Source organism: Ralstonia sp. TCR112 (assembly GCF_007997035.1).
GTDB classification, from domain to species: Bacteria; Pseudomonadota; Gammaproteobacteria; order Burkholderiales; family Burkholderiaceae; genus Ralstonia; species Ralstonia edaphi.
Window position 1 is genome coordinate 1 of record NZ_VOSS01000076.1, and the last position, 57,671, is coordinate 57,671.

The following is a 57,671-nucleotide window of genomic DNA, read 5'->3' on the forward strand; positions in this document are numbered from 1 at the left end:
CAAGGGCGATCGGCAGGCTTGCGGCCTGGATCGGCGTCATGTCGGTGTAGCCAAGCTGCGCGAGGTTGGCCAGCACGGCAGGGGCGAGCGGCAGGGTGCTGAAGGGCGCGGCGGTCGATTCGATGGTCATGTCGTTGCGTTGGATCACTTGAGCGGCTTGCCTTCGATTTGCTTGTAGATGACCCGGCCGTCTTTGGTTTCGACGCGTTTGAGATAGTTGCGTGCGCCGCATAGCGCACAGCGGAAGAGCGGCCCTTGGCCCTCGTCTTTGATGACGACGTCGGAAAGCTGCCACTGCGTGCCGCAGCTCTGGTTGATGCAAGTGAACACGGTTTTCTCTAAATGGAGGTGTCGTTGTGCCTCGGTGGCGAGGCAGGTGGATCGGGCCGCAAGTGCGCCGATGTCGATCTGAATGCAGGAAGTGAATGAGACGCTGGCGCCGGTTGTACCACGGAAACGCCCCGCCTTGGGGCAAGTAGCGGCTCCGTCTCATCTGAACGGGATGTGGCAGGTCGATTTCTACTGCGCTGGCTTGCGGACGCCGCCCTGCGGGGCGGAAGCTGCGGCATAGAAGTTGTCGAGGCCTTCGATCTCGGCAGCGGTCAGGCGGTGTGCAAAAGCGCGCATGACGCCGTCGTCGTCGTTGGCGCGCGTGCCGGAGCGAAACGCATTGAGCTGCGCAGCGACCATGCCTTTGGGCTGCCCCGTCAGCGGTGGCAGGACCGGGCCGCCGCCACGCCCCGAAGCGCCGTGGCAGTCTGCGCAGGCGGGCAGGGCACGCCCGTTGTCGCCGGACCAATGCAAGCTCGCGGCGGCGCCATCCGTGGGCAACGCTGCGGTGCCCGGCCGCGCTTGCGCCGCGTAGTACCGCGCGACTGCTGTGATATCGCTGTCCGACAATTCCCGCGCGACCGGTTGCATGACGACGATTGCCGCGCGCCGCTGCGGTAATCGAGCAGTTGCTTGACGATGTACTCAGCCGGCAATCCCTCCAGCGCAGGAAACGGTTGCGGCGCCACCGACTTCGCCCCATGGCAGGTCGCGCATGCAGGCGGCACGGCGCCACTGCCCTGCGTGACAAGGATTCGCGCGCGCGCGGTGTCCTCTTGCGGCGCCTTTGCCAGCAGGGCGGACCATGCCGTCGGCTTGGGAATGAAATCGGTGGCGCGCCTGACCGCCGTGCCGGTTTCCGCCACGTTCCCTGGCGGCTTCGCATGGTTTTGCGCCTGGCTTGCCCCACGAAATGACGAGATGCCCCGATCCGACAACATGTCATAGAAGACCGCGCAGATCGGCAGCGCAATGCCGAGCAACGGCAGCAGCCATAAAACGACCGGCAGGCGGCGAGAGGGCGGGCGGTCTTCGGTCATACCAGCCCCTTCCCGGGGGACTTCAGATAGCGCGCGTTGATGGCGTCGGCAATCCAGTACGCCGTGGCGCCCACGGTACCGGTGGGGTTGTAGTTGGAGTTTTGCGGGAAGAGGCTGGCCCCGGTCACGAACACGTTCGGCACATCCCAGCATTGCCCGAAGCGGTTGACGACACTGGTGGCCGGATCGTCGCCGATCGCGGCGCCGCCCGTGAGGTGCGTCGACTGATAGCTTGTCGCCGTGTACGGCCGCTTGCGTGGGCCAGGCTCGGTCGCCACAACACCTTGCATGGCCTTGCCGATCGCGTTCCCACGGTCGGTCAGAAAGGCTGACATGCGGATGTCGTTGTCAGGAAAGTCGTAGGTGATGCGCAGCAGCGGCAGGCCGTAGACGTCGCGGTACGTCGGGTCCAGGTCGAGATAGCCGCCGCGCGTCGGCATGGCCGAGCCGGTGATCGTGATCGACGCGGAATGGTTGTAATAGCGCTTCACGGCACGCTTCCAGGCGCTGCCCCACTGCGGGGTGCCGTGCGGGGTCGGGTGGTATCCGATGGGCGCGCCGCTCACCACCTGGATCTGGATGTAGCCGCCGCCGACGAAGCCATGCGGGCCGTGGTCGAAGTTGTCAGCGCTGAAGTCGTCGATCGTCACCGCCGCGGCACCGGCGCCCATGAAGGGGTTGAGCCACGTCTTCTCGTCGAAGAACAGGTTCACGCCGGACGTTGTCTGGTGCGTGTAATTGCGGCCCACCACGCCTTGGCCCGTGGCAGCGTCGTAAGGCTTGCCGATGCCGGACAGGAGCAGCAGCCGCACGTTCTGAACGCTGAACGCGCACAGCACCACCATCTCTGCGGGCTGGAAGAACTGCTGGCCTGTGGCGTCGACATAGGTCACGCCGCGCGCGTGCTTGCGCGCTTCGTCCAGCTCGACCTTCAGCACGTGGGCGTTCGTGCGTAGCTCAAACGTGTTGAGCTTGAGCGCCGCCGGCAGGACACAGATTTGCGGGGACGCCTTCGCAAAATGCTCGCAGCCGAAGTTGGAGCAAAAGCCGCAATACACGCACGCATTCATCGGCAGCCCCTCGGTGTTCACGTACGGGCGCGTGCACAGCGCAGAGGGCTGGATGTAGGGGTGGTATCCCAGTGATGCCGCAGCCGTGCCGAACAATGCCGATGCAAACGGCACCTTCATCGGCGGATTCGGATACGGCCGCGAGCGCCACGGCTCGAAGGGGTTGCCGCCCGGCTGCAACTGCCCCTTCAGGTTGCCGGCAAAACCCGACGCGCCGATCAGGTAGTCGAAGCGGTCGTAATACGGTTCCAGCTCGTCGTAGGTGAGGGGCCAGTCCTGGGCGGTGAGGTTGGCATCGAAGATGCGGTCGCCATAGCGCTGGCGATAGTGGCTGCGCAGCTTGAGGTCGGTCGGGTCGAACCGGTAATAGGCGCCGGACCAGTGGTTGCCGGCACCGCCCAGATGCGTGGCCGGATAGGCGAACTGCCAGCGGCGCATCGGCAAGGCCACCTGGTCGCTGCGGTTGCGGAAGGTGAAGGTCTCGGTCGACGTGTCCTGGTGCAGCGCATGCCGGCGCGTGTATTTCAGTTCGTCGTGGATTGCCGGCGCCTGGAAGTCGGGCGACGGCCAGCGGGGCTGCCCACGCTCCATCACCACCACACGCGAGCCATGTGCCGCCAACTCCTTGCCGATGATGGCGCCGGTCCAGCCGCCGCCAATGATTACGGCATCCACTGGGGGAAAGGTCTTCATTCGCCGCCTCCGTTATCGGTGCCCGTGCGGCTGCGGCATACCTCGTTACTGGCAAGCGCGACGAAGGCAATCGGCTGCGCTTCTGAGCGCGGGGGCGCTGTCGCCATGTCGTGCGGGTGTGCGGTAGCGATCGAAACGGGCGCGCGCGTGTAGGGCTGGTTGTGTCGCTCGATGTCATTGGCAAAACTGGCCATTGCGCCCGGAAAACCGACCAGCTTCCAGCCCACCATGTCGCGGTTGCCGCCGTAGATGGGGTCGGAGAAATAGCCCTCGACAGCGCCGTCCAAGAGCGTCTGGAAGAACACCGCGCTCGGCACGGCGTCCATCTCAAGCTTGCCGGCTTCAGCCTCGCTGAGCACCGCGTCCTGTGTTGCTGTATCGAGCTGGGCGAATCGCTTTCCGCCATAACGGTTCGCGCAGGCACGGTCCAATGCCGCCAGCCCGAGGCGGTAGCATTCCGCCGGTGTAAGCGCCAGCTGATAGCCCTGTTCCGGTGTGCCTTGCTGGAACGGGCCATGGCGATAAAAGTTCGCGCCGCTGCCGAAACTGCCCGCCAGTTGTCGATCCAGAAAGACCGTGACACCGGCCTCTTTTGCGCCGGGCCCAAGTTCGTCTGCCGGAATCAGGCGCGCAACGATCGCATCGACCGCCGCTTTTTCGTCTGCATTGAAGAAAAGACTCACAGGTTCAGTCGCCGCTGCGCCGGAGGTGGCGCTTGGCCCCGGCGTGGCAGTCATGCCCGGAAGGTGCTCGGATGTGCGTGCCGCTGGGCTTTGCGCGCCAGCGAATACGGTGGTCGAGGCGGGCAGCGTGATCCCCAGGGCCTTGAGCAAGCGGCGTCGGGCCGGTTTGAAGTCGTCGTGCATATCGGGCTCCGTCTTCGGGGATGTTGACGATGGCGGCTCAGCGCGAAACAAAACGCTGAAAGACGACCGGGCAGCAAGAATCGTGACTGCGAACGGATACCGATGGCATGTCGGCTGCTTCAAACACCGGCACGCACCGGAGGCCGAGCATGGACGACGTACGGAAAGTGCAGAAGAGGGCAGCGGCTGGCTTGCTCGTTTTGCTGGGATGGGGAAGTGGGCTTTCGTTCGCGCAGCCCGGGAAGATGGACTCTGCGCGGCCAGCTTCCGCAGCGGCGGCTCCACCTCAGGCGACAAAAAAATCCCTGCCCCGGCATCCCAATACAGTGCCGGCGTCCGCGCCCAAAGCATCCGGCCCCGAGGGCGCCGGCACCTCGGCCGGATCGCGTGGATCCGGCGGTAGCGACGGTTTGGCAGGAACGGGCGCGGCCGCGGGGTCGGGCGGATCCGCGGATATGCGAGGTGAGCCGACGCATCGGTAGACGACAAGGTTGCCCCGGGGGCGCGCGGTAGTGACCTGCTGCCCGGATTTCCACCCCCAGATGTCGTTTCTGTGACTCCACCTAGAGTCCGCCCTCTTGTCCCGGTTTGAGGTGCATCAAGTCCGGGCGGTAGCCCCTGGCATCTAATGGATTGCATATTTCGCAATCGTTTGACGCCCCGACCATGCGCACCGCCCCCGTGCCGTCTTCGTTGACTGCTGAGCAGATCGACCAACCGTTTCACGCTGCGCTTGCCCGCGCCTCCAATTCGCTGTCGCTTGCATCGATGCAACTGGCGCTGCTCGACTGGGCGCTGCATCTGGCCGTCTCTCCCGGCAAGCAGCTGGATCTGTACCGCTTGGCGCTGACGCAGGCCCAACAACTCGAGGGTTACATCCGGAACTGCATGGCGTCCGGCCCCCAGAACGCGTGTCTTTGCGTCCAGCCGCCGGCCCGCGACCGTCGTTTCTCTGCCGACGAGTGGCGCTTGTGGCCGTTCAACGTGCTGCATCAGGCCTTCCTCTTGACAGAACAATGGTGGGAGGCGGCGACGCGCGGCGTGTGGGGAGTCGCCAAACATCATGAGGACGTGGTCGCCTTTGCTGCGCGTCAGTGGCTCGACATGATGTCGCCGGGCAACCAATTGGCAACCAACCCGATTGTCCTGCGCCGGACCTTTGAACAGCACGGCACCAATCTCGTGCGCGGCGCGCTCAATGCGCTTGACGACCTGGAGCGCTCCTTGAGCGGCGCGCCCGCTGCCGGTACCGAACGCTTTATGGTGGGCCGCGACGTGGCCATCACGCCCGGCAAGGTGGTCCTGCGCAATCGGCTGATCGAGCTGATCCAGTACGCACCGGCCACGGGCAAGGTCCAGGCCGAGCCCATCCTGATCGTGCCGGCCTGGATCATGAAGTACTACATCCTGGACCTGTCGCCGCAGAACTCACTGATCCGCTATCTGGTCGAGCAGGGCCATACCGTGTTCTGCATCTCCTGGAAGAACCCTGACGAGGCGGATCGCGACCTCGACATGGATGACTACCTGAAGCTCGGCGTCTTTGCCGCGCTCGATGCCGTCAATGCCATCGTGCCGGGCCAGCGCGTACATGCGACCGGCTACTGCCTTGGGGGCACGCTATTGGCGATTGCCGCCGCTGCCATGGCACGCGATGGCGATGCGCGGCTGGCCTCCATGACGCTGTTTGCCGCCCAGACCGATTTTTGTGAACCGGGCGAACTGGGCCTGTTCATCGACGAGGCCCAGGTCAGCCTGCTTGAAGCACAGATGGAGCAGACCGGCTATCTGCGTGCCAGCCAGATGGCCGGGGCCTTCCAGATGCTGCGCTCGTACGACTTGTTGTGGTCGCGCCTGGTGGGCGAATACCTGCTGGGAGACCGCGCGCCCATGAACGACCTGATGGCCTGGAACGCCGATGCCACGCGCATGCCCGCGCGCATGCACAGCCAGTACCTGCGGCACCTGTTTCTGAACGACGACCTGAGCGAGGGCCGCTACCCCGTCAACGGCAAGCCGGTGGCGCTCAACGATATCGATTTGCCCATCTTCGTGGTGGGCACGCTGACCGACCACGTGGCGCCCTGGCGCTCCGTCTACAAGCTGCATCACCTGACCGAGGCTGAGCTGACGTTCGTGTTGACCAGCGGCGGCCATAACGCCGGCATCGTGAGCCCGCCCGTCAACTCGCATCGGCGTTTCCAGATGCAGACACGCCATGCAGGCGAGACATCGGCGGCGCCGGATGATTGGCTGGCCTCGGCACCCGCCACAGACGGCTCTTGGTGGCCGGCGTGGCATGCATGGCTCGTTGAACATGCCTCGGGCTCCGCAGTGGTGAAGCCGCCGAAGATGGGCGTTCCAGGATTCCCGCCATTGGCCGATGCGCCCGGCACCTACGTGCTGGAGAAATAGATGCGTGTGGAGAAACAACGCCGGCAGCATGGCAGCTACGCAGGCACCCGCGCCGCCGCGATGGCCGCCGCCGCTGTGCTGGCCCTGTCGGCCTGCATCTCGATGGCGCCGCCTTACGAGGCGCCCGCGTTGCCTGTGGCCCAGCACTACGACACCGACGACGGCACGGACGGCCTGTCCGCCGCCGCCACCGGCTGGCAGGCGTACTTTACGGACACGCGCCTGCAGGCGTTGATTGCGCAAGCGCTGGAGAACAACCGTGACTTGCGCACTGCCGTGCTGCGCGTGGAAGAGGCGCGTGCCGCGTTTGGCATCCAGCGCTCGGAGTCTTTTCCGCACCTTGACGCGCAGGCCGGCGTTAGCCGCCTGAGCATTCCGGCGGACGTCAGCCCATTCGGCATGCCCATGCGTGTCACCCAGTACCAGGTGGGGGCCGGTGTCTCCAGCTGGGAGATCGATTTCTGGGGGCGCGTGCGCAACCTCAACGACGCCGCTCTGGAAAGCTACGTAGCGTCCGACGCAGCGCGCCGCGCAGTCGCGCTTGGGTTGATCGCACAGGTGGCCGACAGCTATCTGGTCATGCGCGAACTGGACGAGCGCATCGCGCTGGCGCAGCAGACCGTCGACAGCCGCACCGAGACACTGCGCATCTTCTCGCGCCGGGTGGCAGTCGGGGCGACTTCACGATTGAACCAAACGCAGGTCGAGACCCTGCTGACCCAGGCGCAGGCGCTGCTGACGCAACTGCGGCAGGCGCGCGACGTTCAGGCGCACGGCCTGGCCGTGCTTGTCGGCAAGCCCATTGACTTGCCACCGGTTGCCGAGCCGCTTGACGAGCGCCACATGCTGGCCGAGCTGCGCGCCGGTCTGCCTTCCGATCTCCTGACGCAGCGCCCGGACATTGCAGCTGCGGAGCACCGGCTGCGGGCCGCGCACGCCAGCATCGGTGCGGCACGGGCGGCGTTCTTTCCGCGCGTGGCGCTGACGGGCGCTTACGGCACCGTCGGCCCAGAACTGGGCAATCTGTTTGCACCCGGCACACGCGCCTGGATGTTTGCGCCGAGCATCAGCCTGCCGCTGTTTGAAGGCGGGAAGCTGCGCAGCAACCTCGACCTGGCAGAAGCCCGCCGGGACCTTGCCGTGGCGGCCTACGAAAAGACCGTGCAAGGCGCATTCCGCGACGTGTCCGACGCGCTGTCGGCACGCAGGTGGCTGGCCGAACAGCTCGACATTGCACAGGCCGCATTGGCCGCGCAGACCGAACGGGCGCGGCTGTCGCAACTGCGTTTCGACGCTGGAGCATCGACGTTCCTGGAGGTGCTCGACGCCCAGCGCGATCTGCTGGCCGCGCAGCAGCAACTGGTGCAAATGCGTCGCGCGCTTCTCTCGAGCCGCGTTGGCCTGTATGCGGCACTGGGCGGCGGCACGCAGGCCGTCGAATCCGCAACCGATCCGCAACCCCATCCTCTGAGCCTGACGCCGGCACCGCGCGTATCGGGCCGAACAACACCATGACGACGACTCCCCAACAACGATGGATTGCGCTGCTGGCGGCCGCCCTGGTGGCAGCCGGAGCGGCGTTCGCGTGGAAGACGCTTCGGCAAGAAGGTCCCGGCAAGGGCTTTGTGAGCGGCAACGGCCGCATCGAAGCCACCGAAATCGACGTGGCAACCAAGCTCCCCGGCCGCGTGCAGGACATCCTGGTGGACGAGGGCGACTTCGTGACGGCAGGGCAGCCGCTTGCGCACATGCAAGTGCAGACGCTGGAAGCGCAGCGCGACGAGGCTCTGGCGCGGCAGCAGCAATCGGTCTCTGCCGTGGCGAGCGCACAGGCGCAGGTGGCCGTGCGAGAAGCCGATAGGCAAGCGGCTCTCGCGCAAATTGCTCTGCGTGAGAGCGACCTCGATGCCGCGCAGCGCCGCCTGGCGCGCTCCGAGACGCTGTCGCACGAAGGGGCATCGTCAATGCAGGAGCTGGACGACGACCGCGCCCGCGTGCGCAGCGCCAAGGCCGCGCTGGTGGCGGCCCGCGCGCAAGCCGAGGCGGCGCAGGCAGCCGTATTGGCTGCGCGTACACAGGTGGCCGGCGCCGGTGCCACCGTCAAGGCGGCAGACGCCACCGTACTGCGCATCAAGGCCGATATCGACGACAGCGCCCTGACGCGCCGCGCGACGCCCGCGTGCAATACCGCATCGCCCAGCCCGGCGAGGTACTGGCCGGCGGCGGGCGACTGCTCAATCTCGTCGATCTGTCCGACGTCTACATGACCTTCTTCGTGCCGGAGACCGACGCGGGCCGCATCGCCATGGGCAGCGAGGTGCGTATCGTGCTCGACGCAGCGCCGCAATACGTGATTCCGGCGCGCGTGTCGTTTGTCGCCAGCACCGCGCAATTCACGCCCAAGACCGTGGAAACGGCCAGCGAGCGCCAGAAGCTGATGTTCCGCGTCAAGGCGCAGATCGATCGCGATCTGCTGCGCAAGCACCTGAAGCTGGTGAAGACCGGCTTGCCCGGCGTGGCGTGGCTGAAGCTCGACGCGCAAGCCGAATGGCCGGCCAGCCTGGCGATCAAGGTTCCGCAGTGACCGCCTCTGCCGACCCATGCGCCTCGCCTGACGCGCGCCCGGCGTCGCCGGTGGCCAGCCTGGCCGGCGTGCGCCTGCGCTACCGCAAGACGCTCGCGCTGGATGGCGTCACGCTCGACCTGCCCGCCGGCTGCATGGTCGGTTTGATCGGCCCGGACGGCGTTGGCAAGTCCAGCCTGCTGTCTCTCGTGGCGGGCGCCCGGGCCCTGCAGGAGGGCACTGTCCATGTGCTCGGCAGCGACATGAGCGACCGCCGGGCGCGCGCCGCGGTCGGCCCACGCATCGCTTACATGCCGCAAGGGTTGGGGCGCAACCTGTATCCCACGTTGTCGATCGAAGAGAACCTGCAGTTCTTCGGGCGCCTGTTCGGCCACGATGCAGCGGAGCGCCGCCGCCGCATCGATGCACTCACGGCCAGCACCGGCCTGCGGGCGTTCCTCTCACGACCTGCAGGCAAGCTCTCGGGCGGCATGAAACAGAAGCTGGCGTTGTGCTGCGCGCTGATCCACGACCCCGATCTGTTGATTCTCGATGAACCGACCACCGGCGTCGATCCGCTTTCGCGCAGGCAGTTCTGGGACTTGATTGCCAGTATTCGCGCCGCGCGACCCGGCATGAGCGTGATCGTGGCTACCGCATACATGGAAGAGGCCGAGCGCTTCGACTGGCTGGTCGCCATGGACGCGGGGCGGGTGCTCGCCACCGGCACGCCGGCCGAGCTGCGCAGCCGCGCCGGTGCCGATTCGCTTGAGGCCGCCTTCATCGCACTGCTGCCGCCAACGCGCCGACAGGGCCATCAGGCCGTGGTGGTGCCACCCCTCGTGGCTGGCGCAGAAGACGATGTGGCCGTGCAGGCGAGTGGCCTGACCATGCGCTTCGGCGACTTCGTTGCCGTCGACCACGTCGACTTCCGCATCCGTCGTGGAGAAATCTTCGGCTTTCTCGGCTCCAACGGCTGCGGCAAATCGACCACCATGAAGATGCTCACCGGCCTGCTGCCCGCCACCGAAGGGCAGGCCTGGCTGTTCGGCCATCCGGTGGACCCGAAGGACATCGACACACGCCGCCGCGTGGGCTACATGTCGCAGGCGTTCTCGCTGTATGGCGAGCTGACCGTGCACCAGAACCTCGTCCTGCATGCGCGGCTGTTCCAGGTGCCCGAGCAGGAAGTGCAGTCGCGCGTGGCAGAGATGCTGACCCGGTTCGGGCTGCAGGACGTGTCCGACAGCCTGCCCCAGAGCTTGCCGCTGGGCATGCGGCAGCGCCTGTCACTGGCCGTGGCGATGGTGCACAAGCCCGAGTTGCTGATCCTGGACGAGCCGACCTCCGGCGTGGACCCGGTCGCACGCGACATGTTCTGGCGCCTGATGATCGACCTCGCGCGGCGGGATCGCGTGACCATCTTCATCTCCACGCATTTCATGAACGAGGCCGAGCGATGCGACCGCATCTCGCTCATGCATGCGGGCCGTGTGCTGGTGAGCGACGCGCCCGCGGCGCTGGTGCATGCCCGGGGTACAGAGACGCTGGAGCAAGCGTTCATCGCTTATCTGCAGGAGGCGGCCGAAGCGTCTGCGGGAGCCGCCGAGTTTGCCGCGCCGCTGCCGGAGCGCGCGGCGCCAACCCCTGCGCCTACCGGCATGTCGGCCGGGCGCCGCTTCAGTCTGGCGCGTGCGATGAGCTATTCGTTGCGCGAGGCCCTGGAACTGCGCCGTGACCGCGTGCGCGCCACGCTGGCGCTGCTGGGCACGGCCATCCTCATGTTCATCATCGGATACGGCATCAGCCTCGATGTGGAGAACCTGACCTACGCCGTGCTCGACCGTGACCAGACCGTGCTTTCACACGACTACACGCTCAACCTGGCGGGCTCGCGTTATTTCATCGAAAAACCCCCGATTCGCGACTACGCTGAGTTGGACCGCCGCATGCGTAACGGCGAGTTGTCGCTGGCAATCGAAATTCCGCCTGGCTTTGCGCGCGATGTGGAGCGCGGCACGGCCGTGCAGATCGGGGCCTGGGTGGACGGCGCCATGCCCACCCGCGCGGAAACCGTGCGCGGTTACGTGCAGGCCATCCACCAGCTCTGGCTGGCAGATGCGGCCGTGCACCGGCTGGGAGTGCGCCTGGCGGCGCCCAGCAGTGTTGAAACGCGCTATCGCTACAACCCCGACGTGAAAAGCCTGCCTGCCATGGTGCCCGCCGTGATTCCAATGCTGCTGATGATGATTCCTGCCATGCTGGCGGCGTTGTCCGTGGTGCGTGAAAAGGAGCTGGGCTCCATCATCAATTTCTACGTGACGCCGGTCACGCGGGCGGAATTCGTGCTCGGCAAGCAGGCGCCGTACATCGTGCTGGCCATGCTGAACTTCTTCTTGCTGGCGCTGCTGGCGGTGACAGTGTTCGGTGTGCCGATCAAGGGCAGCTTTGCAACGCTCGCGCTAGGGGCGCTGATTTTCGTGACGTGTTCGACGGGTTTCGGGCTGTTTGCGTCGACCTTCACGCAAAGCCAGATCGCAGCCATGTTCGTCACCATGATCGGCACGATCATTCCGTGCGTGCAATTTGCAGGACTGCTCAATCCGGTGTCGTCGCTGGAAGGGACGGGCGCTGTGATCGGGCGCGTGTATCCGGCCACGCATTTCCTGACGATCAGCCGCGGCGTGTTCAGCAAGGCGCTGGATGTGGGCGCGCTGGGCAGCGCCTTCTGGCCGCTGCTGGCGGCGGTGCCGTTCATCCTGGGCGCCACCTTGCTGATGCTGCGCAAGCAGGATCGGTAGGAGCACCACGCCATGCCGAGTCTTCAGACCAATCGCCGCACTGCCCGTCTGAGCAACATCTTCCGCCTGGGCATCAAGGAATTGCGAAGCCTGCTGCGCGACCCGATGATGATGGTGCTGATCGTCTACACCTTCACGCTGTCGATCTACGTGGCCGCCACCGCGATGCCGGAGAGCCTGCACAACGCCTCCATCGCTATCGTCGATGAAGACAGCTCGCCGTTGTCGGCGCGCATTGTCTCGAGCTTCTATCCACCGCATTTCCGCACCCCGGCACTGATCCCGCTCACGGACGTGGACCCAGGCATGGACAGCGGCCGCTACACGTTCGTGCTCGACATCCCGCCCAATTTCCAGCGCGACGTGCTGGCTGGCCGCGCACCGTCAATCCAGCTCAACATCGACGCCACGCGCATGAGCCAGGCCTTCACCGGCAACGGCTACATCCAGCAGATCGTCTCGGGCGAGGTGAACACGTTCCTGCAGCGCCACCGCGCCGCGCCTGCCACGCCGGTCGACCTGGTGCTGCGCACACGCTTCAACCCCAACCTGGAGCAGACGTGGTTCGGCTCGTTGATGGAGATCATCAACAACGTGACCATGCTGTCGATCATCCTGACTGGGGCCGCGCTGATTCGCGAACGCGAGCACGGCACGATCGAGCACCTGCTGGTGATGCCTGTCACGCCGTTCGAGATCATGGTGTCCAAGGTCTGGTCGATGGGGCTGGTGGTGGTCCTCGCCGCGCTCGTGGCGCTGGTGTTCGTGGTGCAAGGCGCGCTGCATGTCCCGATCGAGGGCTCGATCCTGCTGTTCATGCTGGTGGCCACGCTGCATCTGTTTGCCACGACCTCCATGGGGATCTTTCTTGCGACGGTGGCGCGCTCCATGCCGCAGTTCGGCATGCTGCTGGTTCTGGTGCTGCTGCCGCTGCAGTTGCTTTCCGGCGGCACCACCCCGCTCGAGAGCATGCCCGGCGTGGTCCGAGACATCATGCTCGCCGCACCGACCACGCATTTCGTATCGGCGTCGCAGGCCATTCTCTATCGGGGTGCGGGGCTGGATGTCGTGTGGCCGCAGTGTCTGGCCATCTGCGTCATCGGCGCCGTGCTGTTTCTCGCATCATTGACGCGCTTTCGCCAAACCATCAGCCAGATGGCTTAAGGAGCCAACATGGATACACCCGCCAACGTTCCGCTCGCGCTCCAAAAGGCGCAGCTCGCATTCGGACTGCAGACGTTGGGTCTGCTGAAGGCAACGCGACAGCGCTGGTATGAACTCGGCGCCGACCTGCTTGCCGCAGACGTGGCCCGCACGGAATCTGCGCTGGCCGACCTGCAAAACGTCGAGGAGTGGAACGCGTTTGCAGCACTGCTGCCGAACGTTTTCTGGCAGGGCAGCGAGCGCGCCATGGATGTGCTGCAAGGGGTGCTGCAAACGGCCATCTCGAACCAGTCGAGCTTCGTGGCGGATTACCAGCGCGTCATGCTGGAATGGCAGCAGGCCTCCGTCCGAGCCCTGAGCACGGCCGGCAATGCCATGCCGGTCCACACGGCGCTGCAGGGCATGCTGTCAACGTGGGGCGTGCCGGGCGATGCATGGGTCCGCCCCGCAAGCGAGCCGTCGAACCCGAATCTTCTGCGTGCCCCCGGCAAGGGCAACGGACAACTCCGCAAAGCTTCCTGACGAGCGCACATGGGCCCCGATCATCTGCCTGCATCTCCGGCGCTCCTGCCGGGCAGCGACCTCAGCGTGGTGCGCAATCGCACCTTTGACGAAATTGCCGTTGGCGACACCGCAGCCATCCTGCGCACGCTCACGGCAGAGGACATCCAGCTCTTTGCCGTGCTGTCGGGGGACGTCAACCCCCAGCACCTCGACCCGGAATTTGCCGCATCCACGCGCTTTCATGGCGTGATCGCCCACGGCATGCTGGGCGGAGCGCTCATCTCCGCCTTGCTCGGGACCCGTTTGCCGGGCCCGGGAACGATCTACCTTGGGCAGACGCTGCAATTCCTGGCACCGGTGCGCATTGGCGACACGTTGACCATCCGCGTGACGGTGGTCAGCAAAGAGGACGAAAGAAAGCGCGTCAAGCTGGCATGCACGTGTACGAACGACAGCGGCACAGTGGCCATCGCGGGCGAGGCGGAGGTCATCGCGCCCACCGAGCGGATCGAGCGTCCGCGTACCACACTGCCGGACGTGCGCATCACCACCGGCAGTGACGGTATCCATCGGCTGCTCGACCATGTGCGGCCTCTTGGTGCGATTCACATGGCTGTCGTTCACCCGTGCGATGTGCTGAGCCTGTCTGCCGTGATGGACGCGCGCGCTGAAGGGCTGATCGTGCCTTGTCTCGTCGCGCCATATGCCAAGCTGATGCGCGTAGCCGCCGAAGCCGGCCTCGACCTCCGTGGCATCGAGATTGAAGACGTGCCGCACAGCAGCGCCGCTGCCACCCGCGCAGTGGAGCTTGTCACGCAGGGCAGGGCAGAGGCGCTCATGAAGGGCAGCCTGCATACCGATGAACTGATGGCGGCGGTCGTGCGCGAAGAGGCTGGGCTGCGTACCAAGCGCCGGATCAGCCATTGCTTCCTCATGCAGTCCCCCGCGTATCCGCGCCCGTTTATCGTGACGGATGCCGCCATCAACATCACGCCGACCCTCGACCAGAAGGCGGACATCGTGCGCAACGCCATCGATCTGGCCCATGCGATTGGCGTGGAACGGCCTCGGGTGGCGATCCTTGCGGCGGTCGAAACCGTGAACCCGCGCATGCCCGCCACGCTCGATGCGGCTGCGCTGTGCAAAATGGCGGATCGCGGTCAGATTGAGGGCGGGGTGCTGGACGGGCCATTGGCCTTCGATAACGCAGTATCTGCCGCGGCCGCGCGCATCAAGGGCATCGTGTCGGAAGTGGCAGGGCAGGCCGATGTGCTCGTGGTGCCCGATCTCGAAAGCGGCAACATGCTCGCCAAACAGTTGGAATACCTGGGCGGGGCCGCCAGCGCGGGCATTGTGCTCGGCGCCCGCGTGCCCATTGTGTTGACCAGCCGTGCCGACTCACGCGAATCGCGCATCGCGTCGTGCGCGCTTGCCACATTGCTGGCTCACCGCTACCGCAACTTACCGCCATGAACGATTGCATCGTCGTACTGAACTGCGGCTCGTCGAGCATCAAGTTTGCGTTGTTCGACGCCACCTTGGACCCGTTGCCGCGTACGCCTATGTGGAACGGCAAAGTGGAGGGGATCGGCACTGAACACCCCACCGCAACTGAGGCAGGCGCGCCGACACACGCGCTCCAACTTGACAGTGCGCAGCCGTATCACGCCGCGCTCGTGCACATTCGCCGACGTGTCGAGCAAAGGCTGGACGGCCGTCGCCTAATGGCCGTGGCGCATCGGGTGGTGCATGGCGGCGCCAAGTACTTTGCGCCGGTACGCGTGGACGCGGAGGTGCTGTCCGATCTACGCAGCTACATTCCGCTGGCGCCGCTGCATCAGCCATTTGCACTGGAAGCCATCGAGGCGCTTCTGTCGAACTTGCCTGACGTGCCGCAAGTCGCCTGCTTCGATACCGCGTTCCACAGCACGCTGCCGCAGGTCGAGACGATGCTGCCGTTGCCTTACAAGGCATGGGAGCGCGGCCTGCGGCGTTATGGCTTTCATGGGCTGTCGTACGAATACATGTCGATTGCCTTGCCCGAACGGCATGGCGATATCGCCCGCGGGCGAACCATCGTCGCGCACCTCGGCAGCGGTGCCAGCCTGTGTGCAATGCACGGGCTCAAGAGCGTGGCCACAACGATGGGGTTTTCCGCACTCGAAGGCCTGATGATGGGCACGCGATGCGGCTCGCTGGATCCGGGTGCGGTGCTCTACATGATGGAGACGGAGCATCTTTCCCCGGCACAGGTCGGGCACGTGCTGTATCACGAATCGGGTCTGCTTGGCGTGTCGGGGCTGTCTTCCGACCCGCGCGAACTCATTTCGCACGAAGCCGACAACCCGCGCGCCCAGGCAGCGCTGGCGCTCTACGTGCGCCGTATCGTCCGCGAGATCGGCGCCTTGGTGGCGGTGCTGGGCGGGCTGGATTTCCTGGTATTCACGGCCGGTATCGGCGAACACAACGCCGTACTGCGCGAACGCGTTGTCGGTGCACTGGGTTACCTGGGGGCCGAGCTGGATGACGCAGCCAACCAAGCGCATGCCGCAATCATTTCCAGTTCTGCGAGCCGCATCCGCGTGGCGGTAGAGCCGACGAATGAAGAGTGGATTGCGGCTCGGCATGCTGTCCGATGCAATTTGCGGTGACAAGTCTTCTTGTCGAAAAAACCGGATGGGAGAGATGCTGTCGGCGCCTGCGGGCGTTGCATTTATTTTACATAATCCTAATTACACGACATCTGGATGTCAAAGCTACGTGCTGATGCGCCGTTGACATGCATCAATGGCGGCTCGTGCCGGCCATCTACATTGACATTGCGTGCATCTGCCGCCTTCCGCACAAAAAAATCCCGTTGACCCTCCCTGCATGGGAGGGTTTATCGTTTTCTGAGCGTACGAAACGTGTGCTGCCCCGAAAGCAAGTGCATCTGGCAGCGGGCGAACGCATAGGAAGGAGCCAATCTCAATGGAAGAGCACCGCCACATCCACGCTGCCGAGCACGATCACACGCGTTCGCATGACGGACATGCCGGCCATCATCATGAAGGGCACGATGTGATGCACCGGCACGACCGAGCTACAACATCGCCCATCGGGCAGATCGACGCAGACCGCGTTGCGCCCTCTTCCGCCGGCGCCCGAGCCGGGACCGTCTACACCTGCCCGATGCATCCGGAAATCCGGCAGGACCGCCCAGGCAATTGTCCGATCTGCGGTATGACGCTGGAACCGATGGTTCCGGAACTGGGTGACGAAGAGAACCCCGAGCTGGAAGACTTCCAACGCCGCTTCTGGTGGACGCTGCCGCTTACCGTTGCAGCTTTCATCCTGGCGATGTTCGGACACCGATACGGCTGGATGGACGCCCCGCAGCAAAGCTGGATCGAGCTGGCCCTCTCGACGCCCGTCGTGCTCTGGGCGGGCTATCCCTTTTTCAAGCGATGCGCTCAGTCGTTCATGCATCGCAGTCCCAACATGTGGACGCTCATTGGCCTGGGTGCCGGCGCGGCCTATCTCTACAGTGTGATCGCCACCATCGCGCCAGGCACGTTTCCACAGACGTTCGCGGAGCATGGTCGCATCGGTGTCTACTTTGAAGCGGCGGCGGTCATTATTTCGCTCACGCTGGTGGGTCAACTTCTGGAGTTGAAGGCGCGCTCGCAGACGTCAGCGGCAATCAAGTCGCTGCTTGGGCTTGCCCCCAAAACGGCACGGCGTGTCAACGCAGACGGCACCGAGGCAGATGTGCCCTTGGCCGACGTACACGCGGGCGACCGCCTGCGCGTGCGCCCCGGTGAGAAAGTGCCCACCGACGGCATCGTGATCGAGGGCGCAAGTTCCGTCGACGAATCGATGATTACCGGCGAGCCTATTCCTGTGACGAAGCGAGTGGGCGACCACGTGATTGGCGCGACCATGAACACCGCAGGGAGCTTGATCATCGAATCGGAGAAAGTGGGCTCCGAGACTGTCCTCTCGCAGATCGTTCAGTTGGTCGCTCAAGCGCAGCGCTCCAAGGCACCCATGCAGCGCATGGCCGATAAGGTCGCGGGAGGCTTCGTTGTTGCTGTGGTTGCCATTGCGGTGCTCACCTTCTTTGCCTGGGGATTTTTTGGGCCGCAGCCAAGCTGGGTGTATGGGCTCATCAATGCGGTTGCCGTGTTGATCATCGCGTGCCCGTGCGCATTGGGCCTCGCCACCCCAATGTCGATCATGGTGGCAAGCGGCAAGGGCGCCACGAACGGCATCCTGTTTCGCGACGCGGCCGCCATCGAGAATCTGCGCAAGGTAGACACCCTCGTCGTCGACAAGACCGGAACGCTCACGCAAGGCAAGCCTGCGTTTGAGCGCAGCTTGGGCGCCAACGGTTTCGATGCGTCCGAAGTGCTCCGCCTGGCGGCCAGTCTCGACCAGGGCAGCGAGCACCCTTTGGCGGCGGCCATTGTCGAGGCCGCGAAAGCGCGCGGATTGTCTTTGCAGAACGCCGAGGATTTCGAGTCCAGCAGCGGCATCGGCGTACGCGGTTCGGTCGGGGGAAAGAGGCTCGCGCTGGGCAACGCCGTGTTGATGGAGCAAGAGCGTGTTGACGCAACCGCATTGGCCCGGTCCGCGGACGAACTACGCACCCGCGGCGCAAGCGTCATGTACCTGGCCGCAGACGGCATGCTTGCCGGTTTGCTCGCCGTCTCCGATCCGGTCAAACCGACCACGGTCGAGGCGTTGGCGCAGCTCAAGGACAAGGGCATCCGCGTGGTGATGGCCACAGGCGACGGCGCGGCAACGGCAAAGGCGGTCGCTCAATCATTGGGCATCACCGAATTTCACGGAGAAGTCAGGCCCGCCGATAAGCTGGCGCTCGTGACAAGACTCCAAAGCGAAGGCAGAACAGTGGCGATGGCCGGCGACGGGATCAACGATGCACCAGCATTGGCGAAGGCCGATGTCGGAATCGCCATGGGCACCGGCACGGATGTCGCCATGAACAGCGCGCAGGTCACGCTCCTCAAAGGCGATCTGCGCGGCATCGCACGCGCACGGGCGCTGTCCGAGGCGACGATTGGCAACATGAAGCAAAACCTCGGTTTTGCGTTCGTCTACAACGCCTTGGGGGTACCGCTCGCGGCCGGTGTTCTGTACAGCACGACTGGCTTGCTGCTGTCCCCGATGATCGCGGCGCTTGCGATGAGCCTGAGTTCGGTTTCGGTGGTATCCAACGCGCTGCGCCTGCGCCGCGCAAGCATCTAGCCGCCAGCCATGCACCGGGCGTTCAGCAGATCAGCCAATGCGTCCTCCAGACGCGGAAACCGAAACCGATAGCCAGCCTGCATGGCGCGTGCGGGCTCAACATGCTGGCTTCCCAGCAACAGGATCGACATTTCCCGTAGCGCCACGCGCAACGCCCATGCGGGAACAGGAAAAAGCATTGGGCGGTGAAGCGCCCGCGCCAAGGCCTGTGCAAATTCCCTATTGCACACGGCATGTGGCGCGCACGCATTGAACACACCTCGGCAGTCTTCCGTGCGCAGCAGAAAGTCGATCAGTCCGACCTCGTCATCCAGATGGATCCACGGTGCCCATTGCCGTCCGTCCCCTAAACGGCCACCGAGGCCCAAGCTGAACGGCACCAGCAGCTTCGGCAACATTCCGCCGCCGCGGGCAAGTATTGGCGCCGTCCGCAGCAGGCCAACACGCATGCCCAGGTGCTCGGCACGCTCGGCCTCTTGCTCCCAGGCCACGCAAAGCCTGCTGCCAAAATCGCTTCCGCCCGGATCGCTACCCTCGTCGAGGCGCTCGTTCCCGCGGTCGCCATACCAGCCCGTTGCAGAAGCCGAGACGAGCACGCGGGGACGCAGCACGCTATCGCCCAGCCAGTCCACGAGTTCGCGGGTCAGGTCGATGCGGCTGCGCCATAGAACCTGCCGCCTCCGCGCGGTCCACGGGCGGTCGGCGATCGGTGCGCCGGCCAGGTTGACCACTGCATCGAACGGCTCCGCGTCATCAAGCTCGCGCAGAGCGGCCACCCCTTGCGCACCGGAACACAGCGTCGGCACACGTAGCGGCGTACGACTCCAGACAACGAGCTCATGGCCGGCCGCCACCCAATAACGGCAAAGCGCCCGGCCGATCAAGCCGGTGCCTCCGGTCAGCAATATACGCACGGTTGTTCAAGGCTCATGTCAATCGAAATCGGGACAGTGCAGCACAGCTTGGGTCTACAGCGTCTCCAGCCGCGCACGCACGTCCTCGGCGCATCAAGTTCCTCTGCCAGCGCCCTCCCCTTGCGGATCTGCCCCCTGCCCGGCGTTGTCCAGCCAGTCGACCAAGTTGCTGTGAACGCCGTGGTCCACCGGTTGCGCTTTGAGCCAAGACGCAGGCGAGCGCCGTCGTGCCGCCACCCGCGATGGCCACGTCGGCTGCGCGATATTCCAGATTCATGAAACGAAACTGGCCGGCGACATTGGCGTTCAGCTTGGCTATGGAGTCAGTGCCGAGTATAGGGATGCAAGGCCGTGTTCTGTGTCCTTCCGCTCGCCATTTCGAACACAAATATCAACGCATTCCCGACTCACGGGCCGAGCAAACGCGTCAAAGCAAAAGAAGTCCGCTACGCCTTGGCAATGAAATCGCCGTTGGGAATGTCACGACACCGATACAGCGGTGTGCGGCGCCAGCATCAACGCGGCGACTGGCACTTCTGCCAGAAGACTCTCCGAGCCGGAGCCGACCGCGCCCATCGTCGCAGCGCCGACGGCCTCAAGCGGCACAGCCAGCACGAATGTGGCGCCCAGCCCGTCGCCGGCGCTCGTCGCTGTCAATGTGCCGCCGTGCAGCGTGGCGAGCTTGCGCGCAATGGCGAGCCCGAGACCCAACCCGCCGTGATCCTTGGGACGCGACACGCCCAGCTGCGCAAACGGCTCAAAAATCGTTTCAAGCTTCTCCTGCGGGATGCCCTTGCCGCTGTCGGACATTGCCACCTTCACGAAGGGGCCGTCCAAGGTGACAACAACATCGATGTGCCCACCCGCAGGCGTGTAGCGCATTGCATTGCTGAGCACGTTCGAGATGATCTGGCGCAGACGTACCGCGTCACCCACCACGCCGCCCCCGGCTTCGAGCCGATAGCGCAGATCGATCTGCTTGCGTTGCGCAATCGGCATCCAACTTTGGACCTCCGCCGAGACAATGTTCTCGATGCGCAGCGGCTCAGTTTCAATGACCAGTTTGTCGGTTGCGGCTCGATTGACGTCCAACAGATCGTCGACGAGTCGTGCCTGTGCATCGATGTTTCGATGCAGCACCTCGACACACCGCATGACAGCCTCAGGGTCGGTCGCCTTGGCTGCCAGCACCTCGGTCCAGGCTTTGATTGCATTGAGCGGCGTGCGGAGTTCATGCGACACCGTCGCGATCAACGAGTCCTTGAGCGAGCTTGCGGTTTGCGCTTCCTGCCGGCGAAGCCGCTCGTGCTCCAGCAGCCGGTCCCGCTCCTTCTCCACCAGTTTCTGCTTGGTGATGTCGATCGTGATCCCGTCAAACTGGGCGGGGTCGCCGGATTCGGAATACCGCGTGCGGCCCATCGCCCGCACCCAACGCACGTCACCCGACGGCGACAGCGTGCGGTATTCGATGTCATAGGGCATGGCGCGGTACACGGCCGCTTCGACGGCCTCGCGCGTATGTTCGACATCGTCTGGATGCAACCGCGCATAGAAAACGCCGATGTCGACCTCTGCATCGGGCGGAAGCCAGAAATGCTCTTTGCACTTCGCATTCCAGACGATCTTGTCCAGCGGCATCGGGCAGTAGAACGTGCCGATCTCGGCCGCTTCAACAGCCATGCGAAGCATGGCTTCGTCTTGAAACGCGTCGTCAGCGCGGCCACTGCCCCGGCGGTGCTCAGAAACGCGGTGGAACCGAATGATGGCGCGACCGGGCGATGCTTCTTCGTCGTCAGGCAGGATCTCCGCTTGGAAGCGGGCACCGCTGCGTCCATGGAATTCAATCGTTTGCGCAGAAGCGCGCTGAATGACACCCGAAATGGCATCGAGAAGCGTATCCGCTTGCAGATCGAGCGCTTGCCCCTCTTGAAGTGGGAGCATGAGCGTGTCGCGCGCCGCCGTATTCGCGAAAACGATGAAGAGCCGCTCGTCTACGACGATATACGGTTCAGGAAGGACCTTTAATACGCCGTAGGGCAGTTGCATTAGAGCCGCCAGGTGGGGAAGCCGGCGGGCCGCCAGCCACGGCATTGTAGGGTGTTGCAGACGCGGCCGCACCTTTTACCGCGGGCGCAACGTCAGGATGGACTTCCCATGGGTGCAAACGTGGCGCCCAGGCGCCGGTAAAAAACGCATCGTCGCTGCGGTGCCGGGCCAGCTCGTCCAGACTCAACTCATCGCCCTGCTTTTGTTTGTGTGTCTTCGGATGCCGATGCGAGCGATTCCCGGTGCCGCCAGCGCAGACGCTTCGTTTGTAAAAAGTGCCGCCAATCCACTTTGGCGAACCCGTAAACGAGCGCTAGAAACACGACCTGCGACACGACGAAGTACACGCCCATATACGCTCCATCGATCTCCGTCTCCGCATCCAGATAACGGGCGCCGATCTGGGCAATGTGCGTCCAGGTCAGATAGCTGATCCAGCGGCCGATGAAGAACGGCACGCCGATCAGCCATAGCCGCATCCCGGTCAAACCGTACGCGATGAAGACATAGTTGGATGGGAACGGGCTGAACGCGTAAGCGAGCATCAGGCCGACCGTCATACCCTTGCGCTCTTCCAACCAGGCTCGCACCACGTCGATGTTCTGACGATCCGCCTCGCGCATCCAGCGGTTGCGTACAAGCGTGCAAGAGAGCCGCGCAAGGACCAAGCGCCCAAGAGTTGCCGCGCAGGCAGCAACGCCCGCAAGAAGCTCCGGGTTCGCATCGGGCCGCGAGAAGCCAACCCAAGACATGACCATCCACGTCGGCGGTGCGAAGGCCGGCATCACGTTCAGCAAGAAGATGGTCGCGAACAACGCGAGCAGGTTTGTCATGGCGGTGATGGCTCTCCACTGAGCACGTGGAACAGTTCGTCTTCTTGCGCGCAATGCAGCCGCAGGATGGCATCGAGCCCATACAGCAGGCGTTGCAACTCTTGCGTGACGGAGGCATCAGGTCCGTCGGGGGAAACATCCGCCACGATACGGCCCAACAGGTTCGTCACGCGGAATATCTCGCGATGCATGGCGCTCATTGCCGCCATCGGGTCGTCTCCGCCGAGCAGGCGCGCGACGTCCGGGTACAGCTGGGTGTCGTCTCTGCGCTCATGCGGCACCAGGACATCTGCCAAGGATTGGTTGAGCGATAGCAGCGCGGCTTTTGCAGCAGCGCCCGCCATATGGGGCAGCGCGTCTGCAACGACGCGGATCCGACTGAGAATGGGCTCCAGCTCGGCGTGTTCGGCCTTCAGACGTTCGACGTCTGCAGAGATCATTGAACGAGTCGCTTCAGCTTGATTGGGCAACAGCGCGCGTAATGCGTTGGCGATCGCCAATACATCAATCACTTCCTGCAGCAGCGCGCCCGCCAACGGCGGTAGATGGCCCAGCGCTGCGACAACCATGGCGGCCAGCGACAACGACATGCCGATCATCACGCTCTGCAACGCGATGCGGCGTGTGCGGTGTGCGATCCGGACCGCATCAACGAGCCGGTCCAGGCGGTCCACCAACAAGACAATGTCCGCGGCCTCCGAAGAGGCGGCAGCGCCGCGTGCACCCATGGCCACGCCAATATCCGCTGCGGCCAGCGCAGGTGCATCGTTGACGCCATCACCGACCATGATGACCGTGCCATTGGCGCGGGCATCCCGAATCGCCGCGAGCTTGGCCGCCGGTGACAACGCCGCATAGATCTCCGTCACCCCCAGCATTGATCCGACCGAATCGGCAACGTCTGGCCGATCGCCGGTCAACATCGCCTGCCGTGCGATGCCTTCTCGACGCAGGAGGCGCAGCGCTCGAGGCGCTTCAAGGCGAACGCGGTCGATCAACTGCAATGCGCCCACCAGTGCGCCATCCACACCGACAAAAACGGCTGACGCACCGGCATAGCTCACGCGCTTGACGAACGCTTCCACCCAGGCCGGCACGGCGGCCGAACCCAAGACATAAGGCAACGCGCCGATGGAAACGACATGCCCCTCAACGCGGCCGCAGACGCCAGCGCCTGGACTCTCCTCAACGGCGCTTGGCAATCGCAGCGTGGCGCCCTGCTCCCGCGCGGCCTTGGCGACGGCTTCTGCCGTAACGTGGTTCGACGCCTGCGCGAGTGATCCCGCAAGCCCAAGCACAACCTCCGGCGCGTACTGCGGTGCGCATTCAACGTCGACCAATCGTGCATATCCGCTGGTGAGCGTGCCCGTTTTGTCGAAGAACAGCGTGTCGGCCAATGCCAGTCGCTCCAGCGCGCTGCCGCCTTTGACCAGTACGCCCCGTTTGGCGCAACGCGACAACCCGGAAACGATAGCGACCGGCACCGCAAGGATCAACGGACACGGCGTGGCAACGACGAGCACGGCAAGACAAAGCGCCGGATCACCCGTGAGGATCCAGCTTGCCCCGGCCAGAAGAATGGCGACGCAGCCAAAGGCGAAGGCATAACGGTCAGCCAGCCTCACCGAAGGGCTGCGCTCTGACTGCGCCGCACCGACGAGGCGGACAACGCCGGCAAACGTGCTCTTCTCAGCTGACGCGCTCGCGATCATTTCGAAAGCGGCGCCCACATTGAGCACGCCGCTGCAAATGGCATCTGCGGGCAAACGATGACGGGTGAGCGATTCTCCGGTCAACGTGGATTCATCGAGATCGGCGGGCTCGGACAGCGTACCGTCCACCGGTACGACTTCGCCGTGTCGCACCAGCAACCGGTCACCGGCTTGCACCGTCTCCAGACTGACCTGGCGCCACTGACCGTCGTCGAAGCGATTCGCCCGCTTGGGCGCGTGGCCGAGCAACGCGGTCATCTCGCGCTGCGCACGCGCCTGGGCGAAGTCTTCCAACGTGCGGCCCGTCGCGAGCATCAACGCAATGACCGCCGCGACCAGCACCTCGCCAGACAGCAGCGCAAAGCTGATCGACATCACGGCCAGCACATCCACGCCGGCCTGCCGTCGCATCAACGACTGGACAATCGCGACCGCCAAGGCCAGCCAGTTCGGCACCACGCCGATCAGCCAGAGTTGCTGCGCCAGCGCATCGGCACCGACATGACGCGCCCATAATCCCGCCGCCAACGTCAGCGCCGACACGGCAAGCAACGCAACGTTGGCGAGCAGGCGCGTGGAGTGCATCGTGGAGTCCGTGGTCGGCGCGGTCTTCATGTGCTCATGTGCCCATGTTGGCTACAGCATGCGGCGCAGCAGCCGATCCTTCAGGATGAACTCGTGCCAGAGCGCCGCAGCGGCATGCAGCCCGACTGCGATATAGACCAGCGTGGCGCCTGACTCATGAATTTCCTTGGACCAGTGCGCCAAGGTCTTGTCTTGCGTGAGCGCCAGCGGCAGATTCAGCCCGAACGGTTGAATCGGCTTGCCGCCCCAGGCCAGTGCCAACAGGCCCAGAACGGGCATCCCGACCATCAGCACGTAGAGCGCGCCATGCGTGAGTCGCGCCGCAAGCTGCACCAGCGGTGTGCCCGGAACCGGAGGCGGAGCCTGTGTGGCCACCCGGGCCAACAGGCGCAACACCATCAACGCAAGCACGGAGAGCCCCGCCGTCTGGTGAACGATGAATAGCGTTGCGCGCTCGGCGCTGCCTTTCGGGAAGAAGTCCATGATTTCGATGGCCACGACGGCAATCAACACCGCCAGGGCCACCAGCCAATGGAGCGCGCGCATGGTGGGGGAATATTTCAGTTCGGATTGCATAGCGTTATCCAGAGTGTGTTGAGCAAGAGGTCAGCCTGCAGCGGATCAATCGTCGAAGTCCCACATCCGATGCAGATCGAGCTGAAGGCGGCTGTCTGCCTCCAGCACGTCGACGCGGGCGAGCCTCTCGGCCAGTTGAGCCTCGGCGAGGCTACGGCGCGCCGCCAATAGCTCCGTCAGGCCCGACTCCCCTGCGCGATACGCACGGGTTGCCCTGTCGGAAGCGCTTTTCTGCAGCGTAGCCGCTTCCTTCTGCGCTTGCGCGCTCGCCCGCTTGCCTTGCAAGTTGCCGTAGAGAACGTCGAATTCGGCACCCAGCCGCCGCTCCGCGCCCAGCCTGCGCCGTGCCGCCGTTTCCGCATCGGCAGCGGCCGCCACCGCCGCTGAGCGACGGTGCGCCGACCCGATCGGCATGGCAACGCTCACCCCCATGATGCGTTCGGCACCGCCGCGCTCCACCGTAACGAACATCCCGACGGTCGGGTCCGGCCGACGCTCCAGATCGGCGCGCTTGGCCATCTGCTGCGCCTGCGCCTCTTCTGCCATGGCGAGCCGGTATTCGTGGCTGTCCTGGATGTACTGGGTGCGCAGACGATCTGGTGGATCGTGTGGATCGCGCGGCAACGCTGGGAGCGCGGAATCGGCGCCCAACGCGGGATGGCCCAGTCCCGGAAACCGGGCTTGCAGCTCTGCCTGCGCCGTCCGTTCCGTCGCCTCGGCAGTCGCCAGCGCGGCCTGCATGCGCGCGCGGTCGGCTGCGGCCAGCTCGGACTCCATGCGGGAGGCATCCCCCAGCTGTACCCTTCTCGCCGTCAACGTCGCCAGATCGGCGGCGGCCTTGGCATTTTCCTGCGCCGCCTGGCGTGCCTGGCCTGCGCGCACGGCTGCAAACCAGAGGGCCAGAATCTGCCGCGATGCCTCATGGCGCGCGTCCTTGACGGCAAGCTGGCCGGCCTCGGTAGCCGCATCGGCAAGCTGCCCGTCGGCTTGCGCTTTGCCCCATAGCCGCAATGGCCGTTCCACAGCAATCTGCCCTTCGGCATGGCGGTCGGAAGGGTCGCGCACCTGTCGGCCTTGGCCAATGGCGCGCACCACCGTTTCCGCCGTGCCCATGCGGATGCCTTCAGCGCGGGCCAGTACGGCATCGCGGCGGGCCTCTGCCGCCAGCACGTCGGGCGACTGTGCGACGGCCTCGCGCACGGCGCTCTCGGCGGGTAGATAGCTCGGCGAACCTTGCTCTTGCCCTTGCGCTGCGCCAATCCAAAGCAGCATCGCGCCCGCTCCTGCCAATACGATGCGAATCAGATCCAACTTCATTGTGATTCTCCCTGCCCGGCGGCCATGCGCGGCCGAGGCAACCCAAAACGTTCAAACAGCAGGGGCAAAAGAAGCAGCGTCAGCGCGGTCGAAGAGATCAGCCCGCCCGATACGACGATCGCCAGCGGCCGCTGAATTTCTGACCCTGGCCCGCTGGCCAGCAGGAGCGGAATCATCCCCAGCGCGGTGATGCAGGCCGTCATCAGGACGGGCCGCAGGCGGTCTCGCACGCCGTCGCGCACGGCTTGCGCCATGCCAATACCGGATTCCAGCAGCGTGTTGAAGTGCGACACCAGCACCACCCCGTTGAGCACCGCGATCCCGAGCAACGCGATGAAGCCGACGGAGGCCGGCACCGAGAGGTACTCGCCCGATATCCGCAGCGCTGCAATGCCGCCCACGAGTGCGAACGGAATGTTGGCGACCACCAGCACGGCCTGCCGCACCGAGCGGAACGTCAACATCAGCAAGAGGAAGATCGCGCCCAGGGCAAGTGGAACCACAAGCGCAAGGCGCGCTGCGGCGCGTTGCTGGTTCTCGAACTGACCGCCCCACACCACACGCAACCCTTTCGGCAACGTACCGATGCCACCGACCGCTGCCTGGGCTTCCTGCACGAAACCTGCGAGGTCCCGACCATCGACATTGGCCTGGATTACGGCAAACCGGGCGCCGTCTTCGTGGTTGATGCGTACGGGGCCGTCTACGCGTTCGATGCGAGCGAGGGACGTGAGCGGCCATACCTTGCCGTCGGGTGCCGTCACCAGAAGGCTGGTTAGGTTTTCTGGGGCCTGCCGCAAGCCCGCTCCGCCACGCAAGATGAGCGGCGTGCGGACGATGCCTTCGGGCACCACGCCAATCCGGTCACCTTCAATCAGCGCGCGCAGTTGTGCCTGCAGGGCATCGCCGGAGAAGCCGGCCTGACCGACCGCCCCCCGGTCCAGCGACACCTTCAGGTACTGCACGCCGCTGTTGCTGGGCGCAATCACCTCGGCCGCGCCGGGGATGGTGCGGACCTTCGCCGCGATGGCCTGCGCAGCTGCGTCGATGGCGGCAAGGTCGCTTCCAAACAGCTTGATGGCAACGTCGCCTCGCGTGCCGGTCAGCATCTCCGAGACACGCATCTCAATGGGCTGTGTGAAGCCGTAGATGACGCCGGGAAAGCGTTCCATCACACGCCGGATCGCAATCGCGATGTCTTCCTTGCTGCCGCGCCACTGGTCCTTGGGCTTGAGTACCAGGAAGGTATCGGTTTCATTCAGGCCCATCGGGTCCAGGCCAAGATCATCCGACCCCGAGCGCGCGACGATCGAGCGTATTTCCGGCACCTCCTTGAGCAACGCCTGTTGCACACGTTGGTCCATGTCGAGCGACGCCGCGAGCGAAACGGACGGCGCCTTCTGCAGCTGAACGATGAGATCGCCCTCATCCATCGTTGGCATGAACGTCTTGCCGACCGACATGTACAGCACGACGGCCAGCGCCAGCGCCACGACGGCCAGACCGAACACCGTGCGGCGATGCGTTGTCGTCCATGACTGGATTCGCGCAAAGCCGCCCGCGACCTTGCGCATCAGCCAGGGCGGCTCGTCTGCATGCGCCAGCAAGAGCAACGAAGCGAGCGCCGGAACCACCGTAAACGCAATCACCACGGACGAAGCCAGCGCCAGCACGATGGTCAGCGCCACCGGCCCGAAGAGCTTGCCCTCCAGACCTTGCAACGACAGCAGCGGCAGAAACACGATGGCAATGATCGACACGCCCGACAGCATCGGTACCGCCACCGTTGCCACTGCGTGGCGGATGACCGCACCGCGCAACGCCGGATCTGTGTTGTGGTCTTGCGCACGCGCCATGGCCGTCTCGATGTTCTCGACCACGACGACGGCGGCGTCCACGAGCATGCCCAGCGCAATGGCCAGGCCGCCGAGGCTCATCAGGTTGGCCGTCAGGCCACGTAGCGCATCAGCAGGAACGTCGTCAGCATCGACAGCGGCAGCGTGGCCGCCACAACGAGCGCCGCCCGCACCCCGCCCAGGAACAGGTACAACGTGATGACGACCAGCACGCTGGCTTCAATCAACGCACGAACCACGGTATTGGCTGCGCGGGTGACGAGCTCGCCGCGGTTGTAGAAGACGTGGGTCGACATGCCCTTTGGCAGTTGCGGGCCCAGCGCATCGAGCCGCGCCTGCACCGCCTCCACGAGCTTGCGCGCATCGCTGCCGCGCAGGCCCAGCACCAGTCCTTCAACCGCCTCGCCGTTGCCGTCTTTGCTGACGGCGCCGTTGCGGGTGGCCTCACCCATCCGCACGGTCGCAACATCGCCCACCGTGACCGCAGGCGCGGAAGACGCGCCCTGAGCCGGCACCACGACAATCGCGCGCAGATCATCCAGCCCGCGCACGCCACCTTCTACGCGCACGACCCAATGCTCGTCTCCGCGGTCCAGCCGCCCTGCTCCGTCGTTGCGATTGTTGGCGTCCAGCGCCTGACGCAATTGTTCGAGCGTGACGCCGCGTGCGCGCAATCGGGCCGGATCAGGTGTCACCTCATAGCTGCGCACCTCGCCGCCGAGGGCGTTAACGTCAGCCACGCCCGGCACGGTGCGCAGCGCCGGCCGGATCACCCAGTCCAGCACACGGCGCCGTTCGGCCAGGGAATAGCCATCGCCCTCCACCGTGAACATGAACATCTCGCCGAGCGGCGTGGTGATGGGCGCCAGGCCGCCCACGGCCGTCGACGGCAGATCGCGCGCCAAGCCGGCCAGGCGTTCCGACACCTGCTGGCGTGCCCAGTAAACGTCCACCCCTTCTTCAAAATCGACCGTCACATCGCTGATGCCGTACTTGGACACCGAGCGCACGATCGTCTTGTGCGGCAGGCCGAGCAGTTCCTGCTCGATGGGCGTCGAAACGCGCTGCTCAACCTCCTCTGGTGTCATGCCCGGCACCTTCAGCACGACTTTGACCTGCGTCGGCGAGATATCGGGAAACGCGTCGATCGGCAGGTTCAGATACGCCCAGACGCCGGCCACTGCCAGCACGCCAGCCGCGATCAGCACCAGCACGCGCTGGCGCAACGAAAACTCAATCAGGCGGGGCAACATCACTGCTCTCCCGCCAGCAAGCCCTTGAGCGCACCGACACCTGCCACCGCTACGCGCGCACCGGCCGGAAGATTTGCACGAACGACGGCGATGGCGTCGTCCGTACTGGCGACAGCGACCTCCTGGAAGCGGAAGCCTTTATCAGTCGCGACAAACACGCCTGGCAGGCCGCGCACATAGACCAGCGCAGCCACAGGCACCCGCAGCAGGCCGGGGGCGCTCGCGTTGGCCTGCCCCCTCAGCTTGAGCGTGACGTTGACATTCTCTCCGGCGCGCAGGTCTCCATGTCGCTCCAGCGATGCGCGCACCCGCACGCCTGCCGTGCCGTCACCGGAAGGCGCGACACCAATGACGGTGCCGCCCGCGCCGCGTTGCGCGACCTCCACCCGATCGCCTGCTGCCGGTACCGGTATATCGCGGCCGACGAGCAGGTCCAGCTCCAGGGCAGCCGGGTCGACGATCCTGAAAAGCGGTGCCGCCGCTTCCACTCGCGCGCCCGGAACGGCGTTCACTTCCGACACGACACCGCCACGGCTGGCAACCAATTGCGCCTCACCGCCCGCGCCGGTGAATGCGATGCCTGCGGAAGCCAGCTCCGCCCTGCGCGCCTTGACCATGGCGCTGGCTTCAGCGGCCCGCGCTGCGTTGCCTGCCAGCGGCTTGCAGCGATGATGCCGTCGTCGTAGAGGGCTTTGTCGCGCGCGAGTGACTGCTGTGCGAGCCGCGCCTGCGAATTGGCTTCCGTAAGTGCGCGGCTCGTCTCGAAGAGTTGCGGGCTCAGAAAGCCCGCCAGCGGCTGGCCTGTACGGACGGTTTGCCCGACCGACACCAACACCCGCGGCACCATGCCCGCGTACGGCGCCGCCACTACATATTGCGCATCCGGCTTGAAGACGACGCGCGCGTGCGTGCCCACCTCCAGCACGGAAGCACTCTCGACCGGGCTGAAGCGCACACCAAGCGAGCGCGCTTGCTCCGCCGACAGCGGCACCACCTGGGCACCTGCTTGGGCAGCGGCCTGCTCAAGAGGGAACACGATCAGCGCGACACACGCACTGGCGGTAAAGATTCGTTTGAAAGACATACCTGACTCCAATCCTCGGAGGCAGCGCTGCGGGCGCCACCCCTGATTGCGTCGCATACGCGGAGCAACCTAAAGATCAACCGTCGCTCAGCGCTTGCATGCGACGCGAGCGACAAACGCTTGCGGTGGATGGCCAATGGAATGCGGAGTTGCTACCGCCGTGTAGCGTTGGGCGTGCGCAATGCGGCAAAAGACAGCGCTTCTGACACATTCATCATCGCCAATGCAGACACGAAGGGCTTGTTGCAAGTCAACAAGCTGCGGAGTCACGCGCACGCCGGCCGTCAACCGGGTACGGATCAGGACTGCAGCGGAGGTGCTTGGGACGGAGGCGGCCGGTTGATGCGATCCCGCCAGCGCGCTCGAACGGGCGTTGGCCGATAGGCGGGACGCAGTGCAGCGGCGCGAGCAAGCGCCGCAAGGAGGAGGAACGTCAGCGCAGAAACGCCAGCGGCCGCCGCTGCCCAAAGAAAGGCGGCAAGGTCCGCCGGTCCCATGGCGGGCTCGACATCCACCTCGAAGGGTTCCTGACTCGTCAATGCCAGGCCATGGAGATCCGTCGTGGCCGACGTTTCAGCACGAGGTCGATGGACAAACGAGATGGGTACGAAATGAGAATCAACCGCAGCAGGAAGTGCGGTGTGCACGTGCAGGCCAAATTGTTTCGGTGTTCCGAGATGGCCGTGCAGAAGCGGGCTGAGCAGCTGCATCAACACGATGGTCAACAGCAGCATTGCCCGAAGCGAGAGGCTTGCAGTCGCACGTGGCATGCGCGGATTGTAACGCAATGTGCCTTTCATTTGACGGCGCCGAGCCACCAACAATGTGCAATCAAGATCAAACGATTCCCATCGGGGATAAATCCACCACAGCATGCGTCATCGCGTAGGCCGACGAATACTCCAGCTCGCCCGAGGCCTGCGCGTGGATGGTGAACAGCGGCTGCCCAACACTCACCTGATCCCGCAGTCGCACATGGATTTCCACCCCCGCGACTTGACGCATCGGCGCGCCCGCAAGCTTTGCGATGCGGGCAAGGTGGCGGTTGTCGATGTTCGTGACGACGCCATTTCGATCGGCAACTACGTCTCGGCGGAAGACGGCTTCGCCGGGGATGCGCAAGCCGCCCTGCGCCTCGCAGATCGCTTCGAACTTCCGCCACGCAGCACCGCTGTCCAGCAAGCCGCTTGCCATGTCGAGCCCCGTTCCGGCAACAGCAGCGCCGCAGAACTCCAGCAACGCGCCGGCCAGCAATAGGGACCGCTCCCGCAAGTCGAACGGCGCCGTAGGAGAACGCTGCAGCACGGCAAGAACGTCTCTCGCTTCCAGCGCGGGGCCGATCCCGCGGCCAACAGGTTGTGCACCATCCGTGCGCACCATCAACACCTGCACATCAAACGCCTGGGCCACGCGCTTGAGCAGCAGTTCCAGGCGCTCGAGGTCTTCGACACTGCGCACTTTCGCCGTTGGGCCCACGGGCACGTCGATCAACACATGGGTCGACCCGGCCGCGATCTTTTTGGAGAGAATGGACGCCACCAACTGGGCATCGCTGTCGACATCGAGCGCCCTTTCCACGCGAATCAGCACGTCGTCCGCCGGGCTGAGGCTCAGCGCCCCGCCCCACGCAAGCGATGCCCCGACCTGCCCTACCACGCATCGCAGTTCCGCAGCAGTCAGGTTGACGCGCGTGAGCGTTTCCATCATGTCTGCGGTGCCTGCCGGCGAGGTGATGGCGCGTGACGACGTTTTGGGCAGCAGCAGCCCCGCCGCCGCACAGATGGCTACCACGATGGGGCTCGTGCGGTTGCCAGGCAACCCGCCCACGCAGTGCTTGTCTGCCACGACGGCGCGATCCCACTGCAGGCGCTCGCCCGAGTCGACCATCGCCTGTGTGAGATCGATGGTTTCCTTGATAGTCATGCGGCCCGATGCGCAGGCACTCAGGAAGGCTGCGATATGGACATCGGCATAGCGCTCGTTCGAAATGTCCGCAATGATCTCGTGCAGCTGCCTGGCGTCCAGATGCCCACCGTAGATCTTGGTCCGCAAGGCACGCAGCGACTCGAGCGACGGCGCATGCCTGACGCAGACCTCGTCCCCCGGGCGCGCCATCAACGCATCCACCGCGGCGGCCGAGAGGCTCACCTCATGCTTCTCCAGCAGCTCCGACCCGACCAGGTTCAGCGTGGCGATCGTCGATCGCAGCCCGATCTGGACTTCCACGCGGGCTTGCGCGGTAAAGCCTTCCGACCGGCAGATCGCGCTGTCCGGGTGCATGTAGATGACGTGCTCCTGCCACGTGTCAATGCCAAGCGCCTTGAAGCTGAGGCATCCCTGTGGCACAACGGCGGCGTCGACCGCGGGCATGGAGTGGGAGCTCATGACGGCCACGTCAGCCGGCGAAGCGGAAGTGCCCGCTGTGCAGCGTAATCTCCTTGGAGCCGGTTTGCTCGAACAGCATGCGTGCGACATTTTCGATATCGCCGCGATGCACATTGAACGCGGCGAGCAGATCATCCGACCGGCAGGAGCGCGCACCGAAATGGTCTTCGAGTGCCTCGGCCGTGATCGCGTAGCTTGCGGAGCTGCCATCGACCGACGCGCGGCATTGCAGACGCGGCCCCGCTGCACAGTAGGCCGGCTCGTCAGGCAGGAACCGGATCTCTTTCATGATGGCCTCCAAATACGAAAGCGCCCTGATCAAACAAGCACCCGCTTGTTCGACGGCAGGGGTAAATCGAACATGCTTGAAACGGCGTCGACCAGCGGCGCTGTCAATGCGATCTCGTTCGAGGGGTGGGGGATGGTGTCGCACGTGACCACCTCTGCGCTGGCCGCACAAAGCTGGCTGTACGCGTCGGCGGCGAACACGGCATGCACGCCAACGCAAACCGGCCGAGACTTGCCGGCGCGCTGCAGCAGATTCGCAGCCGCGAGCATCGTGCGCCCGGTGGAGATGATGTCGTCCACAAGCACCGGCACACACCGCGGTGGAATATCTGGCAACTCTGCAAATTCCACGTGCCACGCACTGTGTCGCGTCTTGGTCAGCGCCGCCCATGGGGCGTTGCAAAGACCGGCTACCTGCTCCACCCACTGCCGGCTTTCGTCGTCGGGCCCGATCAGGAACGGCGCTTGCACATGCGCTTGGATCCATGCGGCAATGGCAGGCGCGGCTTCCACGGCGACCGTCGGCATGCGATAGACATCCGACAGATGCGCGATGCGATGCAGATGCGGATCCACCGTGACGAGCCAGTCGAACACGCCATTGAGCAGGGCCGCAAAGTGTTCCGCAGCGCGAATCTCGCCCGCATTGAAGATGACGTCCTGCCGCATGTACGGCAGATACGGTGCAATCAGGCCAACACGACGCGCCCCGCCCTGGCGTGCCGCAATCGCCAGCCAGAGCAACGGCAACAGCTTCTCGTCGGGATGATCGAGTGTGCAGACAATGGCCACTTCCGCCCCGTGCACAGGCGTGTAAAGCCGCACATAGGACTCACCGTCCGGAAAGTGGCTCACGGCGGCGTGGCCCAATTCCGCGCTCAGCGGGATGGCAAGCCGCATGGCGGCGGTGTCGCAGCCCGGCATGGCGATCAGCAGGCGCTGCGGGTCCAGACCAACGGCCGGGGCGGTCATGCGCCCTCCAGATCGTAGGACTGGCGATACTCAGGCATGCGAACGGGCCACTGCAGTTCGTGCTCGATGCGCTGGCGCAAGGCGTCACTGGCGGCCGGCTCGCCATGCACGATGAAGGTCTGCCGTGGCGGTCGCGTAAAGCCGCGCAGCCAGGCCATCAGTTCATTGGCATCCGCGTGGGCGGACAGATTCTGGATTTGCTCGACCGAGGCCCGGATGGCCACCTCGCGTCCGTGCACGCGCAAGGCCCGTTGGCCGGCCAGCAGCGCCGCGCCCCGCGTGCCGGCCGCCTGGAAGCCCGACATCAGGATGGCATTGCGCTTACCCCCGCCAAAACTCTTCAGGTGATGCAGCACCCGCCCGCCCGTGGCCATGCCGCTTGCGGCAAGAATGATCTTGGGCGCGCGATCGCTGCCCAGATGTCTGGACTGTTCAGGGCTCTGCACCGGGACGGCCAACGCGCAGGCCGCCTGACAGTCGGAGGCGCCGATATGCAGGTCGTCGACATGGCGCGCAAATACCTCGGTCGCCAGTTCGGCCATCGGGCTATCGAGGTAGATCGGCACATGCGGGATTCGACGTTCGCGGATCAGCACGTAGAGGCAATACAGAAGCTCTTGCGTGCGCCCGACCGCAAAGGCGGGAATCAGCAGCGTGCCGCCCTGCCCGATGGTCCGCTGCACAACCTGCTGGAGTGCATCCAGCGGGTCGCCCTCCGGGTGCACGCGGTCGCCATAGGTGGATTCGACCAGCAGGGTATCGGCCTCGGCAATGGGCTCGGGTGGGCGCATGACGGGGTCGATCTGTCGGCCGAGGTCGCCGGAAAAGACGACGCGACGGCCCTCCGCGAACAATGTCGCCGTGGCCGCACCGATGATGTGCCCTGCACGGTGGAACTCCGCTTCCACGCCCTCCGCAACGGGAAAACGCTCGCCATAGTCAACGGGATGCAGACGCCGCAATGCCCGGGCGGCGTCCTTTTCGTCGTAGAGCGGCAAGGCCGGGTGATGACGCGAGAACCCTTCGGCATTCGCGTACTGCGCATCCTCCTGCGCAAGCCGAGCGCTGTCAGGCAGCAGGATGTTGCACAGTTCGGCGGTGCCCTTCGTGCAATAGACCGGACCATGAAAGCCATTGCGCACGAGCAGCGGCAGGTAGCCGCTGTGGTCGATATGGGCATGCGTGAGCACAACCGCATCGATGTGGTGCGGGTTGACGGCGAGCTTGTCCCAGTTGCGCAGACGCAGCGACTTGTAGCCCTGAAACAGCCCGCAGTCGACCATGACCCGGCGCCCGCCGGTCTCAAGCACGTACTTGGAGCCCGTCACCGTGTCGGTCGCGCCGAGAAATTGCAGCCGCATGCGATCGCCCCTGACACTCAGCGAATCGTCACGCGCTGCTGCGGCGACGCTTCCTTCTTGGGCAGGGTCACGCGCAGCAGCCCGTTCTCGTATGTCGCATCGACCTTGCTTTCGTCGACGGCCGCATCGAGCGTGAACATGCGCTGCATGGCGCCGCTGTAGCGCTCGCTGCGGATGACGCGTTCGCCTTCCTTCTCTTCGGAGTTGCGTTCCACCTTGGCCGAGATCATGACCGTGCCGCGATCGACTGTCACGTCAATGTCTTCCTTCTTCGCGCCCGGGATTTCTGCGACCACGTTGTAGGCCTTGTCCGACTCCGTCACGTCCACCTTGAACGGCAACGCACCGTCCATCCCGCCGCGAAACGAGCGCAGAAGCCCTTGGAAGATGTCGCCGACCGGCTCAATGGCGAACGGGTCATAACGCTTGAGTTGACTCATGACTGCCTCCTGATGAGTGGTCCCCGGGATCTCGGGGTGAGCACATTCATCGTGGCACGACAGTTTCGGAGCGCCTTGCGGCAGATCAACGGCGGCGCACGGCAGGCGTCGGACCGGGCGTCGCGCGGCTCGTATCAAGCACATCGCTTCCGAGGTACCGCCCCCGGTGTCAGGCTTTCCTGACATGGGAACCCGCCGCTCCGACAGCATTCTCAGCGCAGCCTGCATGACGCCGGCGAATGCGCTGCCAATACTGGTGACACGCCAACAAGCAAGCAGCGCCTTGTCGATTCGCCCCGGAATACGACAACGCCCAGCCAGTACAACGGAGCGCGCCATGAGCCAGAACATCGAGTGCATCGCCCAGTGGGATGAACCGCACGATCTCGCCGCTTTCGATGCTGTGCTTCCGGTAGGCGCGCACCTTGTAGCGGGCCGCGATGGATACCGCCACCACGGCATCTATGTCGGCAATGGGCAGGTGATTCACTACGCAGGCTTCTCTCGCCATCAGCGCCGTGGCCCGGTGGAGCGCATCTCCATTGCGTGCTTTGCATGCGGTTTTGCGGTGACCATCCAGTGCGACGCCAGCCCCTGCTACGACGGCGAAGAGGTCGCCCGCCGTGCGGGGTCGCGCCTTGGGGAACGCAACTACCGACTGCTGACCAACAACTGTGAGCACTTCTGTTCCTGGTGCCTGTTCGGCGAATGCCGCAGCGCACAGGTGCAGGCCTGCCTGAAAAGCCCCGTGCGGGCTGCGCGCATGCTGTTCAAGCTGATGCTGCTGGCACTGTCCGCCGAATGGCGCACTGCCCAGCAGCCGACCCAGGCCGCATGACGGCGAATCGCACCATGCCCCAATACGAAACCACGTTGCGCGAGCTGGTGACCAAGTGGTTTGGCCTGCTCGACGCACCGAATCTGCGCATCTCGCGCCTGCATTGCCCCGGCGTCGACTGCGGCTGCGTACGGGCCGAACTGACAACATCGGCCCGCCCGCTTGTCATCATCTTCTTCCGTCACCGCGCGGGGTGCTGGAGGCTGTTTCCGCCATCGCAGGCACGCCGCTGAGCGTCCAACGACGACCTGCGCAGGGGTTGATCCGCATCAACCGTCTTTCCGGCCCAGGCACGAACATCAAGGTTCGATCGGGACGCCAGATGACGCACGACCATGCGAAGGTGAAATCGTGAAAGAGAGCATGAAGCCGCAGCAGCAGAGATTTTCACTCTGGTACGCCGTCATCGTCGCGTTGAGCATGCTGGCGTTCCAGGCGCTGTTCATGTCCGAGCAGACGGACACCCTCCCCTACAGCGACTTCAAGGCCCTGCTGCACGCCGGCAAGATCAAGGACGTCGCCATTGGCGAGCAGGACATCACCGGCACCTTCTCGACGGAGGGTGTCGAGGCGTTGCTGACGCAGCAGCAGATCGATCTCATCCGCCGCACGGCCAAAGGCGACCATCCGTTCCAGACGCTTCGTGTGAATGACCCGGCCCTTGTTCAGGAACTGGAGGCTGCCAAGGTGCGCTTCGTCGGTCGGCCTGACAACAAATGGCTGAGCACGCTGCTCTCGTGGGTTGTGCCTGCGCTACTGTTCTTCGCTGTCTGGAGCTTTCTCATCCGGCGCATGGGCGGGGCCGCGGCCGGCGGGCTGATGGAAATCGGCAAGAGCAAGGCAAAGGTCTACATGCAAAAGGAAACGGGGGTGACCTTTGCCGATGTTGCCGGCATCGACGAGGCCAAGGACGAGCTGTCGGAAATCGTGAGCTTTCTGAAAGAGCCTCTGCGGTATCAGCTCCTGGGCGGCAGGATTCCGAAGGGCGTGTTGCTTGTGGGCGCGCCCGGCACCGGCAAGACGCTGCTTGCCAAGGCAGTCGCCGGTGAAGCGGCTGTGCCCTTCTTCAGCATGAGCGGGTCGGAATTTGTCGAGATGTTCGTCGGCGTGGGTGCGGCGCGCGTGCGCGACCTGTTCAGTCAGGCTGAATCCATGGCGCCCTGCATCATCTTCATCGATGAACTCGATGCCCTGGGCAAGACGCGCGCGTTCAACGTCGTTGGCGGCAATGAAGAGCGCGAGCAGACGCTGAACCAGCTTCTGGTCGAGATGGACGGTTTTGACAGCAACAAGGGCGTCATCATCATGGCCGCCACGAACCGGCCCGAAATACTCGACCCCGCTCTGCTTCGTCCAGGCCGGTTCGATCGCCATATCGCGCTGGACCGGCCGGACCTCAAGGGGCGGGAGCAGATCCTCAAGGTCCACGCCAAAAACGTCACGCTCGGGGCCGATGTGGACCTCAGCAAGATCGCCGCCCGGACGCCGGGCTTTGCGGGTGCCGACCTGGCCAACCTCGTCAATGAGGCGGCGCTTCTTGCCGCGCGCGAAGGCAAAGCCGCGGTGGAGACCATCGACTTTGACGAGGCGCTTGACCGCATCGTGGGCGGCCTGGAGAAGAAGAACCGCGTGATGAACGCCACGGAAAAGGAGACGATCGCCTACCACGAAGCCGGGCATGCCATCGTGGCCGAGCATCGACCGCTGGCCGATCGCGTTTCGAAGGTGTCGATCATTCCGCGAGGTATCGCCGCACTCGGCTACACGCAGCAGACCCCGACCGAGGACCGCTACCTTCTCAAGCGGAGCGAGTTGCTCGACCGCCTCGACGTGCTGCTGGGCGGCTACGTTGCCGAGCAGATCGTGTACCACGACGTGTCGACCGGTGCGCAGAACGACTTGCAACGCGCAACGGACATGGCGCGGCAGATGATTACCCAGTTTGGAATGAGCGAACAGCTTGGCCTGGCGACCTACGAGCAGACGCCGAACCCCCTCCTTGCCGGCGCAGGCCTGATGCAGCGCGAGCGCAAGCAGTACAGCGAAGACACAGCGCAGATGATCGATGCGGAAGTGCGCAAAGTGTTGTCCGATGCCAGCGCGCGCGTGAAAGCCACGCTGGAAGCCCAGCGCTCGAGACTGGAAGCGCTGGCGCGCACGCTGCTGGACAAGGAGGTAGTTGACCGCCACGACCTCGACATGATCCTGACTGGAAACGTGATGCCAATGCCGGCCCCGAAATCGGAGGCGGGTTCCCCTTTGGGCGCTTCGTCTCCGCTGCCTGCGAAACAGCCGCATTAGCAGATCGAACTTTTACGCTGCCGAAAACCGAGCCGAAGCAAGCGCACCTCAAGACAATGAGACCGCTGCGAAGCGCTGCTCGATCTCCGCGGCGCTGCCGAGTTCGGTCCCCGCATGGCCCAACGCCGCTGCTGCGGCAGCCATGCCGTACCGAAATGCCTCTCGCATGCCCGCATCGCGGTTGAGCGCCCACACCATTCCGCCCACGAAGCTGTCGCCCGCCCCAATCGTGCTGAGCAATGACGTTGCGACGGCACCGGCACGAACCATCTCCTCCTGTGTGACAAGCATGGCGCCGCCCGCACCCAGAGTGAGCGCAACCGCATGCGCGTGCCCATTTCGGACGATCTCCTGGGCAGTCCGCATGCAATCCGCCTCCGTGTCCAACGCGCGCCCGGTCAGTTGGCGAAGCTCGTTCAGGCTGGGCTTGATCAGGTATGGCGCATGCGGCAACGCAACACGCAATGCCGGCCCCGAGGCATCCAGCACGACGCGGCTGCCACGCGCCCGGGCCTGATCAATGATGCGTGCGTAGAAATCGTCGGCAACCCCGAGCGGCAGGCTTCCGCTGAGCACAAGGTAGCGCGGCGCAGGTTGCAGCGCATCGAGATACGCCAGGCAGCGGTGCCATTCGGTTTCCGAAACGACCGGCCCAGGCATGACGAAACGGAATTCGCGGTGGCTGCACAGTTCCGTCACGGAAAAGTTCTCACGCGTCTCGCCTTCAATCCCAAGGGCGACGAATGACAGGCCCTCTGCCGATAGAAGGCTCTCTAATCGCTCAGCCATCGGACCGCCAGCTAGGTAGATGGCCAGGCAATCGCCGCCCAGGCGATGGACGACGCGGGCGACGTTGATGCCGCCGCCTCCTGGGTCACAGCGGGCCGGCGTGCAGCGCATCTTGTGCGTATCCGTCAAGCGCTCCACCGACGTGGCGATATCGATTGCGGGATTGACCGTCAGCGTGACGATTTCCGGCATTGCACACCTCCAGGAGGCACAGCGGTCAGCCGTTGTTCAGGCGGCACATCGGCGTTTTGATCCAGCGCCCCTCACCATGTCATGCATGTCTTGCAGGGCATTGAGAAGCGCGACACGTACATCCAGGTCCGACGCCCGGTCCGTTGCAAGCTCATGCCCCTGCTCCTCCACCTCGACGTGCGCGAAATAGGGGCCGCAAAGCGGCTCGGCTCGACTCAGAAGCCAATCTCACACTTGCACCTTTCGACGCTGCATGGAAGACCGTTGGGCCTGACGGCAAACCGCCTCACGGCTTCCTTGATCGCATTCAACAGCAATGCGGCACCAAAGCGACCTGACCTATTAGCCTAATTTGCGCTACGTCCAGCGTTTTGACGTGCCTCAACAACGCAATACTGCTCGCGCCACTCGCCCACCGGTGGCCGTATCCATCGACATGATTGCGGCCTGCCGGGCATGGACATGTGTATGAGCACCTCCGCCGCTGCTTGCGTCATGCGGTACCGCGCAACGCGGCCTTGCGGATGGCGTTCTCAAGTTCCTTGACCGCGCTTTCTTTCGGGTTTTCAGCCCTGGCAGCAAACCGCGTGAGGAACGCCGTGCCATCAGAGGCCCATGCGACGCCGATCTGGAGATTTGCGTCAGGTCAATTCCGGCAATGACGAAGTGCCTACCCTGCAGTCATGTCAACCGGAGATCGTGATGCCACAGCCCACTGATGCAGCCTGCAATCTCGCCTGCGCCACCATGCGCGACGCCAGCCGCGCAGCCGAGTTCTTCGTCGATAGCCAACTTCAACTCGCGCGCCTTCGCGTCAAGATGGCCGAAACGGCGCTGGAGAATCTGTCCAAGTTGGAGGGTCAGCTGGACACAGTCAAAGACTGGAGTGCGCTGGCTTCGGCACAGAGCGCATACATGAAGCAGCAAGCGAACCAAAGCGCCAACGCTGTTCGCCAATGGACCGATCTGCTCAACGATGCACAGCGCTCATATCTTCGGCAGGCCACCGAATGGCACGATCAGTTCCAACATCGACCGGGGACGGCTGCGTCCCCAGCACAACTGTGGATCGCCTCTCTCGACTCCTGGCAGACGTTGGTCAACACCTTCAACGTAATCGCCGCATCGGCTACGCAAGCCCAACCGCCGCTCCAAACGCACGCCGCGTCCAGGCGCGCGCAAGGCGCCTGACGGCTCGTCGTCGCGAAAGAAGATACGCACGCCAGGAAGCGATGTGCCAGGCACGCGTCGACGGTGAAGAGGAGCTTGATTCCTGTCAACGAGGCTGTCTCACAGGTGCCTATTCTTGAAATAGCCGTCGCCACGCACACGCGGTAGACGGAAACCATTGGATCGACTGGATTGTTTGCAGGAGAAAAAAATGCGCGGAAAACTCATGATGGCGGTGCTCGTCATCGCGGCAGCGTCCACATCGGTGTACGCACAAACGAAGACCGGCTCGGCGCAGAGCGACAACGGACAGGGGACTGACAAAATCAACCCCTACACGGAGGGTGCAAAACAAGCCAAGCCCGATCCGTATACAGAGGGATCGAGACGCGGCAAGTTCGATCCGTACACAGAGGGCGCAAAGGGCAAACGCGACCCCTATACGGAAGGCGCCAAACATGCCAAGCGCGACCCGTACACAGAGGGATCAAGGCGCGGCAAGTTCGACCCTTACACGGAAGGCGCAAAGGGCAGGCGTGACGTTTATACGGACGGCGCCAAGCAGGCGAAGCGCGACCCGTACACAGAAGGATCGAGGAGCGGCAAGTTCGATCCATACACAGAAGGCGCAAAGGGCAAGCGTGACGCTTATACGGACGGCGGAAACCAGACGAAGTAGCCGCGTTTGGTTTGGCCCCGACGGACGCCACGGACGCCGTCTGTGCGCGTAGAGACCGTCGTCAATGCGCACCCGCTCGACACGCTGCGTCCGCCGTTGAAGCGGACCATGTGACGCCGGGCGGGAGGCATCACCTCGGCCGGCCTGTCTCTGCACTGCAACATGTCGCCTGCCGGGCCAAACGGTTTGATCCGAGTCAAGGTGCCGGAAATCATGCGATCAACAATGAACGCATCGATGTCCACTCCCCCACCAGACCCACCGGAGCCTAACCATGAGTCTTCCAGTCGATATTTCTTTCCAGGGTGTTGCGCATTCCAAGGCCGTCGAAGAGGCCGTTATCGACCGTGCAGACCGCTTGACGCGTATTCGTGGCGATCTGGAACGCTGCCGTGTCAGCCTTACCGTAGGGGCCAAGCATCAGCACAAGGGCAAGCCGTTCGACGTGCACGTCCACGTGTTTGCGCCGCATCAGACGCATGTGTCCAGCAATACGTCCCACGAAGACCCCTACGTCGCGCTTCACGAAGCGTTCACGCACGTGGAGCGCATGCTGGTGGAGGCCAACGGCAAACGCTCGCCACAGTCCTGACGGATCGTTGGCGTGCGCACGCGTTACTCATGCGATCGCATGCGTATTGCCCAATGAATGGGTGACCACAATCCGGTGCCCTTGCTCATGAAGACGGATGGCAATGGCCTGGACCAGGCCGCCCATGCCACCGGTGATGAGCGCAGTGCGATGTGTTGTCATGACGGCCTTATCGCGTTGCCGGACGCGCGCCAGCGCGCGGGCAGCCGCGCTTGCACAGCAGCCACTCGTCTGCGCCAGGCTCGATATGCAACCGCACGACCGCATCGACGGGCTGCGCGCCTGCGCGAACGCCCAGCGTTTGCATCGCTCCGCGATATGCGGCCGTGATCTGATAGTGCCCGCGGGGCAAGCGCATATACAGAAGCGGGCCCTCCGTGCGCACGCGCAAACGCAGCTTGCCGCGATCATCCGCAACCGACACATCCACGTCCGACAGCGCCTCGCCGGTTCTGGCCGACACCACGTTCAGCCGCACGTTGAAACGACGCGCCATCGCGTGCAGGGTGTCGCGCTCGTCGCTTCCCACGCCGCCGGACACATAGGCGATCTCGTTCTGGAAGCGGACTTCCGGAGCCGCCGCTGCATCTGGCCCGGCTGCACCGGCGTGCGCGCTGGCAGCCAACGCCAATGCGGCGAACAGGCAGCGTTGCAAAAGACGACTTGCGTGGCTCATGTCATACCTCATCGCTAAGCGGCCGGGTGGCCGACTGTCTGCGCCAGCACCGGTACCTCGTCTTCGTTGAGCGACAAGGCCTCTGCCAGCAGGCGCTGGTTGAGCCAGCCGCGCACCACACAGCCCAGCCCGACCGCGGCACAGTAGAGCGACACGTTCTGCGAGATCGCACCGGCCGCTACGCCGCAAAAGGTGTCGCGCACGGCTTCGGGCATCTGGTCCGCACGCGCATGGTTCACGACGTACACCAGATCCAGCGGGGCCCTCCCCACAAAATCCTGGTACCCCGTGAGGTTGCGCGCGTCCACGGCGTGCTTGAGGCGCAGGCGGTGCGCGCCAGGTTCGTATTCGTAGACGCCTTCAGGCAGCGCGACGTAGATGTCGATCTCGTTCAGGCCATGCGCAGAAGGCGCGGTGCGCCCGCCGGTTTCCGGCCGATTGATGCCATTCGCCGCCCATAGCAAGTCGCTCAGTTGCTGCAGCGATAGCGGCGTGGGTGCGAAATCCCGCACGCTTTTCCGCTTGGCAAGCGCCGCCGCCAACATGTTGCCGCCATCCAATAGCGGCGGCGCCAGCGCTATGGTTGCCGGCGCAGCATGGGATGTGGGCTGCGGCAGCAGATGTTGCACAGGGTCGTAAGACAGGAGCATCGCCGCACTCATGGCATCCACCTCACAGAGCTGAAAAGTCACCGAACATGTGTCGCCATCTAGGCGGAGATGATCACCTTGAGCGCCTGTGTTTTCGCGGCGTTGCGGAAGGTGTCATAGGCGGCGAGGATGTCATCGAGCTTGAAGCGGTGCGTAATGAGCTGCCCAGGCAGCAGCTTGCCCGCGCGCACCGTTTTGAGGAGCATCGGTGTGCTGACCGTATCGACCAGCCTCGTGGTGATGGCGATGTTCTGGCTCCACAACGTTTCCAGATGCAGGTCTGCCTTCACGCCATGCACGCCGATGTTCGCAATCACGCCACCCGGCGCAACCAGTTGCTGGCAGAGCTCGAACGTCGCGGGCACGCCCACCGCCTCGATTGCACAATCGACGCCCACGCCATCTGTCAGCCGCTTCACGGCGGCTACGGCATCTTCACTCGAGACATCGATACACGCGGTCGCGCCCAGCCGGCCCGCCACTTCCAGCCGCGCGGTATTCGTGTCAATCATGATGATCTGCGCCGGCGAGTAGAACTGCGCCGTCAGTAGCGAAGCCAGCCCGATGGGGCCTGCACCCACGATCGCCACGCTGTTGCCGGGCTGAACACGGCCGTTCAGCACGCCACATTCGAATCCGGTGGGGAAGATGTCCGACAGCATGACGAGCGCCTCCTCGTCAACGCCAGGCGGCAGTTTGTACAGGCTCGTCTCCGCATGCGGAATTCGGACGTACTCGGCCTGCACGCCGTCGATGCGGTGGCCCAGGATCCAGCCGCCCGTCTCGCAATGCGAGTACATGCCGCGCCGGCAGTTCGCACATTTTCCGCACGACGAAATACAGGAGATCAGCACATGGTCCCCCGGCTGCAGCGATGTCACGGCCGCGCCAACCGACTCCACCACGCCCACGCCTTCGTGGCCCAAGGTGCGCCCAGGCTCGCAGGTCGGCACGTCGCCCTTGATGATGTGCAGATCGGTACCGCAGATCGTCGTCAACGTGACACGCACGACGGCGTCGCCCGGCGACTGCACCTCCGGTTTCGGCTTGTCGGCCAGGGTGATCTTGCCGGGCCCTTCGTAGACGAGCGCTTTCATGGGAGTCCCCAAGGAAGACGATGACTCCATGCTAGGCAACCGCCCTGCGCGCACGTTGATCTGCGTCAGGGCGCATGTCGGCATGCGCGCGATATTGATGTTCAATGTCCGGAGATGAAACCCGCGTATGGCCGAACAAGCCGCCACCATTCCAAGCACGCAGGCAGCGGAAGCGTTCGTCAGCCGCATGCTTGAGGCCGCTGCGTATCCGCACCCCGCCACCGATCTGCAGATGATCGAAACGCATCTGTCGTGGGTCTTCCTGGCCGGAGCGTTTGCGTACAAGGTGCGCAAGCCAGTCAAGCTCGATTTCGTCGACTTTTCGACGCTCCGCGCGCGGCAAATCGATTGCGAGGAAGAGTGCCGTCTCAACCGTCGCCTCGCCCCCGCGCTATACGTTGGCGTGGTGCCGATTTCGCGCGATCCGGCCACGGGCGCCATCCGCATCAACGGGCAAGGGGTGCCTGATGAATACGCCGTCTGCATGCGGCGGTTCGCCCAGCAAGACGTACTCTGTGCGGTGGCGCGTGACCGGCGGCTCGGCCCAGAAGAAGTCGACGCGCTGGCCGACCTGATTGCAGACTTCCACGCCTCCGCGCCGGTCGCCAGTGCGGGTTCAGAGGATGGAACGCCCTCAGCCATTCGCCACACACTCGAGGATTGCGCAGCCGGAGTCATTGCCTTAAGCACAGAACCAGCGCTGGCCCAAGCCACGGTATCGCAGCTTCGTCGACAGACCGACCGCCTCGAAGCGACATTCGCGTCACGCCGACGCAGTCGCCACATCCGCGAATGCCATGGCGACCTGCACCTGGGCAACATCGTCTTGATCGACGGCCAGCCGACCCCGTTCGACTGTCTGGAATTCTCAGCCTCACTGCGGTGGATCGACACCATCTACGACGCCGCGTTCCTGTTCATGGATTTGCTCGCCACAGGTCTGGACGGGCTGGCGTATCGATTCATCAACCGCTATCTCGAACGATGCGGCGACTATGGCGGGTTGGCAGTTCTGCCCTTCTACGCATCGATGCGTGCACTCGTGCGCGCTCGCGTACTGCTCGAACGCGCCCGTCAGCTGGACAGCACCCCGGATCTGGGCGCCAAGCCACGCGCCGAGGCACGCCGCATGCTCGACCTGTCCCACAAGCTGCTCTGCCGAAACGACGCGTGCATTGTCCTCATGCACGGTCTTTCCGGCAGTGGAAAATCCACGCGTGCCGCACAGCTTGCCGAAGCGGAAGCGATGATCCGCGTGCGCTCCGATGTCGAACGCCAACGCGTTCGGTATGCCGGCCCTGCCGATCGCTATCTGCCGCGTGCGCTCGAGCGTACCTATCGACGCCTGGCCGCGATCTGCAAGCTCGGTGCAGACGCTGGTTTTCCGATGATTGCGGACGCCACGTTCCTGGCCGAGCATCAGCGCCGACGCTTTTTCTCGCTGGGCCGGCGGCTGAGCGTGGCGGTGGGCATCGCGGACTGCGTTGCCGACGTCGACACGCTGCGTAAGCGCATCCGCCATCGCATGCGCGGCGGGCACGATGCATCCGAGGCAGATCTGGGCGTGCTGGACGCTCAGATCACCACGCAGGAGCCACTCAACGCGCAGGAGCGGGCACATGTCATTCCTTGTGAGATATCCAACGTGGTGCCTCATCTCAGGGGCACAGGGCAGTGCATTCCTCCGGCTGGCTCAGGCAAGCAAATGCCCTGAAACGAAGCACCAAAGCGATGGCGCTTCACGCGCGGCCGGCTGTTTGCGCCACGTCAACGCACCCAGCCGCAGAGGGCCTACGCTGCATATGGATTCCCCATTCGGCGGCCCGCTCACCTGTCCGCCAAGACCCCACCGGAGAACGTAATGCAACAACCTGCTGATATGGCCTGCAACCTGGCATGCGCCGCTCTGCGCGAAATGAGCCGCACCGCCAGCTTCATGCTCGAGGCGCAAATCGACCTGGCCCATTTCCGCCTGAAGCTCGCCGAGGCCGTGCTGGAAGATGTGCGTGAACTGGAACATGAACTGAGCGGCACGCATGACTGGACATCGCTGACCGCTGCGAACAGCATCTTCATGAAGATGCAATCGAGCCACGGGGCTAACGCGCTGAAAACGTGGGCCGAGTTCACGAATAAGCTGCAAGCCGCCTCCTTGCGTCGAATGACGGAGTGGACCCAGCAGATGCAGCAACCCGAAGGGCAAACCTCTTCTTCCCAGCTGTTTGCCGCGTCGTCCGATTCGCTGAAGGCGTTCTTCGACAGCTTCAACCTCATGGCCCTGCCCGACTCCGAAGCGAAGAAGAACGGACTGGCACGCACCGCAAAGGCAAGGGCTCAACAGGCCGCCTGATCGACGAACCTCGGTAGTGCCCAGCCAGCACCAAACACGTAGCGCACCTGCCGGCTGGCTGCGCCTCACTTCCGGATATCCGCTCCATGAACGCCGAACCGCTTTCTCTCAGCATGGACATCGTGGCGGATGAGGCAGTCCTGGAAGGCACCCTTGACTGCCCCGGCAACGCCACCGGCCTGGTCATCTTTGCGCATGGCAGCGGCAGTTCGCGGCTGAGCCCGCGCAACCGGTATGTGGCTGATCAGCTCCACGCCGCCGGCGTGGGCACGCTGCTGTTCGATCTGTTGAGTGCCGACGAGGCGTCACACGCATCGTGCCGGTTCGACATCGGCCTTCTGGCGCGTCGTCTGCAGACAGCTACACACGCGGTACGGAGCATCGCGCGCGAACGCAGTCTGCGACTCGGGTATTTCGGCGCCAGCACGGGCGCCGCAGCGGCGATCCTGGCAGCGTCGGAGCAGGACGACGCGTGCGCGATCGAAGCGGTCGTCAGCCGCGGCGGTCGCCCGGATCTTGCTGGCCAACGTGCGCTGAGCACGCTTGCCTGCCCGACCCTGCTGATTGTGGGGGCCGCCGATTTGGATGTTCTTGATCTCAACCGTCAGGCGCTGAGCCAGATGCAATGCGAAAAAGCCCTGGAGACAGTGCCCCACGCAACGCACCTTTTTGAAGAGGCCGGCGCGCTGGAACATGTTGCCGAGCTGGCGCGCGCATGGTTTGCCCGTCACCTGGGTGCAGCGACCCAACCCCACCGACATACGAGGTAGCGCCATGCGGTTCAAAGATCGATTGGATGCAGCGCGCATGCTGGCACAGGCGCTGGAGCAGTACAGGGGCGTGCATCCCTTGGTATTGGCCATCCCCAGGGGCGCGGTTCCCATGGGCGCTCTCATCGCAACCGCACTTGGAGGTCAGCTCGATGTGGTGCTGGTCCGCAAGCTGGGCGCGCCATTCAACCCGGAACTGGCAGTGGGGTCCGTCGAAGAAGGCGGCTGGACCTACACCGCACCCTATGCAAGACGCATTGGCGCAGACACCACATACCTCGCACAGGAAAGCGCCGAACAGATGGATGTCATCCGCCGACGCCGTGCGCTCTATACCCCGAACCGCGGTCCGTATGACGTAGAAGGACGCGTCGTGATCGTGGTCGACGATGGGCTGGCAACCGGGGCATCAATGAAGGCAGCACTCCACGCCATACGCCAGCGCCATCCGCAACGCCTCATCTGCGCCGTTCCTGTGGCGGCACCGGACAGCCTGGAAGACATCCGCCCCCTCGCCGATGAAGTGATCTGCCTCTACGCGCCGCAGGGCTTCCGCGCGGTCGGCATGTATTACGCCGATTTTCCTCAAGTGGAAGACGCTGAAGTGCGTGCTGCGTTGGGCGCTGCCCCGCAAACCGAGCGCCAGGCGGGCTGACACGCCCGGCTCAATCAAGACCGTACCTGCGCACGTACCACGCTTTCATCATGTAGGCGCACACGCCGTAGACCAGCACGATCGCCACCAGACAGGGCCAGTAGGCAAGCGGCAGCGGCACAAAACCGAACAGTGCGCCGACTGGCGTCAACGGCATGGCAACGCCCACGCACGCAATGGCTAGGCTCGTCAGCACCAGCGCGGTACTTGCCCGGCTTTGCACGAAGGGCACCTTGCCCGTGCGAATGATATGGATGATGAGTGTCTGCGTAAGCAGCGACTCAACAAACCACCCCGACTGGAAAAGCGCCGGACTCCCCCACGCGTGAAACACCCCCAGCAGCAGCGCATACGTTGCAAAGTCAAACAGCGAACTGACAGGGCCCATGCACAGCATGAACTTCAGGATGCTGCCGATCTCCCACCGCCGCGGCTTGACGAGGTAGTCGTCGTCCACGTTGTCAGTCGGGATGGCGGTTTGCGAGAAGTCGTATAGCAGGTTGTTGAGCAACACCTGCACGGGTGCCATCGGCAGAAAAGGCAGAAACAGGCTGGCGCCCAGTACGCTGAACATGTTTCCAAAGTTCGAGCTGGCGCCCATCTTGATGTACTTGACGATGTTGCCGAATACCTTGCGCCCTTCCGTCACGCCCTCCCCCAGCACCGCCAGGCTTTTCTCCAACAGGATGATGTCGGCGGACTCCTTGGCAATGTCGACCGCGCTGTCCACGGAGATGCCGACATCGGCGGCCTTGAGCGCCGGCCCGTCATTGATGCCGTCACCCATGAAGCCCACGACGTGGCCCCTGCGGTGCAGCGCCTCGACAATGGCCGCCTTCTGCGCGGGCGACACCTTGGCAAACACGGATGCGCGCTCTGCCACGTCGGCCATCTGCTCCGGCGACATGCCGGCCAGCTCGGTCCCGAGCACGACAGGCTCCACGGCCAGCCCGACCTCGCGACAGACCTTGCGCGCAACAATGGCGTTGTCCCCCGTCAGGATCTTGACCGCCACACCGCTGGCCTTCAACGCGGCAATGGCGGGCGCGGCCGTATCGCGCGGCGGGTCGAGAAAGGCGATATACCCCAGCAACGTCAACCCGGACTCGTCCGCCACGGCGTACTGGCTTTGCTCGGGCGGCATCTCCTTGTAGGCAACGGCCACGACACGGAAACCATCGGCGTTCAGGTTCTCGGCCAATTGCCGCGTAGCTTCGAGATGGCTCGCCTCCAACGGCCCAGCCTCGTCTCCGCTCACGTAACGCGCACTGGCGGCCAGCACTTCTTCCACCGCGCCTTTGCAGATCAATACGTGCGTGCCGTCTTCCTGCGCCAGCACCACCGACATGCGCCTGCGCTCGAAGTCAAACGGCAGCTCATCGATCTTCTGGAAACGCGCGTGCACGTCCAGGCGCTGCTCCAGCTCCACATGCTTGAGCACGGCCACGTCCAGCAGGTTCTTCAGGCCCGACTGATAAAAGCTGTTCAGGAACGCATACTCCAGCACCTGGTCGGATTCTTCGCCGCGCAAGTCCAGGTGATGTTTGAGGATGATGCGGTCTTGCGTGAGCGTGCCGGTCTTGTCGGTGCAGAGCACGTCCATCGCCCCGAAATTCTGGATGGCATTGAGCCGCTTGACGATGACCTTCTTGCGCGACATGGCAATGGCGCCCTTGGCCAGATTGACCGTCACGATCATCGGCAGCATCTCGGGCGTCAGGCCCACGGCTACGGCCACCGCAAACAAGAGTGCCTCGAACCAGTTGCCCTTCGTCAGCCCGTTGATGAGAAACACCGTGGGCGCCATCACCAGGATCAACGTCAGCATCAGCCACGTGAACCGCGTAATGCCGCGATCGAAGCTGGTCTGAACACGTTGCCCGGCAATCAGGTTGGCCACATGGCCAAAGGCGGTCCGCTGGCCCGTGGTCAGGATCACGCCTTTGGCGTAGCCGCTCACCACGGCGCTGCCCATGAAGCACAGGTTGGCGCGATCGAAATCTGCCGCAGGGTGGCTGTCGGAAGGCTCCGCGTGTTTTTCCTGCGGCATGGCTTCGCCAGTCAGGGCCGACTGGTTGACGAACACATCCTTCGCGCTGAGCAGTCGCAAGTCGGCCGGGACCATGTCACCGGCGGAAAGCTGGACGATATCGCCGGGCACCAATTGCTCGATGGGGATTTCTTGGGTTGCTTCGACGCCGTCGGAACCGATGCGCCTGACCGTCGCTGTTGTGTGCACCATGCGGCGCAGTGCTTCCGCTGCGCGGTTCGAGCGATGTTCCTGCAGAAAGCCGAGCACCACGCTCAGCACCACCATGACGGCAATCAGCACCGCCGCCCGGACATCGCCCAGCACCGCGGAGACGCCCGCCAGCGAGATCAGCAGCAAGTTCAGCGGATTGACGGAGCGGCGAGCCAACTCGACCAGCACAGCCTCGTGATGGCCGTTGGCCACGCGGTTGGGCCCGTATTCACGCAGGCGCTGTGCGGCGGCGTCCTGTGTCAGGCCGTGCGCCTGGGTATGGAGCCGATCCAGCACGTCTTGCGGGGCAAGCGCTGACCACGTAGAGAGATCGTCGGCGGCGGGTGAATGCACGGGCAGCACATCGGGCAGCACTTGCCAGCCTGGTTGACCGCGCATCGCTAATCTCCTTGCGCCCAGGTGTATGCGCGGCGAGCTGCGACCCTCGCATCATCGGCCGGCCCCACGACCACCCGCTTGCGTTTCAGAATGGCTTGCACATGGCTCCCGTTTGGCCATGCACGGCAGACAGGGGCGCGCCCCCGGGGTGAAATCAACCAGCCGATGCATGTGCATCAACGATAGCGATTCGGGGCTGGCGGCCCTTGATGTGTCGCAAGGCCGCGCCGAGTCCCGCAGGAAATGCGCTACAGCGTGTCGTCGTCCGAGAACAAGCGATGACGTATTGCGTAACGCACAAGGGCGGCTTCGCTGGAGAGCTGCAGTTTGTCCATCAACCGCATCTTGTAGGTGCTGACCGTCTTGGCGCTCACACACAGGCTGGTGGCGATCTCGGTCAGAGGCTCGCCCCGCACCAGGCGGCGATAGACCTCCATCTCGCGGTCGGACAGGCGCGTGTGGGCCGCCTCTTCACTGGGCTCGCCCAGGCTGTGCGCGAGCTTCTCCGCCATGGGCGGACTGACATAGGTGCCGCCGTTCGCCACCTTCTGCAGCGCGGTGACGAGTTCGGTCGCCGCGCTTTCCTTCGTCAGGTAGCCGGCGGCCCCGGCACGAAAAGCCCGCGCCACGTACTGTTCTTCCGCGTGCATGGTCAACACCAGCACACGCACCCTGGGGTGATCGTCATGCAACTGACGAAGCAGCTCGAGCCCGCTGCGCCCCGGCATGGAAAGATCGAGCACGAGCACCTGCGGTTGATGGTCGCGCACCAGTTGCACGACCTGCGTGCCGTCGGAGGCTTCGCATGCGACTTCAAAATCTCCAGCGCGCTCCAAGATATGACGCACGCCATCGCGCATCACGGCATGATCGTCGGCGATCATCACGCGAATCATGTCCGCGCCTCCTCAGTGGTTTCGTGCACGGCCGGAAAACTTACGTTCAAGCGGAAGCCGCCGCCTGGCGAGTGTGTGATCGTCGCTTGCCCGCCAAGTAGCCGGGCGCGCTCGCGAATGCCAAGCAACCCCAGCGGCTTGCGCTCCCCCGCCGCGGGAGGTGCGCCGCTCCAGCCATGTCCATTGTCTTGAATGGACAGTTCCCACACGCCATCCTGCTGCGAGAACTCGATCTCGACGCGCGTTGCGTCGGCATGGCGCACGACATTGTTGAGTGCCTCCTGCACGATCCGGAAGACCGAGATGGCGGCGCGCTCGTTCATCGCCAGCTCTTGGGCACGCACGGTGACGACCAGCCCAAAGCGCTGCGAAAATTCTTGGCCAACCATTCGATGGACGGCACAAGCCCCAGCTCGTCGAGCAACGGCGGTCGAAGATCGGCCGAGATCTGCCGCACGGCGGCGATCGTCTCGTCGATCACGTGTTGCATTGCCTGGGTCTGGTCGATCAGCGTCTTGTCGCTCCGTGCCGCCTGCAGATCGGCCGCCAGCAGAGAAATGTCCATCTTGAGCGCGCTCAGACGTTGGCCAAGATCGTCGTGCAGTTCTCGGGCGATGCGGTGCCGCTCCTCCTCGCGCGTGGACAGGATGCTGTCCGACAGATGCTGGAGTTCTTCCTGCGAGCGCCGCAGCGCCGCTTCCGCGCGGACGCGCTCCGTGGTGTCGCGCAGCATCACCGTGAAGAGCTTGCCGCCGTTGACTTCGATCTGTGAAATCGATGCTTCGATCGGAAACTCGCGCCCATCGGTATGCAGAGCAAACAGAGGGCGCTGCTTGCCCATCTGCCGCTCCGATACGCCCGTCACGCCGAAGCGCCGCACATGCGCTTCGTGTGCGCCGCGAAACCGCTCGGGAATAAAGTCCGACAGCGGACGGCCGATGGCGTGGCGCGCGGGGCATCCGAACAGTGTCTCCGCCATGGGATTGAAGAGCACGATGCGCTGAGCGTCATCGACCGAAATGATGGCTTCCATGGACGAGCGGATGATGCCGGCCAGCCGGGCTTCGCTCTTTTCCAGGTATGTCAGATCCCGCGCGACGGCCGCGCGCAGCTTCCGGAGCCGCAGCCAATAGAACACCAGTGCGACAACCGCAGCGATACTTGCCGAGGCCAGCAAAATGAACGGAGCATCGCCGGCCCGGAGTGCGAACGCCAACCGAGCCACCGTTGCAGCCAGCAGCAAAACGGCCAGCACCCCCACCACAAGTTCGGCTGAGGTGGATTGCAACTGCAATAGTCGCCTGTGCGTTGCCTTCGAAGATGGAGTGTCTTGGTCCGCCACCGGGCACCAAAAAAGGGCTGGAATGCAGACAACATAGCTTATTCCGGGGGCGGCAGATACCGGCTGTGTGATGGAGGCGCCCCCCGGGAAACCCTGTCACGGCCTGTCAGGAAACCCTGACAAGAGCGCAGCGCACGCCGACGCGCATCTCAGCGCTGCCTGATTTCGCGCAAACGCGGCGCCTCCCATACTTCTACTCACGGACATCAGGCCTTGATGGAGGGCTGTGACCGGATACCCACCACCTCTCGGAGGATGTGTGGTTCAAACACAACAACCGCCTTCCGGAGCCGCCCCATGATTCCGCGCACGATAGAGTCGCCCACGCCCGTCGAAACCCGCCACCCCGCTGCCCTTCCCCAGCTCCGGCTCGTCCGTGACGCAACACAGGCCCGCCAGACAACGCCGCTGATCCCGAGCAGCCAGTGCGCCAATTGCATGATGCACTGGGCCTGCATCGCCAGCGCTGTACCGACCGCACAACGCGAACAGCTGGATCAGATGGTGCACACCTGGCGCAAGATCCCCAAGGGCGAAGCACTGTTCCGCGCGGGTGACAGCTTCCACGCGCTCTATTCCATCCGCTCGGGTTCGTTCAAGACCGTGCTTTCGCACCCCAACGGCGCAAACCACGTCAGCGGCTTCCAGCTGCCCGGCGAAACGCTCGGCCTCGACGGCATCGCCACTGATCGCCACAGCTGCGATGCGATTGCACTGGAAGACAGCACGGTTTGCTCCATGCCGTTCCATTGCATTGAGGACCTGTGCCAGGACATCCGCCCGCTGCAGCATCGCCTTCACCAATTGATGGCCGAAGAGATCGTGCGCGGGTCGGGGCTCATGCTGCTGCTCGCCGGGCTGAGTGCCGAAGCGCGCGTGGCGACCTTCCTGCTGAACCTCTCCTCGCGCATGCAAGACCGCGGCTACTCGGCCTCCAGCTTCACGCTGCGCATGACCCGCGAAGAAATCGGCAGCTACCTTGGCATGCAGCTCGAGACCGTCAGCCGTGCACTGTCGAGGTTCCAGCGCGAAGGCTGGATCGTTGTGAGCGGCAAGAACATCGAACTGACCGACAGGGCCGCACTGACCGAGCTTTGATCGCTCGGCTCGCCCCCATAAAAGAACGCCGCCCCCCTTTTTTCAGGTTGGGCGGCGTTTCTGCTTCCCCCGCGTTTCCCCGCTTGGCTTCCCCGCCTTGTTTCTGCCCTCACTACGGCGCGATCTGGAGATGATCGATGACTTCCGTCACGCCAGGTGCGGACCATGCCGCGCCCTTGGCCGCCCGCCGCTCGGATGCGGAACCGATGTGGCCGCTGAGCGTGACCGTCCCGCCCTGAACAGAGACCTGGATATGGTCAGCTTCCCGCGCGGCATGCCGCTTGAGCGCCGCACCGATCTGCTCGGCAACATTGGCCGGCGCCACGCGCGCTTTGATCCGCAAGCGGTTGATCAAGCCCGCCACACCGCGCAATGACCCCACCGCATGCGCTGCCTGTTCGCTCTGGTAGGGCCAGTCGACCTCCCCGGAGAGCGTCACCCAGCCGTTTTCGACCAGCACCTCGATGCGATTGGACGGCAAGGTCACCTGCCATTCAAGCGCGGCACGGGCTGCCTGCGCGACGTCCGCGTCCGTGTGCGCGCCCGGCAGGCGGACTTCAATTTTTTGCACAACACCGCGCACGCCGCCAACACGCTCGGCGGCATGCTCGGCAGCGAGTTTCTCCATGTAGCTGCGGACGTGGCCGGTCAGTGTCACCACGCCGTTTTCCACTTCCACGCCAATCGCTGCGGCATCCACCGCGGGCTCCCAAAGCAGTTCGTCGTTGACGTCCTGCTTGATACCCAGATCGCTTTTCATACCTCGCTCCTGCTAGATAGCGTCGCCTTGCTACGCCCACCGGCGCTCGCGCGCGGTTTGGCATGGCAGACAGCGCATGGCAGTCGGCTGGGCTTGCAGGCGTAAAAACGGAATCGCCTCGCCACAATCGACGCAGATGCCGTAGCTGTGCTGCTGCATGCGCTCGCGTGCAGCGTCCAGTTGCTCCAGCTCGCTGCGATATCGGGCGAGCATGACGTCGTTCGTTTGCTCTCCTGCCTCTTCATCGGCAAGATCCGCGTTTTCGAACGGCGCCTCACGCGGCAACGGCACCGCGGATGCCCCCAGTGCGGACAACTGACGCTGCACGCGTGCGTCCTGTTCGTCGAGCAAGCTCCTCAGCCGTTCCCATTGCGCCTCGGTAAAGCGGCTCATGCCAAGTCTCCTTCGATTGATCCAATGTCCGAGCGGTGTGTTGAAGGTCAGGCTTCCGTTGGCGAGAGCCAAGCGGGGCGTTGCCTCGACTGCTCCCACCGGCCGGCGGTCTTCACCTGATCGATGAAGCCCGCCATCTCCTCCTGCGACAACCCGCTGAGCACGTCGCGCTGGAACAGCGCCAGCACGGGCGCAGGAATGGTCGCGGTGATCCGCATGATCTCTTCGACTGCACGGAAGGCCCCGCGCGCTGCCATGACGCAGATCACGGACAGGTGCGTGGACCCTGGCAACTGGTCGGCCAGGAAGTCCCGCATGGGCGAAGCTAGGTGGCCCATCCAGATGGGGGCAATCACGACGACATGCTCGACTTCATCGAGCGGCGGGCCTTCATAGCGGTACTTCGCGCGGGCATGGAACACGGTTTCGATGACGCAGCGCGCATCCCCGAGGAAACCGGCGCGGGGATGCTCGTCCGTCACCTCGGCAAGCTGCCATCCGCTCTGCGCAGCCATCTGCTCGGCCACCTGACGTGCCGTACCGGTACGCGAGTAGTACACGATCAGCTTCTTTTCCATCTCGGACTCCAAAGATTTCGAAAGCAGTGGAACAGCGGATTGCTTCTAGGAACCTACCCACATGCGGTCGACGACGGCACGCACGCCTGGCGCATCCCATGCAGCCTCGCGGGCCGCACGGCACTCGTTGAGGTTGCGCAGCGGCCCGTACAGCGTGACCGTCCCGTCCGTCACGGAAACATTCAGGCGCGAGGCGTCCACCGCAGCCAGGCGTTGCAGTGCCTTTGCGATGCGATCGCTCAGATCGGCCGGCCCGGAGGCGGCGCGCAATGTCAGCGCATTGGCGACAGACTTCACGCCGCGCACCCTGCGCACCGTGTCCAACGCCGCACGGCGCTGGAAGTCCTGGTCGACTTCACCGCGCAGCGTCACGGCGCCCTCTTCGACGCTAATGCGGATGGCATCCGCCGGCACGGATACATTCCAGTGCAACGCGCTGCTGATTGCCTGCGCAATGTCTTCATCGGGGCGCACCATATCCGCCGGCATCCGTACATCCACATGGATGACAAGCGCGGTCACGCCGGCAACGCGCCGGATCGCCTCTTCCGCGGCATGCTTGTCGGCGAACGTGTCGACGCGGCCGGAGAGCGTGACGACGCCGTCCTTGGCCTGAACCGCAAAGCGACTGGCATCCACCGCCGGATCCCATTGCAGTTCTTCTTCGACATCGTGCTTGAGCTGGATATCGTTCTTCATGGCGATCTCATCAGGTTCAGTCGCGGCCCAGGGCTCAGTGCGACATCAGCGCCGGTACGGTCATCGTCTTCAGCAGGGTGCGCGTCACGCCGCCCAGCACGAGTTCGCGCAGGCGGCTGTGCCCGTAGGCGCCCATCACGATCAGATCGGCATTGAAGTCGGCCGCCCGCGAGAGCAGCAGCTCGCC

General features: G+C 64.4%; 46 protein-coding genes and 6 pseudogenes (1 of these 52 running past the window's edge). 20 read left to right on the forward strand and 32 right to left on the reverse strand.

Annotation, left to right across the window (positions count from 1 at the left end):
• The 5 genes and pseudogenes from FUT88_RS26825 to FUT88_RS17575 form a co-directional block, all read right to left on the reverse strand.
• Nucleotides 1-232, reverse strand: a pseudogene (locus tag FUT88_RS26825) (ATP-dependent RNA helicase DbpA); the annotation flags it as partial.
• The gene (locus FUT88_RS17560; protein WP_009241699.1) at nt 145-330 is read right to left on the reverse strand and encodes a hypothetical protein; all 186 of its coding nucleotides are present in this window, start codon (nt 328-330) and stop codon (nt 145-147) included. The gene FUT88_RS17560 and the pseudogene FUT88_RS26825, both read right to left, overlap by 88 nt.
• Nucleotides 331-519: 189 nt before the next feature.
• The gene (locus FUT88_RS17565) at nt 520-921 is read right to left on the reverse strand and encodes a c-type cytochrome (protein WP_147217003.1); all 402 of its coding nucleotides are present in this window, start codon (nt 919-921) and stop codon (nt 520-522) included.
• 445 nt (nt 922-1,366) lie between these two features.
• Entirely contained in the window at nt 1,367-3,133 is a 1,767-nt protein-coding gene (locus FUT88_RS17570) for a GMC family oxidoreductase (protein ID WP_147217005.1), read from the reverse strand.
• Entirely contained in the window at nt 3,130-4,284 is a 1,155-nt protein-coding gene (locus FUT88_RS17575) for a gluconate 2-dehydrogenase subunit 3 family protein (RefSeq protein WP_261797206.1), read from the reverse strand. Before FUT88_RS17575 ends, FUT88_RS17570 begins: the two co-directional genes overlap by 4 nt.
• Before the next feature lie 381 nt (nt 4,285-4,665).
• Between FUT88_RS17575 and FUT88_RS17580 the strand changes: the two genes are divergently transcribed.
• From FUT88_RS17580 to FUT88_RS17620, 9 genes and pseudogenes are all read left to right on the forward strand, one after another.
• Entirely contained in the window at nt 4,666-6,414 is a 1,749-nt protein-coding gene (locus FUT88_RS17580; RefSeq protein ID WP_147217007.1) for a PHA/PHB synthase family protein, read from the forward strand.
• Nucleotides 6,415-7,929, forward strand: a complete 1,515-nt coding sequence (locus FUT88_RS17585; protein ID WP_147217009.1) for an efflux transporter outer membrane subunit — start codon at nt 6,415-6,417, stop codon at nt 7,927-7,929.
• Nucleotides 7,926-8,998, forward strand: a pseudogene (locus tag FUT88_RS17590) (HlyD family secretion protein). The gene FUT88_RS17585 and the pseudogene FUT88_RS17590 overlap by 4 nt, the downstream one beginning before the upstream one ends.
• On the forward strand, nt 8,962-11,778 hold the full coding sequence (rbbA, locus tag FUT88_RS17595) for a ribosome-associated ATPase/putative transporter RbbA (RefSeq protein WP_147217011.1): 2,817 nt from the start codon (nt 8,962-8,964) through the stop codon (nt 11,776-11,778). Before FUT88_RS17590 ends, rbbA begins: the two are co-directional and overlap by 37 nt.
• A 12-nt stretch (nt 11,779-11,790) precedes the next feature.
• On the forward strand, nt 11,791-12,942 hold the full coding sequence (locus FUT88_RS17600) for an ABC transporter permease (protein ID WP_147217013.1): 1,152 nt from the start codon (nt 11,791-11,793) through the stop codon (nt 12,940-12,942).
• A gap of 9 nt (nt 12,943-12,951) precedes the next feature.
• The gene (locus FUT88_RS17605) at nt 12,952-13,464 is read left to right on the forward strand and encodes a hypothetical protein (RefSeq protein ID WP_147217015.1); all 513 of its coding nucleotides are present in this window, start codon (nt 12,952-12,954) and stop codon (nt 13,462-13,464) included.
• A 9-nt stretch (nt 13,465-13,473) separates the two neighbouring features.
• Complete coding sequence (locus FUT88_RS17610) at nt 13,474-14,919, forward strand: bifunctional enoyl-CoA hydratase/phosphate acetyltransferase (RefSeq protein WP_147217017.1); 1,446 nt, start codon at nt 13,474-13,476, stop codon at nt 14,917-14,919.
• Nucleotides 14,916-16,097 (forward strand): acetate/propionate family kinase, encoded by a 1,182-nt coding sequence (locus FUT88_RS17615; RefSeq protein WP_147217019.1) that lies wholly within the window; start codon nt 14,916-14,918, stop codon nt 16,095-16,097. Before FUT88_RS17610 ends, FUT88_RS17615 begins: the two co-directional genes overlap by 4 nt.
• Before the next feature lie 319 nt (nt 16,098-16,416).
• Nucleotides 16,417-18,696 (forward strand): copper-transporting P-type ATPase, encoded by a 2,280-nt coding sequence (locus tag FUT88_RS17620; RefSeq protein ID WP_147217021.1) that lies wholly within the window; start codon nt 16,417-16,419, stop codon nt 18,694-18,696.
• On the opposite strand, the gene FUT88_RS17625 is transcribed toward FUT88_RS17620, so the two are convergent.
• The 14 genes and pseudogenes from FUT88_RS17625 to FUT88_RS17690 all read right to left on the reverse strand — a co-directional run bounded on the left by FUT88_RS17625 (nt 18,693) and on the right by FUT88_RS17690 (nt 36,318).
• Entirely contained in the window at nt 18,693-19,610 is a 918-nt protein-coding gene (locus FUT88_RS17625) for a TIGR01777 family oxidoreductase (protein ID WP_147217023.1), read from the reverse strand. The genes FUT88_RS17620 and FUT88_RS17625 overlap by 4 nt on opposite strands.
• A 480-nt stretch (nt 19,611-20,090) precedes the next feature.
• On the reverse strand, nt 20,091-21,701 hold the full coding sequence (locus tag FUT88_RS17630) for a sensor histidine kinase (RefSeq protein ID WP_147217025.1): 1,611 nt from the start codon (nt 21,699-21,701) through the stop codon (nt 20,091-20,093).
• Nucleotides 21,702-21,844: 143 nt separating this feature from the next.
• Nucleotides 21,845-22,489: a hypothetical protein gene (locus tag FUT88_RS17635; protein WP_147217027.1), complete on the reverse strand. Its 645-nt coding sequence runs from the start codon at nt 22,487-22,489 to the stop codon at nt 21,845-21,847.
• Nucleotides 22,486-24,786: a heavy metal translocating P-type ATPase gene (locus FUT88_RS17640; protein ID WP_147217132.1), complete on the reverse strand. Its 2,301-nt coding sequence runs from the start codon at nt 24,784-24,786 to the stop codon at nt 22,486-22,488. Before FUT88_RS17640 ends, FUT88_RS17635 begins: the two co-directional genes overlap by 4 nt.
• Nucleotides 24,787-24,837: 51 nt before the next feature.
• A complete protein-coding gene (locus FUT88_RS17645) occupies nt 24,838-25,362 on the reverse strand; it encodes a cytochrome b (protein ID WP_147217029.1) in 525 nt (174 codons plus the stop codon).
• Nucleotides 25,363-25,407: 45 nt separating this feature from the next.
• Nucleotides 25,408-26,679, reverse strand: a complete 1,272-nt coding sequence (locus tag FUT88_RS17650; RefSeq protein WP_147217031.1) for a TolC family protein — start codon at nt 26,677-26,679, stop codon at nt 25,408-25,410.
• A pseudogene (locus tag FUT88_RS17655) lies at nt 26,676-29,788 on the reverse strand (efflux RND transporter permease subunit). The gene FUT88_RS17650 and the pseudogene FUT88_RS17655 overlap by 4 nt, the downstream one beginning before the upstream one ends.
• A pseudogene (locus tag FUT88_RS17660) lies at nt 29,788-30,872 on the reverse strand (efflux RND transporter periplasmic adaptor subunit). The pseudogenes FUT88_RS17655 and FUT88_RS17660 overlap by 1 nt, the downstream one beginning before the upstream one ends.
• 299 nt (nt 30,873-31,171) lie before the next feature.
• Nucleotides 31,172-31,747, reverse strand: a complete 576-nt coding sequence (locus FUT88_RS17665; protein ID WP_261797207.1) for a hypothetical protein — start codon at nt 31,745-31,747, stop codon at nt 31,172-31,174.
• Nucleotides 31,710-33,257, reverse strand: coding sequence for a thymidine phosphorylase family protein (locus tag FUT88_RS17670; protein WP_147217032.1), 1,548 nt, complete (start codon nt 33,255-33,257; stop codon nt 31,710-31,712). Before FUT88_RS17670 ends, FUT88_RS17665 begins: the two co-directional genes overlap by 38 nt.
• 10 nt (nt 33,258-33,267) lie before the next feature.
• Entirely contained in the window at nt 33,268-33,546 is a 279-nt protein-coding gene (locus tag FUT88_RS17675) for a DUF1488 domain-containing protein (RefSeq protein ID WP_147217034.1), read from the reverse strand.
• A 29-nt stretch (nt 33,547-33,575) separates the two neighbouring features.
• Complete coding sequence (locus FUT88_RS17680; protein WP_147217036.1) at nt 33,576-34,517, reverse strand: ribose-phosphate pyrophosphokinase; 942 nt, start codon at nt 34,515-34,517, stop codon at nt 33,576-33,578.
• On the reverse strand, nt 34,514-35,878 hold the full coding sequence (locus FUT88_RS17685; RefSeq protein ID WP_147217038.1) for an MBL fold metallo-hydrolase RNA specificity domain-containing protein: 1,365 nt from the start codon (nt 35,876-35,878) through the stop codon (nt 34,514-34,516). Before FUT88_RS17685 ends, FUT88_RS17680 begins: the two co-directional genes overlap by 4 nt.
• Before the next feature lie 17 nt (nt 35,879-35,895).
• Nucleotides 35,896-36,318 (reverse strand): Hsp20/alpha crystallin family protein, encoded by a 423-nt coding sequence (locus FUT88_RS17690; protein ID WP_147217040.1) that lies wholly within the window; start codon nt 36,316-36,318, stop codon nt 35,896-35,898.
• 337 nt (nt 36,319-36,655) lie between these two features.
• Here FUT88_RS17690 and FUT88_RS17695 point away from each other — a divergent pair, with 337 nt between their 5' ends.
• The 3 genes from FUT88_RS17695 (at nt 36,656) to ftsH (ending at nt 39,457) form a co-directional block, all read left to right on the forward strand.
• A complete protein-coding gene (locus FUT88_RS17695; RefSeq protein ID WP_147217042.1) occupies nt 36,656-37,156 on the forward strand; it encodes a lecithin retinol acyltransferase family protein in 501 nt (166 codons plus the stop codon).
• Nucleotides 37,157-37,170: 14 nt separating this feature from the next.
• Entirely contained in the window at nt 37,171-37,389 is a 219-nt protein-coding gene (locus FUT88_RS17700) for a hypothetical protein (RefSeq protein WP_147217044.1), read from the forward strand.
• A gap of 130 nt (nt 37,390-37,519) precedes the next feature.
• Nucleotides 37,520-39,457 carry an ATP-dependent zinc metalloprotease FtsH gene (gene ftsH, locus FUT88_RS17705; protein WP_147217136.1) on the forward strand — a complete coding sequence of 646 codons (1,938 nt, stop codon included), beginning with the start codon at nt 37,520-37,522 and terminating at the stop codon, nt 39,455-39,457.
• Nucleotides 39,458-39,505: 48 nt separating this feature from the next.
• Here the strand turns inward: ftsH and FUT88_RS17710 are convergent, their stop codons facing one another.
• Nucleotides 39,506-40,438 (reverse strand): 1-phosphofructokinase family hexose kinase, encoded by a 933-nt coding sequence (locus FUT88_RS17710; RefSeq protein ID WP_147217046.1) that lies wholly within the window; start codon nt 40,436-40,438, stop codon nt 39,506-39,508.
• A 636-nt stretch (nt 40,439-41,074) separates the two neighbouring features.
• Between FUT88_RS17710 and FUT88_RS17715 the strand changes: the two genes are divergently transcribed.
• The 3 genes from FUT88_RS17715 (at nt 41,075) to FUT88_RS17725 (ending at nt 42,879) form a co-directional block, all read left to right on the forward strand.
• Complete coding sequence (locus tag FUT88_RS17715) at nt 41,075-41,629, forward strand: hypothetical protein (protein ID WP_261797208.1); 555 nt, start codon at nt 41,075-41,077, stop codon at nt 41,627-41,629.
• Between the two features lie 190 nt (nt 41,630-41,819).
• A complete protein-coding gene (locus FUT88_RS17720) occupies nt 41,820-42,287 on the forward strand; it encodes a hypothetical protein (protein WP_147217048.1) in 468 nt (155 codons plus the stop codon).
• Nucleotides 42,288-42,561: 274 nt separating this feature from the next.
• Entirely contained in the window at nt 42,562-42,879 is a 318-nt protein-coding gene (locus FUT88_RS17725) for an HPF/RaiA family ribosome-associated protein (protein WP_147217050.1), read from the forward strand.
• 36 nt (nt 42,880-42,915) lie between these two features.
• On the opposite strand, the pseudogene FUT88_RS26455 reads toward FUT88_RS17725, so the two are convergent.
• The 4 genes and pseudogenes from FUT88_RS26455 to FUT88_RS17745 all read right to left on the reverse strand — a co-directional run.
• Nucleotides 42,916-43,041 (reverse strand): annotated as a pseudogene (locus FUT88_RS26455) (beta-ketoacyl-ACP reductase); the annotation flags it as partial.
• Between the two features lie 7 nt (nt 43,042-43,048).
• Nucleotides 43,049-43,555 carry a hypothetical protein gene (locus tag FUT88_RS17735; RefSeq protein WP_147217052.1) on the reverse strand — a complete coding sequence of 169 codons (507 nt, stop codon included), beginning with the start codon at nt 43,553-43,555 and terminating at the stop codon, nt 43,049-43,051.
• A 14-nt stretch (nt 43,556-43,569) separates the two neighbouring features.
• The gene (locus tag FUT88_RS17740; RefSeq protein ID WP_147217054.1) at nt 43,570-44,217 is read right to left on the reverse strand and encodes a SagB/ThcOx family dehydrogenase; all 648 of its coding nucleotides are present in this window, start codon (nt 44,215-44,217) and stop codon (nt 43,570-43,572) included.
• A 47-nt stretch (nt 44,218-44,264) separates the two neighbouring features.
• Nucleotides 44,265-45,302 carry a zinc-dependent alcohol dehydrogenase family protein gene (locus FUT88_RS17745; RefSeq protein WP_147217056.1) on the reverse strand — a complete coding sequence of 346 codons (1,038 nt, stop codon included), beginning with the start codon at nt 45,300-45,302 and terminating at the stop codon, nt 44,265-44,267.
• Nucleotides 45,303-45,429: 127 nt separating this feature from the next.
• Between FUT88_RS17745 and FUT88_RS17750 the strand changes: the two genes are divergently transcribed.
• The 4 genes from FUT88_RS17750 to FUT88_RS17765 all read left to right on the forward strand — a co-directional run bounded on the left by FUT88_RS17750 (nt 45,430) and on the right by FUT88_RS17765 (nt 49,077).
• Nucleotides 45,430-47,016 carry an AAA family ATPase gene (locus tag FUT88_RS17750; RefSeq protein ID WP_147217058.1) on the forward strand — a complete coding sequence of 529 codons (1,587 nt, stop codon included), beginning with the start codon at nt 45,430-45,432 and terminating at the stop codon, nt 47,014-47,016.
• 147 nt (nt 47,017-47,163) lie between these two features.
• Entirely contained in the window at nt 47,164-47,652 is a 489-nt protein-coding gene (locus FUT88_RS17755) for a hypothetical protein (RefSeq protein ID WP_147217060.1), read from the forward strand.
• An 86-nt stretch (nt 47,653-47,738) separates the two neighbouring features.
• Nucleotides 47,739-48,422: a dienelactone hydrolase family protein gene (locus FUT88_RS17760; protein WP_147217062.1), complete on the forward strand. Its 684-nt coding sequence runs from the start codon at nt 47,739-47,741 to the stop codon at nt 48,420-48,422.
• A gap of 4 nt (nt 48,423-48,426) precedes the next feature.
• A complete protein-coding gene (locus FUT88_RS17765; RefSeq protein WP_147217064.1) occupies nt 48,427-49,077 on the forward strand; it encodes a phosphoribosyltransferase in 651 nt (216 codons plus the stop codon).
• Between the two features lie 10 nt (nt 49,078-49,087).
• On the opposite strand, the gene mgtA is transcribed toward FUT88_RS17765, so the two are convergent.
• From mgtA to FUT88_RS17780, 3 genes and pseudogenes are all read right to left on the reverse strand, one after another.
• Complete coding sequence (gene mgtA / locus FUT88_RS17770; RefSeq protein ID WP_147217066.1) at nt 49,088-51,718, reverse strand: magnesium-translocating P-type ATPase; 2,631 nt, start codon at nt 51,716-51,718, stop codon at nt 49,088-49,090.
• Nucleotides 51,719-51,966: 248 nt separating this feature from the next.
• Nucleotides 51,967-52,614, reverse strand: coding sequence for a response regulator transcription factor (locus FUT88_RS17775; RefSeq protein ID WP_147217067.1), 648 nt, complete (start codon nt 52,612-52,614; stop codon nt 51,967-51,969).
• Nucleotides 52,611-53,998 (reverse strand): annotated as a pseudogene (locus FUT88_RS17780) (PAS domain S-box protein). The gene FUT88_RS17775 and the pseudogene FUT88_RS17780 overlap by 4 nt, the downstream one beginning before the upstream one ends.
• A gap of 255 nt (nt 53,999-54,253) precedes the next feature.
• Between FUT88_RS17780 and FUT88_RS17785 the strand changes: the two are divergent.
• Nucleotides 54,254-55,054: a helix-turn-helix domain-containing protein gene (locus FUT88_RS17785; protein ID WP_147217068.1), complete on the forward strand. Its 801-nt coding sequence runs from the start codon at nt 54,254-54,256 to the stop codon at nt 55,052-55,054.
• A 112-nt stretch (nt 55,055-55,166) separates the two neighbouring features.
• Here FUT88_RS17785 and FUT88_RS17790 read toward each other — a convergent pair whose 3' ends face one another.
• The 5 genes in view from FUT88_RS17790 to FUT88_RS17810 are tightly spaced (at most 47 nt apart) and all read right to left on the reverse strand, a layout consistent with a single transcriptional unit that may run on beyond the window.
• Nucleotides 55,167-55,814, reverse strand: a complete 648-nt coding sequence (locus tag FUT88_RS17790; RefSeq protein WP_147217069.1) for a BON domain-containing protein — start codon at nt 55,812-55,814, stop codon at nt 55,167-55,169.
• A 30-nt stretch (nt 55,815-55,844) separates the two neighbouring features.
• Nucleotides 55,845-56,207: a TraR/DksA family transcriptional regulator gene (locus FUT88_RS17795; protein ID WP_147217070.1), complete on the reverse strand. Its 363-nt coding sequence runs from the start codon at nt 56,205-56,207 to the stop codon at nt 55,845-55,847.
• A gap of 47 nt (nt 56,208-56,254) precedes the next feature.
• Complete coding sequence (locus FUT88_RS17800; protein ID WP_147217071.1) at nt 56,255-56,785, reverse strand: flavodoxin family protein; 531 nt, start codon at nt 56,783-56,785, stop codon at nt 56,255-56,257.
• A 45-nt stretch (nt 56,786-56,830) separates the two neighbouring features.
• The gene (locus tag FUT88_RS17805; protein ID WP_147217072.1) at nt 56,831-57,484 is read right to left on the reverse strand and encodes a BON domain-containing protein; all 654 of its coding nucleotides are present in this window, start codon (nt 57,482-57,484) and stop codon (nt 56,831-56,833) included.
• Nucleotides 57,485-57,518: 34 nt separating this feature from the next.
• A protein-coding gene (locus FUT88_RS17810; RefSeq protein ID WP_147217073.1) for a universal stress protein crosses the window boundary here: on the reverse strand, nt 57,519-57,671 show its 3' end. Its footprint extends 687 nt past the window's final position; 153 of the gene's 840 nt are visible here — the last part of the coding sequence; its start codon lies beyond the right edge, outside the window; it ends in the stop codon at nt 57,519-57,521.

Bases quoted from the DNA above. Each gene is read 5' to 3' on its own strand.
- FUT88_RS17565 (WP_147217003.1), bottom strand. From the start codon at position 921: ATGCAACCGGTCGCGCGGGAATTGTCGGACAGCGATATCACAGCAGTC.
- FUT88_RS17570 (WP_147217005.1), bottom strand. From the start codon at position 3,133: ATGAAGACCTTTCCCCCAGTGGATGCCGTAATCATTGGCGGCGGCTGG.
- FUT88_RS17580 (WP_147217007.1), top strand. From the start codon at position 4,666: ATGCGCACCGCCCCCGTGCCGTCTTCGTTGACTGCTGAGCAGATCGAC.
- FUT88_RS17585 (WP_147217009.1), top strand. From the start codon at position 6,415: ATGCGTGTGGAGAAACAACGCCGGCAGCATGGCAGCTACGCAGGCACC.
- rbbA (WP_147217011.1), top strand. From the start codon at position 8,962: ATGGCCGGCCAGCCTGGCGATCAAGGTTCCGCAGTGACCGCCTCTGCC.
- FUT88_RS17600 (WP_147217013.1), top strand. From the start codon at position 11,791: ATGCCGAGTCTTCAGACCAATCGCCGCACTGCCCGTCTGAGCAACATC.
- FUT88_RS17605 (WP_147217015.1), top strand. From the start codon at position 12,952: ATGGATACACCCGCCAACGTTCCGCTCGCGCTCCAAAAGGCGCAGCTC.
- FUT88_RS17610 (WP_147217017.1), top strand. From the start codon at position 13,474: ATGGGCCCCGATCATCTGCCTGCATCTCCGGCGCTCCTGCCGGGCAGC.
- FUT88_RS17615 (WP_147217019.1), top strand. From the start codon at position 14,916: ATGAACGATTGCATCGTCGTACTGAACTGCGGCTCGTCGAGCATCAAG.
- FUT88_RS17620 (WP_147217021.1), top strand. From the start codon at position 16,417: ATGGAAGAGCACCGCCACATCCACGCTGCCGAGCACGATCACACGCGT.
- FUT88_RS17630 (WP_147217025.1), bottom strand. From the start codon at position 21,701: ATGCCGTGGCTGGCGGCCCGCCGGCTTCCCCACCTGGCGGCTCTAATG.
- FUT88_RS17635 (WP_147217027.1), bottom strand. From the start codon at position 22,489: ATGACAAACCTGCTCGCGTTGTTCGCGACCATCTTCTTGCTGAACGTG.
- FUT88_RS17640 (WP_147217132.1), bottom strand. From the start codon at position 24,786: ATGCACTCCACGCGCCTGCTCGCCAACGTTGCGTTGCTTGCCGTGTCG.
- FUT88_RS17645 (WP_147217029.1), bottom strand. From the start codon at position 25,362: ATGCAATCCGAACTGAAATATTCCCCCACCATGCGCGCGCTCCATTGG.
- FUT88_RS17650 (WP_147217031.1), bottom strand. From the start codon at position 26,679: ATGAAGTTGGATCTGATTCGCATCGTATTGGCAGGAGCGGGCGCGATG.
- FUT88_RS17665 (WP_261797207.1), bottom strand. From the start codon at position 31,747: ATGCTGTGGTGGATTTATCCCCGATGGGAATCGTTTGATCTTGATTGC.
- FUT88_RS17670 (WP_147217032.1), bottom strand. From the start codon at position 33,257: ATGAGCTCCCACTCCATGCCCGCGGTCGACGCCGCCGTTGTGCCACAG.
- FUT88_RS17675 (WP_147217034.1), bottom strand. From the start codon at position 33,546: ATGAAAGAGATCCGGTTCCTGCCTGACGAGCCGGCCTACTGTGCAGCG.
- FUT88_RS17680 (WP_147217036.1), bottom strand. From the start codon at position 34,517: ATGACCGCCCCGGCCGTTGGTCTGGACCCGCAGCGCCTGCTGATCGCC.
- FUT88_RS17685 (WP_147217038.1), bottom strand. From the start codon at position 35,878: ATGCGGCTGCAATTTCTCGGCGCGACCGACACGGTGACGGGCTCCAAG.
- FUT88_RS17690 (WP_147217040.1), bottom strand. From the start codon at position 36,318: ATGAGTCAACTCAAGCGTTATGACCCGTTCGCCATTGAGCCGGTCGGC.
- FUT88_RS17695 (WP_147217042.1), top strand. From the start codon at position 36,656: ATGAGCCAGAACATCGAGTGCATCGCCCAGTGGGATGAACCGCACGAT.
- FUT88_RS17700 (WP_147217044.1), top strand. From the start codon at position 37,171: ATGCCCCAATACGAAACCACGTTGCGCGAGCTGGTGACCAAGTGGTTT.
- ftsH (WP_147217136.1), top strand. From the start codon at position 37,520: ATGAAGCCGCAGCAGCAGAGATTTTCACTCTGGTACGCCGTCATCGTC.
- FUT88_RS17710 (WP_147217046.1), bottom strand. From the start codon at position 40,438: ATGCCGGAAATCGTCACGCTGACGGTCAATCCCGCAATCGATATCGCC.
- FUT88_RS17720 (WP_147217048.1), top strand. From the start codon at position 41,820: ATGCGCGGAAAACTCATGATGGCGGTGCTCGTCATCGCGGCAGCGTCC.
- FUT88_RS17725 (WP_147217050.1), top strand. From the start codon at position 42,562: ATGAGTCTTCCAGTCGATATTTCTTTCCAGGGTGTTGCGCATTCCAAG.
- FUT88_RS17735 (WP_147217052.1), bottom strand. From the start codon at position 43,555: ATGAGCCACGCAAGTCGTCTTTTGCAACGCTGCCTGTTCGCCGCATTG.
- FUT88_RS17740 (WP_147217054.1), bottom strand. From the start codon at position 44,217: ATGAGTGCGGCGATGCTCCTGTCTTACGACCCTGTGCAACATCTGCTG.
- FUT88_RS17745 (WP_147217056.1), bottom strand. From the start codon at position 45,302: ATGAAAGCGCTCGTCTACGAAGGGCCCGGCAAGATCACCCTGGCCGAC.
- FUT88_RS17750 (WP_147217058.1), top strand. From the start codon at position 45,430: ATGGCCGAACAAGCCGCCACCATTCCAAGCACGCAGGCAGCGGAAGCG.
- FUT88_RS17755 (WP_147217060.1), top strand. From the start codon at position 47,164: ATGCAACAACCTGCTGATATGGCCTGCAACCTGGCATGCGCCGCTCTG.
- FUT88_RS17760 (WP_147217062.1), top strand. From the start codon at position 47,739: ATGAACGCCGAACCGCTTTCTCTCAGCATGGACATCGTGGCGGATGAG.
- FUT88_RS17765 (WP_147217064.1), top strand. From the start codon at position 48,427: ATGCGGTTCAAAGATCGATTGGATGCAGCGCGCATGCTGGCACAGGCG.
- mgtA (WP_147217066.1), bottom strand. From the start codon at position 51,718: ATGCGCGGTCAACCAGGCTGGCAAGTGCTGCCCGATGTGCTGCCCGTG.
- FUT88_RS17775 (WP_147217067.1), bottom strand. From the start codon at position 52,614: ATGATTCGCGTGATGATCGCCGACGATCATGCCGTGATGCGCGATGGC.
- FUT88_RS17785 (WP_147217068.1), top strand. From the start codon at position 54,254: ATGATTCCGCGCACGATAGAGTCGCCCACGCCCGTCGAAACCCGCCAC.
- FUT88_RS17790 (WP_147217069.1), bottom strand. From the start codon at position 55,814: ATGAAAAGCGATCTGGGTATCAAGCAGGACGTCAACGACGAACTGCTT.
- FUT88_RS17795 (WP_147217070.1), bottom strand. From the start codon at position 56,207: ATGAGCCGCTTTACCGAGGCGCAATGGGAACGGCTGAGGAGCTTGCTC.
- FUT88_RS17800 (WP_147217071.1), bottom strand. From the start codon at position 56,785: ATGGAAAAGAAGCTGATCGTGTACTACTCGCGTACCGGTACGGCACGT.
- FUT88_RS17805 (WP_147217072.1), bottom strand. From the start codon at position 57,484: ATGAAGAACGATATCCAGCTCAAGCACGATGTCGAAGAAGAACTGCAA.